At 69.4% G+C, this 57,671-nt stretch carries 15 protein-coding genes; 11 read left to right on the plus strand and 4 right to left on the minus strand.

Translation table 11 applies throughout. The features are described from left to right. Positions 1-128: 128 nt before the first annotated feature. The 10 genes from ACFVIV_RS02725 (at position 129) to ACFVIV_RS02770 (ending at position 30,604) form a co-directional block, all read left to right on the plus strand. Positions 129-22,610, plus strand: a complete 22,482-nt coding sequence (locus tag ACFVIV_RS02725) for a hypothetical protein (RefSeq protein WP_379193015.1) — start codon at positions 129-131, stop codon at positions 22,608-22,610. Between the two features lie 103 nt (positions 22,611-22,713). Then, entirely contained in the window at positions 22,714-22,995 is a 282-nt protein-coding gene (locus ACFVIV_RS02730; RefSeq protein ID WP_379193016.1) for a hypothetical protein, read from the plus strand. 44 nt (positions 22,996-23,039) lie between these two features. Then, positions 23,040-23,330, plus strand: coding sequence for a hypothetical protein (locus ACFVIV_RS02735; RefSeq protein ID WP_379193017.1), 291 nt, complete (start codon positions 23,040-23,042; stop codon positions 23,328-23,330). Between the two features lie 80 nt (positions 23,331-23,410). Beyond that, positions 23,411-24,760, plus strand: coding sequence for a hypothetical protein (locus tag ACFVIV_RS02740; protein WP_379193113.1), 1,350 nt, complete (start codon positions 23,411-23,413; stop codon positions 24,758-24,760). Positions 24,761-24,781: 21 nt separating this feature from the next. After that, a complete protein-coding gene (locus ACFVIV_RS02745; protein ID WP_379193018.1) occupies positions 24,782-26,581 on the plus strand; it encodes a hypothetical protein in 1,800 nt (599 codons plus the stop codon). A gap of 4 nt (positions 26,582-26,585) precedes the next feature. Then, positions 26,586-27,362, plus strand: coding sequence for an ESX secretion-associated protein EspG (locus ACFVIV_RS02750; RefSeq protein ID WP_379193019.1), 777 nt, complete (start codon positions 26,586-26,588; stop codon positions 27,360-27,362). Between the two features lie 16 nt (positions 27,363-27,378). After that, positions 27,379-27,723, plus strand: coding sequence for a hypothetical protein (locus ACFVIV_RS02755; protein ID WP_379193020.1), 345 nt, complete (start codon positions 27,379-27,381; stop codon positions 27,721-27,723). Positions 27,724-27,841: 118 nt separating this feature from the next. Further along, positions 27,842-28,159 (plus strand): type VII secretion target, encoded by a 318-nt coding sequence (locus ACFVIV_RS02760; RefSeq protein ID WP_379193021.1) that lies wholly within the window; start codon positions 27,842-27,844, stop codon positions 28,157-28,159. Further along, positions 28,156-29,385 (plus strand): hypothetical protein, encoded by a 1,230-nt coding sequence (locus ACFVIV_RS02765; RefSeq protein ID WP_379193022.1) that lies wholly within the window; start codon positions 28,156-28,158, stop codon positions 29,383-29,385. The genes ACFVIV_RS02760 and ACFVIV_RS02765 overlap by 4 nt, the downstream gene beginning before the upstream one ends. A 349-nt stretch (positions 29,386-29,734) precedes the next feature. Next, a complete protein-coding gene (locus ACFVIV_RS02770) occupies positions 29,735-30,604 on the plus strand; it encodes an RNA polymerase sigma-70 factor (protein WP_379193114.1) in 870 nt (289 codons plus the stop codon). Positions 30,605-30,615: 11 nt separating this feature from the next. On the opposite strand, the gene ACFVIV_RS02775 is transcribed toward ACFVIV_RS02770, so the two are convergent. Both ACFVIV_RS02775 and ACFVIV_RS02780 read right to left on the minus strand, forming a co-directional pair. Next, the gene (locus tag ACFVIV_RS02775) at positions 30,616-31,080 is read right to left on the minus strand and encodes a hypothetical protein (protein WP_379193023.1); all 465 of its coding nucleotides are present in this window, start codon (positions 31,078-31,080) and stop codon (positions 30,616-30,618) included. A 13-nt stretch (positions 31,081-31,093) separates the two neighbouring features. Continuing rightward, the gene (locus ACFVIV_RS02780; protein WP_379193024.1) at positions 31,094-55,786 is read right to left on the minus strand and encodes a hypothetical protein; all 24,693 of its coding nucleotides are present in this window, start codon (positions 55,784-55,786) and stop codon (positions 31,094-31,096) included. A 332-nt stretch (positions 55,787-56,118) separates the two neighbouring features. On the opposite strand from ACFVIV_RS02780, the gene ACFVIV_RS02785 reads away from it, so the two are divergent. Further along, positions 56,119-56,793, plus strand: a complete 675-nt coding sequence (locus ACFVIV_RS02785) for a hypothetical protein (RefSeq protein WP_379193025.1) — start codon at positions 56,119-56,121, stop codon at positions 56,791-56,793. 19 nt (positions 56,794-56,812) lie between these two features. Here the strand turns inward: ACFVIV_RS02785 and ACFVIV_RS02790 are convergent, their stop codons facing one another. Together ACFVIV_RS02790 and ACFVIV_RS02795 are read right to left on the minus strand one after the other, a co-directional pair. Then, on the minus strand, positions 56,813-57,331 hold the full coding sequence (locus tag ACFVIV_RS02790; protein ID WP_379193026.1) for a YbaB/EbfC family nucleoid-associated protein: 519 nt from the start codon (positions 57,329-57,331) through the stop codon (positions 56,813-56,815). 14 nt (positions 57,332-57,345) lie between these two features. Continuing rightward, positions 57,346-57,660, minus strand: coding sequence for a hypothetical protein (locus tag ACFVIV_RS02795; RefSeq protein WP_379193027.1), 315 nt, complete (start codon positions 57,658-57,660; stop codon positions 57,346-57,348). Positions 57,661-57,671: the final 11 nt, after the last annotated feature.

Raw genomic sequence — 57,671 nt, forward strand, 5'->3', positions numbered from 1 at the left:
CCCCGGACCCTTGCAAAACACCGGCTCGTCCGGCGGGCCCCAACGGGGGGGCGCCCCCCCGGCACTTGGGGGCTCCCCCGCCGGGGGGCCCGGCGGGCACTGGGGGGGGCGGGCCCGCGACGACAGGCGTGCCGACCGGCACGACGACTCTCGGCAGCACCACCGCCGGCCCCGGGACCTCCAGCCCGGCCGCATCCAGCCCGGCCACGTCGAATGCCACGACACCGAACAACCCGGCGAACCCCGCGGCCGACAACCGCGCGGCCGGGCCCGCCGATCCGGGTCGCGCCGACGGTGCACGGACCGCTCCCGGTACCCGACCCGGAATCGACGGTCGCACACCGGGAGTGGTGTCCGCGGGCCCGAATCCCGGTGTGCAGGCCGGTTCCACCGGCATCCAGCCCGACGCTCCCGCGAGCAATGTCGCCGATCGCAGTGCCGAACCCGTCGCGCAGGCCGCCGACCCGCTCGCCGATGGTTCGGACACCCGCGACGTGAATGCCGGTTCACCCCGGGATCCGGCCAACACCACTTCCTCCGATTCCGGCGACGGCGCGCTGCTGATCGCACCGATTCCCCTGCCGGACGGCGCATCCCAGCCGACCCAGCGGGATTACGAGCGGGCCGCCCGGGCCGGTCGAAGCGATCGCGGCGACGGCACGGCCGAGCATCCCGCACGCGCGGGGGACGCATCCCGTGGCACGGGGGCCGACGGCAGCAACGATCCGGCGCTGCTGCACGGTGGCGACGAGCCGCCGCAGGACGACTGGTCGAACCTCGGCCCGGAAGAGGTCGCCGCCGAGTTGGAGCGGCGCTGGGCGCATCTGGAGCCGGAAGGGTTCACGGTCGAAGGCTTCGATCGTCCCGGAATCGACCCGGAGGTGGCACGGGAGTTCGCGCGCGCAGCCGATTCCATGATGCGGAATTACCCGGAGGCGGATCTGCGGGGGATCGCGATCGAGCCGATCGCCGATCCCGACAAGTATGCCGAGACCGATCCCGGAACCAGCGCGGATCCGCGCAATCGGATCATTCTCAGCGAGGGCTACGCCACCGATCCGCGCCGCTTCGCCGACAATATCGCCGAGGACGAGGCCGCGGGCGATCTGGTGCCGGGCTCGGCGCAGCGGCCGGTGCATTCGACGATCGTGCACGAGTTCGCGCACGTCCTGGACTTCACCTCGGATACGGTGTCCCGGGACGCGGCCTGGGATGCGCTGCTCGACCACTACGAGGACGCCTACCGCGTCACCGATTGGACCGACGCCGAATACGCGCGCTTCGACGAATGGGTGCGCCAGCTCAGCGATTACAGCTTCTTCGACGACGGCGGCTTCGACCCGGTCGAGGCGCTGGCCGAGGCCTTCACCGATGTCGAGCTCAACCGCGAGTTCGCCAGCGAGCCCGCCCACGTCCTCTACGACCTGCTCCTCGGCAGCTTCGAAAACTCTTCCAGCACACCGCAAGACGGCACGACTCGCACTGATTCCGGCGAGAACCGCGAACCCGCCGAGCGCCGCCGCCAGCGCCAGCCCGAACCCGAACGCCGCCCCACGCCCCAACCGGAGCCGGAATCCGAGCCCGCCACCGAAACCCGCCCGGAAAACCCGGTCCAACAGCCCGCGTCGGAAACACGACCGGACAACCCCATTCAGCAGCCCGCGTCCGAGACCCGTCCCGGCAACCCCGTGCAGCAGCCTCCGTCCGAGACCCGTCCGGACAACCCTGTGCAGCGGCCCGCGTCCGAGACCCGTCCCGACAATCCTGTGCAACAGCCCGAACCGGTTCAGCAACGCGAGCAGGTGCGCCCCGAAGCGGAGCAGGAATCGGAGAGCGCCCCCGAGCTGCAACCGGCCGAGGGTGGCGGCGGCGAGCCGCCCAAGCCGCCGGAGACCGCACCCGCTCCCGACCCGGATGGTCCGGACAGGCGGCCGGATCCCTCCGACGGCCCGGACGAGTGGTTCGACCGGATGCGCGCCGAGCAGGCCGACTGGGAAGCGCGCATGGATGCCGAACGCGCCCAATGGCTTCGCGAGCTCGCCGACGAGGACACCTCGGACAGCGTCGACGCGCGTTACGCGCGCCTCGAGGCCGATAACGCCGAATGGCTGGCCAAGATCGCCCAGGACCGCGCCGACTGGCTGTGGGACATGCTCGGCGGCCGGCCGGAAACCGATCAGCAGCCGAAGCCGGCCACACAGCAGGACCCGGAGCAGCAACCGGCCCAACAGCCCGACCCCGATCAGCAGCCACAGCCCGAGCGGACGTCCGAGCCTGCGCTGCAACCAGATCCCAAGCGAACCCCCGAACCCAAGCGAACCCCCGGACCCGAGCAGACGCCCGGACCCGAGCAGACGCCCGAGCCCGAGCAGCAACCCGAACCGCAGCGGACGCCGGAGGCCGACCGGGACCGTGTCGACGGCCCGGACGAGTGGTTCGACCGGATGCGTGCCGAGCAGGCCGACTGGGAAGCGCGCATGGATGCCGAACGCGCCCAGTGGCTTCGCGAACTCGCCGACCAGGACACCTCCGACAGCCCCGATGCCCGCTACGCCCGCTTCCAGGCCGATAACGCCGAATGGCTCGCCAAGATCGCCCAAGACCGGGCCGACTGGCTCTGGGACGGCATCGGCGGCAGACCCGAAAGCAGCGAATCCGGTCGCCCGAAGCCGGTGGACCCCTCCGACCCGGATGCCGGAACACCCGAATCCGCCCGACCCCAGCGAGAAGCCGCTCCCGCCGAAGGCTCGCGGCCGAAGCCGGAGGGTGACCCGTCGGAGGGCTCGCGGCCGAAGCCGGAGGGTGACCCGTCGGAGGGCTCGCGGCCGAAGCCGGAGGGTGACCCGTCGGAGGGCTCGCAGCCGAAGCCGGAGGCCGACCCGTCCGAGGGCTCGCAGCCGAAGCCGCAGGCCGAGCCGTCGGAGAGTGTGCAGCCGAAGCCTGCCGACGAGCCCGCGGGTGATCCCACGCCGGAGGCGGGGGATCGGCCCGAGTCCACGGCGGATCCGGATGCCGCGCGGGATCGTTATGACGAATTGCTGCAGCAGCGTAAGGAATTGGCGCGGGAGCTGGAGTTCTGGCGGGCCAAGCGGGATGCGCGCATTGGGCGGCTGCTCGACGGTGTTGATCCGGATGAGGCGCTCGGCACGCGAGAAGCGCTGGCGCAGACCGAACTTCGGCTGCTCGACGAGCTCGGCATCCAGCGGGTGGATATTCCGGGCGTTGGCGAGGACGGCCCGAGTCAGGTTCGGGAGAACCTGAGTCCGGACGAGATCGTCCGGCGCCGTGAGGCTTTGCGCAAGCTGGTGGAGGCCGCCGAGCGGGTGCACCAGCTGCAGGACGAGCTCGGCGCGGTCGACCGCGAGATGCGCGCCCTGGAACAGACCGGCGATATCCGCGCCCGCCCGCTGCCGGACGAGGTGCAGGCCGAGCACGACCGCCTGGCCCGGGAACGCGCCGAGGAACTGCAGCAGATCAAGCCGACCCGTCGCGAGCGCGACGAGCTGGCCGAACGCTTCGGCCTGGTGGACGCGGACGGCCGGGTCGACGAGTCGGCGCTGAGCCCGGAGAACCTGCGCGCCGCCCTCGACGAGCTGCGCGCCGCCAACCCGGACGATCCGGATGTGGCCCGACTCGCCCGCGCCGCCGACGAGGTCAACCTGGCGCACAACAGGATCGGCCGCATCCAGGACGAGATGGAGCGCGTCACCGCCGCCTACCGCCAGCTGGCCGAGGCCGAGGGCGCACGCATGGTCACCGATCGGGTGGCCATCGTGGACGGCGATCCGCGCCGCATCATCGTCTTCGGCCCCCGCGACGAACTCGTGATCGGCCCGGACGGCGAGGTGCGCCCGCGCCCCAATGCCGACCTGGATCGTGCCCTGTCGCAGGCGCTGGATTACAGCGCCGCGGTGGCCCAGGCCATGGTCGATCCCAGCACCCGCATCGAATACCGCCAGGTCCTCGGCGACCGCGAAGGCAACCGCACCGTGGTGGACGCCCCACCGCCGCGGGTGGACCGCCTCATCTCCGATCCGCGCAATGGCGTTCGCCTCAACAACACCAGATGGCGTGACGGCGAAGGAAATTGGCATCACGTCGATCCCACCAAGCCGGATCTGGAGTTCAACCGCGACGCCGGCAACCTCCCCAAGAAGTTCGAGGCGCGGGATCTGCCCGAAGGCGTCAGCGGCTGGGCCGTGGACCGCATCCAGGCGTCGGTGGCCGATGTCTTCGTCGATCCGGCTCCGGGCGAACCGAATACCGGCGTCAACAAGGATCTGCTGCCGCACATCCCGGGTGGCAAGGACCCCTCCGGCGTGCCGCAGGGTATGGACACGTACACGCTGCCGTACGCGGACGCGGCGGGTCACATTATGCGCGTCGTGCTGGAAGTGGCGAAGCTGAGCGGCTTCACCTGGTTCGCCGATCCGGACAATCCGGGTCGAATTCGCCCGGGCTTCAAGGGCCACCCGTGGTTCCGCTCCCGGTCGGGTGAAGTGCAGCCGATGGTGCGCGAGTACACCCCGGCCGAGCATGCCGACGATGGCGGCGATGTGTCCGACGAGTTCAAGCAGCGCCGCCAGCAGGCCGCCGACCGCTGGGCGGCAGTCCAGCGCTGGGCCGACGAGCAGTACGCGAACTTCCGCGCCGACGACGGCGATATCGCCACCATTGTCGACAATCTCGCCGCCCACCGCGCCGAACAGGACGCCGGGCTGTCCGACTTCATCAGCCGGGTGGAGGAGGAACTCGCGGCCCGCCTCGACGACAACCCGGCCGACATCCTGCTCGACCTGGTCTTCGACGGCCCCGAACTCTCCGACGACGCCCGCGACATGATCGCCGACCTGCGGCAGTCCCTCGACGACCTGCACGCCACCGACCGGGATGCGCTGGCCCGGGCGGTCATCGACGGCCTGCAGGCCGCCGCCGCCCAGCAGATCCCGCCGGTCTTCACCCCCGAGCAGATCCAGCAGATCAAGAACCACCTCATGCGCGATCCGCAGCTGGTGACCGACCCCGAAACCGGCGAGCTGGTCCGCCGCCCCCTCGACGCCGTCGCCGATGTGGCCGAAGCCTGGAACCGCCTCATCGCCGGCGAACCGCTCCCCTCGGACATCCTCCTGCTCCGCGATGCCCTGGCCGAATCGGATTACCTGCGCGCCAACCCGGATGCCACCTGGCGCGAGGCGAACGCCCACGCGGCAGCCCTGGACGGCTTCCACTGGGACGCCGAACGCCCGCCCCTGACCGGCGACCGCGCCGGCATCCCCTACGCCCCCGCACCTCTGAACCGCGACCAACTGCTGCCGCCCCGCCCCGACGCCGACACCCTCGGCGACGACGATCCCGACGACGGCGCGGCGGGCACCCCGGCCCTCGGCCCCTCCCCGCAGCCACCCAATCAGCCGCCCGCCGCGCTCGATCCAGCCACGCGCCCCGAAGCGCAGGCGCCGGAAAAGCCTGCGGCACAGCCGGATCAATCGCGCCGCCCGGACGGGTCGTGGCGGCAGGGCGATCCGGGAACCGAGGGTCCCGATCGCCGTCAGGCACGCGAGGGAGACCCGGGCGACCGGAACGTCCCGCCGCAACCGGACGAGTCCGACGGCCCGGAATACTTGGACGGCCCGGAGTATTTCGGCGGCGACGACTGGGCGCAGGATTTCGATGCGGCGCCAGAACCGGATTGGTCACCGCGCCCCGATGACGACTGGTCCCGGCTCGACCGCCAGGGAATCATCGACCGGCTGCAGACGCTGCTGCGCGACAATCTGGCGCAGCACTCGCCGGACGGTCTGCCCGGCGACCCGGAACCGGAGCTGGTGCACAACTTCGACCGCCCCGATGTGGATCCGGAGGTTTTGCGCGAGTTCGCCCGCGGCATCGAGGACATGCTGCGGATGTTCCCGGGCGCTCCGCTGCGCTCGGTGGACATCGGACCCATCGAGGACCCGGACACCTTCGCCGAGACCTGGGCCTTCTTCCGGGACGGCGATGCCGAGCGCATGGTGTTGAACGCGGCCTGGGCGACCGATCCGGAGGCGTTCCGTCGTGCGGTCGCCGAATCGGTGGCCGATGGGTTCCTGGTCCCGGGTTCGGCGGACCGGCCGATCTATTCGACCATCGTGCACGAATTCGGCCATGTCATGGACATTCGCGGGCAGCGCGAGGCCCGCGACACCGTATTCGACGCTCTCGCAGACTATTTCGAGACCACGCGCGGTGCGATGGACGAGGCCGCGTTCCTGGACTGGCTCGGCCGGTTGAGCGGCTACAGCTTCAAGGACGACGGCGACATCTATCCGGGTGAGGCGCTCGCCGAAGCCTTCGCCGATGTCATCCTGAACGGCGAGAACGCCAGCGAGCCTGCCCGCGTACTGTTCTGGCATCTGGTCGATGCCGCCATGCTCGCGGATCCGACCATGTTCGCCGGCGACCCGGCCCGGCAACCCGACACCGACGCCACGCCCGATCAGCGCCGAGGCTTCCCGCCCATGCAGCCGGATCCTGGTCCGCGCGAACCCGCGGGCGCTCCGGAGCCGGGGCCGTCCCTCTCCGGCGCGGATCAGGATGCGGGTCAGCGGGATTCGACTCCGAATTGGTCGCCGCCCACCGATGATGTCTGGTCGCCGCTGGACCGGGCGGGCGTCGCCGAGGAGCTGGGCCGCCGCTGGAATCTGCGGACGGTGGGTTTCGACAACCCGCGCATCGATGTCGCCGTGGTGCAGGAATTGGGCCGTGCCATCGACGATTTCCTGACCCGCTTCCCGGACACGGACCTGCGGACCGTCGAGATCGGGCGGACGGGCGGGTTCCTGTTCCCGCCGACGGCCGAGGTCACCGCGGATACCGGGAGCGGGAACCAGCGACTGGTCCTCAACGAGGACGCCGTAGCGGATCCGAACCGCCTGGCCGAGTTCTACCGCGACCGCGAGGACTCGGGGCAACTCGTGCGCGGATTCGGTTCGCGCCCGGTGTATTCGATCGCCACGCACGCCTTCGGCGCCGCGCTCGCGGGCGAGGGCGATCTCGCGACGGGGACCGCCGCCCGCGATGCGCTGGAGAATCACTTCCGCGCCCAGCACGGCTCACAGGATCCGGATGCCTTCCGGGACTGGGTGCGTCAGCTGCCGGACTCCGTCTTCGACGATCAGGGTGCGCTGCGGCCGGGTGCCGCGGCGGGCGAGGCGCTGACCGATCTGGCGCTGAACGGCCGCAATGCCAGTGAGCCCGCCCGGGTCCTGCACGATCTCCTCGCCCAGGAATACGCCGACCGGGTGGCGAACCGTCCGGCCGACGCGGCGGACGCTCCGGCGGACGCCGTCCGCGAAGCGGGCCTCCCGCGCGGCTCCGGTGACGGCTGGGTGACGCGCACGCCGGATCCGCAGCAGCTCCGATTGTCGGAAGTGCTGGCGCAGACCGAAACCGGGCGCGGCGCGCTCGCGGCCCTGCACGACGCCCGGATCACGCTCCGGTTCAGCGACGGCGACTCACATCCCGCCATGACCTTCGATCCGGGCACCCGGGAACTCACCATCGGCACCCATCTGCGCGGTGAACTGGCACAGGCCGCGGGACTGGTGGCGGCGGCCCATACGCTCACCGAACCGGGACCGGCGGCCGCGGATCCGCTGCGCCGCGCCGCCGAATCCTTCGGCCGCGAAGCCGAATTCGCGCGGGACCTGCGCGAGCAGGGCTACGAGCCCAACCGCCGCCCCATGCGCAGTCCGGCCGAGGCCGACTTCGAAAGGGCCGTCCAGGACACCTATCTTCGCGCCCACGATGCCGCGCGCGACGAAGCGCGTTCGCGCACACCGGATCTGCCGGAGAATGAGCTGCGCGCCATTGCCCGGGCGGCGGGTGTCGAAGCGTTGCTGGCCGATCCGCGGTTCGCGGGCGATCGAACGCCGGCTGACGGCGCCGCGCCGCCGAGGCCGCTGGCCGACGATTACGGTCCGGTGCCGACCCGCGAAACCCCTTCGGAGACTTCGTTCACCGAGTCGCAGCGGCGTCCGTACCACGGCGATATCACCACCGCCCTCGATGGGCTCCGCCGCGCAGCGGGCCAGGACTTCATCGACGCGATGGTCCGGCAGTCCGGTATCAGCCAGGACGACTTCAACGGCTTCGCGGAGGAGCGCAGGTCCGGCGCCGGGCGCGCCTGGGCCGACAGCTCCATCGGCCGCTGGGCGCTGGACACCTTGGCCCGCCACGGCGTCAGTGTCGAGTTCACCCTCGATCCCGCGGCCGCGATCAACCGCAACCAGGACGGCCGTCTCGAACTGGGGCCAGCGGCCGGATACGACCCGGCGACGAATGCGGTGACGCTGCCCTACGACTCCGATCCCATCACGCGGGTCTCCGAACTGGTGCGCGCGGCCGCCCAGATCGACGCCCGGGCCGGAAGTGACGGCCCGCTGGATCGTTTCGCGCTCACCAGCGACGAGTATGTGCGCACCATGGTGAACCGCCATGCGGAGAGCCTGGCGTTGTCCTACGAGCATCGCCGCCAGGCGGGATTGCGTAGCCGCGCGGTCTCCGATGCGCTGGAGAAGATCTACCGGGAGGCCAATCAGCGCGCGTACCGCACCGCCGAACGCGCCTACGGTCGTGGCAATGTCAGCGAACGGGTGCTCGACGCCGCCGCCTACCGCGCCGGTGTGCGAGCGGTGGCGGATCATCTCGCCACCGCCGGGCCGCTCGTGGCCGGACGCGATCTCGCCACCGTATTCGCGGCGGAACACGACCGCGCACAGGGGAATTCGACGAGTGCCGATCCGGCGACAGTGCCGTCGCGGCCGCGTGAAACCCCCGAGCTGCGGGCACAGCGGGCCAGGGAGCTCGCGGTGGAGATCGAGACCGCGCGGATGGTGCGCGAGGGCGGCAATCCGCTCCCGATCGGTCCGGCCGACCGGGCCTTCTCCGACGCCTACGACAAGGCCCTGCGCCGCGCCGAGCGCCGCAATGCCGACTCGCCCGAGCACCTCGCCTACGAGGCCGGGGTGAAGGCGCTGGAGCGCTATCTGAAGAAGGCGGGCCTGGACACCGCCGAGACCGTCTTCGACGTGGTGCGGGCCTTCGGCGACACCGAGGACCGGCATTGGGGCGCACCGAAACCGGCGCCGGAGAACGGCCCCGCCGTCCGCGCGGCGGACCGGGACGAGATCGCTCCCGGGCCCGACCTGCCGTCGCGGGATGCCGCCAATACGCCGTTGGCCGAGGCCGACAGCAGCGAATTGTCCAGGCGCGCATCGGATGCGGAGCTGGAAAGACTTGCCCCGATCGGCACGCGGCTGTCCGATCACGTGCTGTCGGCGCCGAGCACCACCGGACCCAACCCCCGCCTGCTCGTCTTCGCCGCGGACGGCGATCACATGCGGGCCCTGCACGAGCTGGCCGGATCCGATCCGCGGTACCGGAATGTGCTCTGGGATGGTTCGCACGATCTCGAGTACCACAGCGTCGCCCCCGACGGCGCCGACGGCGTTCGCGCGGAGACGATTCCGGCGTCCGCCGCGGAAGGCATCATGCGGCGTCCCACCTCGGCGGAGGTGGAAGCCCAGCTCCTCGACCACTACCTGCGCTACCGCGCGGAGGGCGCCACCACCCTGGGCTACGACCAGTGGCTGCGCCAGCTGACCATGGACGCGTTCCAGACGACCACGACGGGCAGAACGTGGTCGGGTCAGCGCAAGGTGCTGAGCGAACCCCAGCCCTACGACCTGTCCCACGACCTCATGGAGGTCGGCCACCGGCAGGCCGAGGCGGATCCGTCCATCACCCATCCGCATCCGGCCGCGGTGGCCCGCGACCTGCTGACGCGCCGCATCCCGATGATGCCGACCGACGATCTGCCGCCGGTGAACCATGGGGACGACAAGGACCGCTATATTGCGCGCTTCGTCGATGCGGGTCTGTTCCGCGACTACCTCCACATGGAGCGCGATGGCAGCGGCGGCTGGCGCCTGCCCAGGCCGACCGGGCGCGGTGACGCCCTGGATGTGCTGGCAACCCACCTGGGGCACCTGTCCGAATCCTCGCCCAAGAAGCTGGCCGAGCGGATCGAGAAGCTCCTGCAGAACGGCAGGGCTCGGCTGGGGCCGGAGCAGCACGGCGGCGGTCGCCGGATCATCGGCCGGATGGAGGGGTCCGATCCGGTGCCGCCCGGATCGCCGGACGCTGACGACCCACACGACGGACTGACCGATCACAATGCGGGGCAGGAGGATTCGGACTACGACTGGTCGCCGCGGCCGGATGACGCCTGGTCCGGACTGGACCGCACCGAGATCGCCGACGAGCTGCGCCGCCGCTGGGATCTGGATGTGGTGGGCTTCGACAACCCCGACGTCGATCCCGAGGTGATGCGCGAATTCGCGCGCGCCATCGACGATATGCTGACCCGCTTCCCGGGCATCGACCTGGACGGCGTCGAGATCGGGATGGGGTCGATGTTCCTGCCGATGGCCGTGGCCACGGCGGACATGGAGGGCGGCCACCCCGTCCGCAACCGGATCGTGCTCAATGGCTTCTTCGCCGAGAACATCGGCGCGCTGGTCGGAAACGTCCTCGCGCGGGAGGAATCCGGCGAATTCGTGTGGGGCCACGGCGATCGGCCCGTGTATTCGACGATCGTGCACGAATTCGGCCATGTGCTGGACGCCAATGGCCGGCTCGCGGCCAATGACGCCGCCCTGATGGCCTTGGCTCGCCACTTCGTCGCCGAGACCGGCACGCGGGATACCGACGCCTTCTTCGGCTGGCTGCACGACGAGCTGCCGGGCTATGCCTTCGACGACCACGGCGCACTGAATACGCGTGAGGCGCTGGCCGAGGCGTTCACCGATGTCATCCTGCACGGGACGGAGGCGAGCGAACCCGCGCAGGTGCTGCATCAGCTGCTGAAAGACTGCCTGGACCAGGCCAATTCGGAAACCGGGGACGACTCCCCGCAGCGGCGGTCCGGCCCTGACGACTCGACACCGACGCCGGATCCCGATGACGCGGACTCGGATTGGTCGCCGCGGCCGGACGACGCGTGGTCGGATCTGGATCGCGACGGCGTCATCGGCCGGATCGAGAACGAGCTCGGGGTGCGGACCGTCGGGTTCGACAATGGTGACATCGACGTCGAGGTGCTGCGCGAATACGCGCGGGCGCTGGACGACCTGCTGTCCGAGCACCGCGGCGTCACCCTGCGGCAGGTCGAGATCGGTCCCATTCCGCAGGACCCCGACGCCATCGCGGCCACCTGGCCCGGACGCGACGAGACCGGACGACTCATCTCCGACCGGATGGTCCTCAACGATGCGTGGGCTTGCGACCCCGACGCCTTCGCCGAGCACATCCGGAACAAGGAGGCCGAGGGCCGCCATGTGCCGGGATCTGGTGTGCGCCCGGTGTATTCGGCGATCGTGCACGAGTTCGGCCACGTCATGGACCACGCCGGGCAGCGGGAGGCCCGCAATTCCGCGCTCGACGTGCTGATCAACCACTTTGTGGCCGCGCATGATTCGTCTGATGTGAATGCGCTGATCCGCTGGCTGGATCAGCTGCCGGGCTATGCGTTCGACGGCGACGGCATGCTCCATCCCGGTGAGGCGGTGGCCGAGGCCTTCCGCGATGTCCAGCTGAACGGCCGCGATGCCAGCGAACCCGCCCAGGTGCTGTATCGCCTGCTGCAGACCACCCTGGCGGATGCCGGGCTGCCGGACTCCGCTCCGGCCGAGCGCTCGAAATCGGAGGCGAATCAGCCGGATTCGATGGACGGACTCTCGGACACGCCGCCGTCCGATCCGGGTCCCGAGGGGAATCCCCCGGATTGGTCGCCGCGGCCGGACGACGAGTGGTCGGACCTGGATCACGAGGGCATCGTCGATCGGCTCGAGAACGAATGGGATCTGGAGGTCGTCGGATTCGACAATCCCGATATCGATGTCGAGGTGCTGCGTGAATACGCCCGCGCCATCGACGACATGATGCGCCAGTACCCGGATACCGACCTGCTGTCGGTGCGCATCGCGCCGCTCGACGACGACGGCGTGTTCGCCGAGGCGGACCCGGGCGACGGCGGCGGCCTGACCTACTGCGATTCGCTGACGCTCAACGAACGCTGGGCCCTCGATCCGGCCGGGTTCGCCGAGCGGGTCCAAGGGGCCGAGGACGATGGGCATCTGGTGCCGGGATCCGCTGCGCGCCCGATTTATTCGACGATGGTGCACGAGTTCGCGCACGCCATCGACTTCACCAGCCAGTTGGAGGCCCACTACCTGCTCTTCGAGGCGCTTCAGCAGTACTACCAGCGGACTCGCGGCAATCTGGACTTCCTCGATTTCGTCGAGTGGTACCAGGAGCTCAGCGGCTACAGCTTCGACGACAACGGCATGCTGAATCGCAGTGAGGCGCTGGCCGAGGCCTTCACCGACGTCAAGCTCAATGGCGACGACGCCAGCGAGCCCGCACAGGTGCTCTACGAGCTCCTCACCCAGGCCTATGCCGAGCATGTGGCGAACAACCCCGCCTTCGAGGACGATCCGGCCCCCACCGGCGGCGACGCCCCCGGCAAGATCAGGCAGGGCTTCAATGCCGACGGCACCCTCCAGCCGCCGGCCCGCAGCGTTCCCGGCGACGACACCCCCGGACCGGCGGCGCGCCGCGACCAGGGTGATCCGGATCGCCCGCCGTTCGACCCGGACGCCTGGTTCGACCGCATGCAGGCCGAACAGGCGGACTGGAACGCCCGCATGGACGCCGAGCGCGCGAGCTGGCTGCACGAAATGGCAGACCGCGAGGTGCCCGGCAGCCAGGAAGAGCGCTGGGCGCGCCTGGAGGCGGAGACCGCGGACCACCTGGCCCGCATCTCCGCCGACCGCGCCAACTGGTTCTGGGAACAGGCCGGCGGCCGCCCCGAGCGCACCCCCGACGCGCAGCAGTCCGGCGAACCCCAGCCGCAGGCGGACGGTGGCGGCCAGCAGCCGCCCGGCCGCACCCCCGCCGCCCCACCCGCCTCCGACCCGGACGGCCCCGACGGCCCACACGAATCCCGCGACCAGAACCCGGGCTCGAACGTCGACCCGGACGCCACGACACAACCGCTGTCGCCCCCGAACCCGTCGGAGGCGACCACTCAGCCTCTGCCGCGACCCGATTCGTCGGAAGCGACCACTCGGCCTTTGCCGCCACCGGATTCGTCGGAGGCGACGACCCAGCCGTTGTCCGCGCGGGATTCGTCTCAGGCGACGACCCAGCCGTTGTCCACGCCGGATTCGTCGGAGGCGACGACGCAGCCGGTGCCCGATCCGTCGCAGGCGGTGACTCAGCCGTTGGCGCCGCCGGATCCGTCCGAGGCCACCACGCAGCCGCTGCCTGCGGCGGGTGAGCTGGAGACGGCGCCGCAGGCCGGGGTGGTCGAACCGGTGGGGGAGGACCCGACGCTGGTGCTCGATGCCGATCCGGTGCCCGAGGCGCTGCGTCCGGTGCGGGACTTCCTCATGGAATTGCCCCCGGAGGACGGGGTTTCGCGGTTACCGGAGGAGCTGGCGTACGCGCAGCGGCTGGCCGAGGCGCTCGGGTTGGGCCCGGCGTTGGCGCGGCATCCGGATCCGCTGTCGGTCCTGCGCGGCATTGCCGAAATGGCGCGGTCGCGTGGGCATTTCGGGGACGCGAGCCGGGGCGAGTCACCGACGCGGATGCGGCATCCGGAGGACTACGAGCCACTGACCGCCGCGGAGCGGTACGGCGACGAGGAGTACTGGCGGACCGAGGTCGATCCGGAGCAGTTGCGCGCCATCGACACGGAGCTGGACCGCCTGGGGCTGACCGATCGGCTGGCCGGTGCCGTCGACGGCGAGGGGACACCCGCGCTTCAGGCGGGCCCGGCGCGTGCCGAGCTGCCCGCGGGCTCGGAAAGCCCGACCGCGCCGGTGCACCCGCAGCAGACCCCGCCGAACTCGCCCGTGCCCGGGACAACCGCTCGCCAGGAGGGTCCCGCCCAGCGCGATGAGCGTGCGCTGCCGTTGGATCGGCTACAGCAAGAGCTCGCCGACCGCCTCGGCATTCCGGAGCCGGACCGCACTCCGCAGCGCCTCGCCGATGCCGCCGGTGAACTCCAGTACCGGAATCTGTTGCGCGCCGGTGGACTCGAGGCGCTCGCCGATGCCACGGCGCGCCGCGATGCCGCCACCGATCCGGAGCAGCGCGCGCTGCACGCCGCCGACGCCGAGGACTGGGCGCGCCGGCTCGGCATCGATCCCGAGCGGATCGCGCCCGAGCGGCTCACCCCGGACAACCGGGATGCCGCATTCGCGGAACTGCGCGCCGAAATCCTCGGTGACGCCATGGATGCCGCCGATCTGACCGCCGCCGACCGGCACGATCCGGCCGAGCGTCGCGCGGTGCTCGAGGTCGACGGCGAGCGGGTGCACGTCCGCCTCACCGAGGGTCCGAACCGCACGTGGCGCGCCGAACAGGCCACCCGCCCGGGAACACCGGAGACGCCGCCCGCGCGGCCGGCGGAATCCGCGCCGGAGCAGCGCTCCCTGGTGCGGCGGCTCTGGGATCGGCTCATCGGCAGGGATCGCGCGATCGAGCCGAAGTATCCGTCGGGCTCCGGCCAGGATGGCGACTATCAGTCGCAAGTCGGCTCCGAATTGGCGCATCTCGCCGGCAGCGATGTCGTCCTCGACGGCTTCAACCCGATCCGCATCGCGAAAGAGGTTGCCACGCTGTGGAAGGCGCGCGAGCGCCTGCCGCTGCTGCGCCTGTTCACCAGCCGGGTGGCCGCGGAAACCGGTGACGGCCAGGCCATGCGCAACCACGACGGCGAGGAATTCGAACCGTGGCTGACCGAGGTCGATCCGGCGCAGTTGCGCGAGATGTCGGACGATCTGCGCCGCGCCGGAATGCACTCCGCCGCCGACGAGATCGACGACTACCTGAAGCGCGGTGCGCAACCGGATTCCGCCGCACCGGCGCTGGAATCGCCCGACTCGCACCGGGAGTTGCCGCAGGATGTGCGGGATGCGCTGGCCGAGCTAGGAATCCAGCTCACCGACACCAGTCCCGAGGCGCTGCGCCATGCCGTCGACGAGGCCGTCGCGCTGCAGATGCGCCGCGCGGGCGCGGTGGAGGCGCTCGCCGTGGCGGCGGCCCGCTACAACGACGAGGACGCGCGCATCGCGTTCAGCCGCGATGTCAACTTCTTCGACAATGACCCGATGGGCCGCTTCCTGCGTGAGCTGGCCGCCGCCAACGGCCGGTCCGTGCCCATGCTGGAATCGCAGGGCGTCAACAATGGCGCGGAGGCCCCGTACGCCTTCGGCGATCTCAGCCCGGACGAGGTCCGCTACGACACCGGCCTGAAGTCGATCTTCGAACATGCATTGCGCCGCGACGAGATTCGCGACGAGCGCTCGAACTGGTCGCAGCTGCTCGCCACGGCCCTGGACGATCTGACGCCCGAGCGCCTGGCACGTTTCCTGAGCGATCAGCGCATGAGCGTGCGCGACCACGCGGATGCGCTGACCCGGCTGGAAGACGCCCTGGACAACCACTTCCCGGACGAGACGCCGGGCGCGGCAGCCGATCTCGCGCAGCGCCTGGCCGACGATGCCGCCCGCGCCTGGGTGGACGGGCGCGGCGGCGTCCTGCTCGACCACAATCTCGGCCTGGTGCCCGGCGACACCCCGGACGCACCGCCGCGGTTGGTGGTTCTCAGCGGGGAGGCGAACCACGGCCGGATTCTCGCCGATGCGCTGACCGCCGATCCGCGCCTGCGTGATCTGGTCAACGACGGTGCGGTGCAACCGGATTACCGCCTGCTCGGCATCGACGAGCAGGGCCGTCTGCACGTGGTGCCCGGTGACGCCCCGCAGGTCCGGCACATCGACGAGATGGTGGACGGCCGCCGCCTGTCGGCGACCCTGGTGCGGTCCGATGACGACGGCGCCTGGAACCTGGTCCCCGGCCGGAACGATCTCGCGGAGTTCGCGGACTCGAACGACCCGGACGAGGTGCTGGCCGCCCGTGACGAGCTCGCCGACCGGATGTCGGTGTACAACGTGGATCTCGCGTCCGGGCAGCTCGAGGACGCCATTGCCGCACTGCGGCACGACAATGCGGTGCGCGCGGCCCAGATCGAGGGTATGGCGGACTTCATCCGCAGCAGTGACGCCATCGACAACTTCCACCGGCTGGCGGCGGCGCGGGATCGAATGTCACTGCGCCTGGGCATCGATCCCGCCGACCTGACCCCGGAGCTGCTGGCCGCACACCTGACCGATCCGGATACGCCGCGCCCGCGCAGGCTCCAGCAGATCAAGGATCTGCTCGACTACGCGAAACTCGTCCAGGGCGTCGACGCCGATGCGGTGACCGCCGGGCGCGATCGGCTCCACGCCGCGCTCGGGAACGGCCTCGCCGCCGACCGGGCGACGGCCAACCGGCTGGCCGCGCCGTCGCCCGAGATCGTCGCGGCGCTCACCGAATTCGCCCGCACCCTGGGCGATCTCGACCCGTACACCAACCAGCTCCGGTTCGACCCGGCCACCGATCCGCGCGCGGTCGACGGCGAGGTGGCGATGCACGATCCCGCCGCGCCGCAATTGCTGCGCGACGCGTGGAACCGCGACAGTATGGTCGGCGAACCGCGTTCGGACGATCCCTCGGACGCGCCGACGGTGTGGGCGCGCCTGCTCGGCATCGACCTGACTCCGCCCAACGCGGCCGAAATCGCCGCCGCCGGAGGCGATTACGCCGCCGCCGAGCAAACCTACTGGGCTCGCGTCGCCGAGGTGTACGAGCTGTATCGAGACGGCCGCCTCGACCAGCACGAACGCCTCACCCCCGAGCAGTTGGCCGCCGAACTCGCCGAACTGCGCGCCGAGGTGCGCGCCCGCGACGCCGAGATCGACGCCCTGGAAGCCTTGTCCGCGCGCTATAACGAGCTCACCGCACCCGCGCCGATCGACCCGGCCCAGGCCGCCGCCGATCTCGCGGCAGCCGAGCTCGAACGCGACAATGCCCTCGCCGCAAGGGATGCCGCCCTGCGCGCCATGGGCGCCGACACCGATGCGGACCGTCCGATCCGCCCCTCGGATCTGACCCCCCAGCGCCTGCCCGGCACCCTCGACCACCTGTCCCACCGCGCCGACGCCGACCAGCCCCGCTACACCGAGGCCCAGCGCGACCAACTGCGCGAGGCCGCCGAACGCCACCACCGCGCCGAAGCCGCCGTCCGCGACGCCCGATCGGCCCTGGATGCCGCGACCCGACCCGACAACGCCCCCACCTCGCAGCAGCGCACCCAGTCGCCCGAACACCTCCGCCGGACCGCCGATCAAGCCCGCGACGCGGCCCGAGATGCCCTGCGCCAGAACATCTCCGACTTCTTCCGCGCCACCGGCCTCCCCGTCAACGAGGCCGACCTCCTCGCGCACCCCGGCGATACCATCGACGCCCTGGCACAACAAACCATCCGAGGCATCGGCCCCGCCGTCCACGACGCCTTCGACAACCTCCGCGCCGCCGCCGAAACCGCCCACCGCGCCGCCGCTTTCGCCGACTGGATCACCCGCAACTTCCCCGACGACGGCGCCGACCCCGGCACCCCACCCGGCCCCGCCGCCCCCATCGGCCCCGGCGGCCCGAACACCCCGACCTCCGGCCCCACCCGTGCACCCGAGCCCGACCCGGGAATCCCGGACCCCCGTGTGGAGTGGATGCAGCCCGTCCAGGAGCCCGCACAGCCGGTGGACCCGCGTGTGGAGTGGATGCAGCCCGCCCAGGAACCCGCACAGCCGGTGGACCCGCGCGTGGATTTGATGCAGCCCGAGGGCGTGGCAGCACCCTCGCGGCCGGTCGATCCGCGCATCGAGTGGTCGCAGCCGCACGCCGAGTCCGCGCAGCGACCGCCGGAGCCGCCCACGTCGACCGATGACGGTGAGGAACCGCCGCAGGCCGGAGGCCCGGTCAGGCCCGGTGGCCCCGGCCGGCCAGACTCCGGTCCGGCACAGGCGAGCCGGCCCGAGCCGGTGCCGGACGGCTCGGACGAGACGACGTCCGGCGTTCACGACCCGGTGCAGCAGCAGCCGGGGGCGGGCCGGCCGATACCGGATGCCGGTGGTGGGTCGCAGCAGCCGCCGTCGGATCCGCCTGCGCGCAATGCGGACGATGACGGCGACCCCTCGGCGCCGGGCGGGCGGCAGCCGGATCACGGTGGCCCGCAACCGGAGACGCCGCGCGCCGAATACGAACGATTGCTCCAGGAACGTCGGGAGTCGGCGCGCGAACTGGAGTTCCAGCGCGCCAAGCGCGACGCCCGGGTCGGGCGGCTGCTGGACGTCGGCGATCCGGAGGCCGCACTCGGCAGCCGGGATCGCCTGCAGCAGACCGCACTTCGACTGTTCAACGAGGCCGGGACCCGGGTCGTGGGCATCGAGGGCGTCGGTGACGAAGGCCGGCACAGTGAGCGCCTGCCCAATAGTCCCGCCGAGCAGGAGCGGCGGCTGGCCGCGCTGCGCAAGCTCGTCGCCGCGGCCGAGGAGGTCATCCGGCTGCGCGAGCGAATTCGGGAGATCGACCAGCGGATTCACGAGCTGGAACGGGCCGGAGCCGCCGCGGGCCTGCCGCGGACCGCGGAGGTCATGGCCGAGATGGATCGGCTGGCCGCGGAACGCGCCGATGAGCTGCAACGCGTCAAACCCCGGCGGATCGCCCGGGACGAACTGGCGCTGGAACTGGGCCCGCTGGACGCGGAACTGGCGCGGCAGGCTGCGGAACAGCGCCCGGCGAACGAACCGGACACCGTGCCGCGCCTGGTGAACGCCGATGGGACGATCAACGAGGCCGCGCTGAGCCATGAGCACCTGACCGATCTGCTGTGGCGGTTGAGTGAGGCCTTCCCCGACCGCGCCGGCGACCTCGACAGACTGCGGGCCGCCGCGGACGATGTGAACCAGGCGCACAACAGGATCGGCCGCATCCAGGACGAGATGGCCCGCATCGCCGGCGAGTGGCGGCGCATTGCCGCGGCCGAGGGTGCGCGCCTGGTGACGCCCCGGGTGGCGATGGTGGACGGACAGCCGCGGCGGATCCTCGTCTTCGGTCCGCGCGATGAACTCGGCCGCCCGTTTGCCGACCACGATCGGGCCCTTGCGGAGGCGCTGCTGTTCATTCCCGAAGTGGCGCAGGCGATTGCCGATCCGAGCACCGTCGTCGAACGTCTGCGGGTCACCGCCGGCCGCGATGACGAGGTGACAGTGACGCGGTCGGATCTGGCGGTGAATCGTCTCAGTGCCGGCGGGAATTGGAGTGACCGCGTCCTCAGCACCCGCTGGCGCGACGGTGCGGGCGACTGGCACGAGGTGAATCAGACCCGGCCGCACTGGACTCAGAATCGCGGGTCGAACGCCTGGCCGGACGAGTTCAAGCTGGAGATGGCGCAGGGCCTCAGCGGCTGGGCCGCCGACCAGGTGCAGGCCGCGGTCGTGGGCGCCGTCATCGACCGGGTCAGCGGTCTGCCCGCGGGCGCGCAAAACCAGGATCTGCTGCCGCACATCCCCGGCGGCAAGAAGCCGGTCGCCGACCCGGACGATCCGACCTTCGTGCTGCCGTTCGCGGATGCGGCCTCCAATGTGATGCGGGTGATCCTGGAGGTCGCGAAGCTGGGCGGGTTCACCTGGTTCGGCGATTCGGCCCAGCCGGCCCGCATCAGCCCCGCGTTCAAGCCCAAGGTCAATGGATCGATCCTGTTCGGGATGCGCCCGGGCGACATCCAGCCGATGATCCGCCAATGGGATCGCGGTGAGCGCGCCGCCGATGCCGAGCCGTCCCGGCCCTGGAACGAGGCACAGCAGGCCGCCGCCGAGCGGTGGGCGAAGGTGCAGCGCTGGGCCGATGAGCAATACGCCCGATTCGACCGCGACAATGTCCCCGACGGCCCCGACAACGATGTCGCGGCGATAGCCCGCAATGTCGTCGACTACCAGAATTCCCGCCGCGAGGCCCTGGAAGGCTTCGTCGACGCGGCGCTCGCAGTCTTCGCGAACCCCGCCGGCGCCGACCTGAACAAGCTGATCGCCAAGGTCACCCGCCTCCTGGGCTCCGAGAACGCCGATTACGCAAGGCAACTCGCCACCGATCTGCGCGAGAACCTGCGCAACGCCCCCAACCGCGACGACCTCGCCCGCGCTCTCGACGAGCAACTGCGCGCCGCGGTGCAGAAGATGCTCCCGCCGGTCTTCACCCCCGAACAGATCCAGCAGATCAAGAACCATCTGATGCGGGACCGGCACTGGTACCTCGACCCGGTCGACAATCAATGGCGGATGGGCCGCCTGGACGTCGTCGCCGATGTCGCCGAAGCCTGGAACCGCCTCATCGCCGGCACCCCCCGCCCCGCCGACATCCTCCTCCTACAGGATGCCTACGCCGAGTCGAACTTCCTGCGCGAGAACGAGAACGCAACCTGGAGCGACGCCAACGCCGCGGTAGCCGCCATCCAGGGCTACCACTGGGACGCCCACCGCCCACCCCTCACCGGCCCCCGCGCCGGCATCCCCTACGTCCCCGGCCCACCCCAATCCCGCCCCTACCCCCCACGCACCCTCCCCCCGATCCCGCCCCACCCCCCAACCCCGGCGAATCCCCCCGCACCCCCGGCGATCCCACCCATGCCGGACCATCCCCCCGCCGCCCTGGATGGCACCGTCCAGCCCGAGGCCACCCCGTCCGAAGGTGACGATCGCACCCCGCTCCACCCGGTGGACCCGCGCGTGGACTGGGCACAGCCACGCCCCGAGCCGGATCAACAGATCGGATCGCGTCAGGAGCCCCCGACCGAGCCGGATCAGCCGGCGGGGTCGCCGGTACGGCCGGATCGGCCAGCGGCGCAGCTGGATTCGGAGGCTGGACGGCCTACGGCTCCTGTCGAGCCGCGCCAGGATCCGCCCGCAGAGCTGGACCGACAGGCCGGACCGCGACGCGAGCCGTCTCACTCCGAGAGCTCGGACGAGGGCGCCGCTTCCGGCGATTCGATCGGCGAGGGCGACACGACCCCGGGCGATTCGGGTTCGGGCCGAGGTGACGGCGATGGCTCGATGCCCGGTGATGGTGGTGACTCGACTCCTGGTGACGGTGATCCGAGCTCGGATGATCCGGAGTTCCGGTACAACCCGAACTGGCGGTCGCACATGCCGCGAGTTCCGCGCGACTTCGATGTCGAGTTCCCGGATTACACCCCGGACCCGCCGCGGCAGCCGCACCCGTGGACTCCGCCGCCGGACCTGCAGGATCCCCCGGACGAGCCCGACGACGACTGCGATCCGCCGCAGCCGCCGAACCCGCCTGTGCCCCCGAATCCGCCGGTTCCGCCGAACCCGCCGGTTTCGCCGCAGCCTCCGGTTCCACCGACGCCGCCGCAGATTCCGGTTCCGCCAACGCCGCCGCAGATTCCGGTTCCGCCGCAACCTCCGGTACCGCCGAATCCGCCTGTGCCGCCGCAACTTCCGGAACCGCCGGACGTGCCGTGGCCTCCGGGCATTCCGCAGCCGCCGGAGATGCCTTGGCCGCCTGGGTTGCCCAAGCCGCCGGAGAGGCCGTGGCCGCCGGATGGCAATTGGCTGCCGGACGTACCCGTGCCTCCGGATTTCCCGTGGCCGCCAGGGGTTCCCACGCCGCCGGATGGCGGTTGGGCTGCTGGGCAGCCCACGCTGCCAGGAGACGGTGAGACGCCGGGCATTCCGGTACCGCCGGAGTGGCCGGCAGCTGGAAACCCGTCGTATCCCGGCACGCCGGGCGTGCCCGACCCGTCGTCTTCGGGCGACCCGGGTATGCCTGGCGCTCCGGGTGGTCCGACCGACCCGGGCATGCCTGGTGCTCCGGGTGCACCGAGTGGCCCGAACCTGCCCGGTGGTCCGGGTGTACCGAGTGGCCCGGGTATGCCCGGTGGCTCAGATGCGCCGGATGCTTCGGGCATGCCGCGCGATCCTGGTGCACCTGGTATGCCTGGTGGCCATGGCGCTCCGGGTGGGTCGGGGGTGGCCGAACCGGGTGGGTCTTCGGCTCCGGGAACGGCGGGGCCGAATGGGCAGGCCGGGCATGGTGTTCCGCCGTCGCAGGGTGGGGCGCCGATGATGGGGGCGCCGATGGCTCCGCCGGCTGCGGGTGGGAGCGGGCGTGGTGGGTCGCGGGGTGGGCAGCGGTTCCCGCGGGCTTCCGCGCCGGTGCGGGGTGGGGCTATTTATTTGCGTGCGCATGCTGGGTACGGCGAGTTCGCCAGTTTGGATCCGGATACCGGGACGTTGAGTGCGGCGCCGTCGGCGGGGGCGGTGTCGGGCGTGTACGGGGATTTGGACGGGACGCCGGTCTCGTTCTATCGCGATCAGGCCGGGTTGGTGCTGCGGGTCGGTCAGCAGGTGATCGAGTTGGATCGGATGGGGGCGGTGGCCGCGTGGGAGCCGGGCGCGCAGTTCCATTGGTTCGCGGTGTATGCCGGTGGGAATTACCTGTGTGAGCTGCGGTATCGCCCGGTGGCGGGTGATGCGGATCTGGGTCTGCTGATTCGGGATGTCTTGGCGGATCCGTCGCGCAGGGCCGGAATTTTCGGATGATGCGACGGTGTGAGTTCTCCGATTTTTACGGTTTCGGCAACCGCGCGGTCAGTCGGGATATGTGATGCTGACAGGTGGTTCGACACGAATGAGGAGGATGGACGTGCGCGCAGACCGCCCGAGCGAGGAGCAGTTGCGGCGGAACTTCGAAGCCGTGCTGGCGGATGTGCTGGCGGGCCGCGGTGTGCGCACCGAAACCGGCCTGGACTCGCCGACCGAGGACGCCCTGTGGGCCATCGCCCGCGCCCATCCGAACGCCTCCGAGGAACTCGTCGCGGCCGCCCGGAAATCACTCGCCGGTCAACTGGACGGCAGCAATGCCGCCCGCTGGCGCGCCGACCTGGAACGCATGTTCAACGAAGGCCGTCCGGCGTCGGACGGCTAGCCGGGTTCGGTGCCGACGGTAATTCGCTAGATCAGGAGGACGACGTGCGCAGAGGCCGCCCGAGCGAGGAGCAGTTGCGCCGCAATTTCGACAGCGCGCTGGATCAGGCAGTGCAGGGGAGTGGTGTGCGCACCGAATCCGGTCTCGACGAGCAGACCGAGAAGGCGCTGTGGGCGATCGCCCGTGCAAACGGCGCCGCCACCGCGGAGATGGTCGAGGCCGCGCGCCTGGCCTTCGCGGGCCAGCTGGACGGCTCCAATGCCGCGGCCCGCAAGACCGCCATGGCCCGCAATCTCGCCGAGCGCGCCGCCCGCAGGCGCCGTCCGGAAAACTAGCGTGACAGCCGGATATCGCATACGGTTCGGGGCTCACACTGTCTCGAAGTGACCGCCCAGGAGACGATTACCCCGTGACAATGTCCTCAGAGCCCATCGAAACCCCGAACGGGGCACCGGAATCCGCCACTCTCGGCGCATCGACGCTGGTGACCGGCGTGGTCGGCGAATCCGTCAACGGCGAAGCAGCCGATGGGGAAGTCATCGGAACCACTAGCGCGGAGGGCGAATCCGCCCCGGACGTAGGCTTCCGGCTCGACGGGCTGCCGGATGTCGGCTTCTCCCTGGAACCGCCGCCCGAACCCGATGTCGCGGAAAAGGCCCGCCGTATAGCGCATCGCATTGCCCAGGGTCTGGTGGAGCTGGGCCCGCAGGGCTGGGCGCGGGTGCAGGCGTCGTTCTCCGTCACGGTGAACGGCCAGCTCGCCCGCGTCGTGTTCTCCGATCCCGAGCAACGCCAAGCACAGGTGCACCCGACGCCGGAAATCCACGCCCTGGTGGCCGAACATCGCACGCTCTCCGCCGAACTCGGCGACGGCCCGTGGTGGCGCTTCGAACTCGATCTCTCATCCGACGGCGAGCTCGAGGTCGACCACGACTACGGCGACGAGCCGTTCCCCGACGACCAGTTGTTCGCTCCCGAGGACTATCTCGCGGACCTGGAAGCGTATCCCCGTGCGACACTGCCGGTTTGGCTGGCCGCCTACGTCCGCCACGGCCGCCGTCAGATCCGCACCCCGCAACAGGCCGCCGCACAGGCCCGCGCCGATCGCGAATCCGGTATCACCCCTGTGATTTCCGAAGACGACTTCCCGGATTTCCCCCTGCTGTGGGCCCGCTGGTCCGCCATTGCCGCAGCCTTCGTCGCCATCGGCTCGGAATGGGGCCCGCGCGTCCTGCCCTCCTTCGGCTGGTTCGAGGGCTCCCGCCGCTCCGGCTCCACCCTGTACTCACTACCCGGCGACCGCGCCGTGCTTTCCGGCGGCGTCTGGAACGCCCCCGAACTCGCCGCCGCCTACAACACCGAGGGCCCCCTGCCCCGCTTGTATGCCGGTGCCCCGGAATGGGTTGCCACGCCCGTTCTCAACACCCGCGCAGCAGGCGGTCTGCTCACCTTCTGCTACTGGTGGGAGGACGGTCGCTGGCATCGCGGCGAATCCCCCTCCTCGACCGAGCTGGCCTCGGCCGTCCCCGGAATGTGGACCGCGGACACCGTCGCCGATGTGGTCGGCGGTCTGGTGGCCGAGGATCCGGACCAATCCTTGCGCGCCACAGTCGAATCCTTCGTCGCCGCCGCGGAACAAGGGCAGGTCGACTACGCGTTGCTCACTGAAGTCTTCGGCGAGACAGCCGATTTGGATGGCGCCGCCTATCAGCTCATCTTGGCGGGATCCATGCGCGGCAGCGAGAATCGACCTACTGTTCGATGAGACTGTTGATGGGAGCAGGACGTGGGTGACGAGAACAAATACGACAACCCTTGGCCGGGGCTGGCCCAACAGGCACGCGACGGTCGCCTGAAGCTCGACAAGGGCGCGGCCGAGGAGGCTGTCAAGTTCGCCGCGGACTGCGCGTCGTCGCTCGATCGCACCAAGAACTTGAGTTTCCTGTTCCAGAACCACCGGGGTTTCAGCGACAACAATCACGTGCAGTCGGCGCTGCTGCTCGCGGGCCGGTTCGACAAGGAGGGGCGGCGCGTCGAGGAAATCCTCGGCAAGTTCATCGGTTTGGTGAATGCCATCGGTGACACCTTGCTGACCGCGGGCAAGCTCTACGACGCCCAGAAAGAGGATTCCAAGGCGGCTTTCGACAGACTGAAGAAGGAAGCCGATACCCGCGACATCAAAGAGGGCCCCAAGATCACCCCGAACGGTCAGGCGAAGATCCCCCAATGGGGCGCGACCGATGCGAACGGGGCGTTCGACAAGAAGCACGTCGGAGGTCTCGCCGACTACAGCGGCAGTAAGGACAAGCACTACACCGACCCGATCGGCGCCGAGGATCCGGGCGGCCGCGGCGGTGAGTGGTTCGACAAGGCCGGTGAGGGGATGAACCCCCAGGTCATTGCCGATCGCTCGGCCGACTGGCAGTGGGTGGCCGACTCCATCGACCAGGACTTCGACAATCTCGTCCTGCGCATGGAACGCCTGGAGCAGGACGAGAAGTGGACCGGTACGGGCGCGAAATCCGCCATTGCCGCGGTCAAGAAATTCAAGGTCCAGTCCAGCGACCTGACCACGGACATGCGCAATATGGCATCGAACCTGATGTACACCGCGTACTGCCTGTTCTACACCAAGGGCCAGATGCCCGACTGGTATCCCACCCATGAGAACACCGAGCGCGGCAATCAGCTCATCGAGCGGGCCGTCACGGCGTGGAAGACCTGGTACATCCCCGGAGTCAAGAACGCCAGCACCGCGATTCCCATCCTCGGAGATCCCACCCTGCAAGCTCCCGGGCTGGATGGACCGGGAAACCGGAACAACAACAACGGCACCGGGCCGGGCGGCGGCACCGGACCCGGCGGCGGCACCAAACCGCAGCTGAAGGATGGGGCGATTCCGCCCGGCACCAAGAAGCCGGAGATCAAGATCCCGGAGCCAAAGGACCCCAACGGCAAGGATCCGAACGGCAAGGATCCCAATGGCAAGGATCCCAATGGCAAGGATCCCAATGGCAAGGATCCGAACGGGCAGTACCCCAATGGGCAGAAGCCGAACGGCCAGGACCCCAACGGGAATACGGGGCAGAACAACAGCGGCAACGGCCAGGGCATGTCGCAGCTGACCAGTGCCCTGCAGCAGGGCCTGCAGTCCGCGCAGCAACTGGCGCAGCAGGCCAAGACGAACACCACGAACAAGGAACTACAGGATCAGCTGAAGGATCTGGGCCTGTCCGGCCTGCCGAGCACGCTGAAGGATCTCGCCAAGGGCGGCCCCGGCGGCGGCTCGCCCGGTGGCGGTGCGCCGAGCCCGCTCACCAGCCCGGCGAATTCGAAGCTGTTCCCGCGCGCCACCGGTGGCATGGAGACGACCACGACAGCGGGCGTCACCGCTCGCGCCGGGCTCGCCACCACCGGCGGTATGCCCATGGGCGGCGGTATGCCCATGGGCGGTATGGGTGGCGCGCACGGCGCCGGCCAGAACGGCAAGGAGCACAAGCGCGCCGAGTTCCTGGACTCGACCGAACACTTGGAAGAGGCCATGGGAGCACCGCCCATTGTGGCGAAGCCGGTGGTAGAGGGCTGATTCGATGGGTCGATCCTGGACTTTCACCGATCTGGAATTCCTGGCGCTCTGGGAGGAAACCGGTGCGGAGTTCCTGCCGAAGCCGCTGATCTTCGCCAGCCGCACCGAGTGGTGGGACGACCACCTCGCGAATATGGAACGCGCCAAAGACGCCCTGCGCGACCGCGATCCCGATTTCGCGGAGGTCATGTACGCGCTCCGCACCCCGGATGTGCTGGTGGAGGTGCACGGCTGGGACGGCCGCGATCGGACCGCCCCGGATGCGAGCATCCGCATGCTCGGCGTACGCCACGGTGAGCTGGGCTATCTGGTGACCCAGCAACCGGGCGAAACCTACCGGCACAGCACCGGTTTCACGGTCACCGAGTGCTATGCCAACGAGCTGGCGGGCGAGGTCGTCTCCGGGCTGCCGGAGACCGCTGCGGGCCGGGGGCGCGATATCGTGCTCGCCGAACCCGAGCACACCGAGGAATTCGATTACGGCTACGGCCTTTCCCTGGCCCACGAAACCATGGAGGGCACGGTCGTCAACCGCGCCGCCGACTTCCTCGCCGCGCCCGCGCCGAGCGTGGGCACCATCGATGTGGTGCAGGGACATTCGCGATTCGGCCCGCGCGGCATCACCCGGCATCGGGTGGAATGGCGGGATGTGGCCGATGACGGCCGCTATGTCGTCACCGGCGACCACCCGCCGGTCGCCTCCCCGGCCGACCGCAATGTCATGGTCTCCACCGTGAACACCCGCATCTCCGAGGTCATCATGGCTCTCGAGGACGAGTGAGAAGGCAGGTACGGCAATGAAGATCGATGACGTCCCGTTCCCGACCGAGTTCACCGTCGCGTCGCGGACCGGTGCGGTGGTGGTGACCACCACGGAGGTCGGCCTGCCGATCGCCCTGGAAGTGGAGCGCGATCAGCTGCGCGGGGATACCGCGCCGCTGGCCGCGGAGATTCTGCGGCTGTGCAAGCAGGCCGCCAACCGGGCGGGGTTGGAGCGGCGGGCGCAGTTGCAGGCGGCCGGGTTGGCGCCGGAGATGCTGGCGCTCACCGGACTTCCCACCGTGGAGGAGGTGACGCGGCAGGAATATGTGGAGGAGCAGGATTACGAGACCGAACCGGACAGCTGGCTGCGTCCTATCTGATCCGGGCGTCAACCCTGTGTTCACCGGCCCAACGGCGAGTTGGTGAAGTTTTTCCTATACGAGGCGAATCTTCGCTCTGTATAGTTCATTTCGAATTGATCTTCCTGATGGGGGAATCATGAGCCACGTCCTTGCAACACCCGACGCGATCCGTCAGTACGGCGCGGCGAACGCCGCGATCGCTTCCACGGTGGCCACCGCCGCCTCGGTCGACACCGCGGCCACCGTCGCCGCGGTCGTCCCGGTCTTCGGCCTGATCGGCCAGGACTTCCTGCTGAGTTTCGCCGCCGCCCAGGGCAACCACTACGCCTCGACCGCGGAACTGGCCGCCGTGCACGCCGGCACCGCGCTCACCGCCTACGAGGCCGCCGCCACCTACGAGGGCGTCGACGGCCACTCCGGCGCCAACTTCGTCGCGCACGCGAAGGAGCTATGACGACGCCGTCCGGGCAGGGGCCGCTCGACATAGCTGTTTCCGAGGTGCTGCGCGGGACGGCACTGGGTCCGGCGCTGGACCGCCCGATCAATGACATCCTGCGCGAGATGGGGCTGCCCGCACTGCCGCAGCTCCCGTCCGTGCCGCCGCTGCCGGAGCTGCCCCCGCTCCCGGTGATCGACCTGAGTGCGCTGACCCGCCCGCTCACCGATATCGCCGCCTCGTTCGGCACCGGCCAGCTCGGTCAGATCGGCCAGGGCATCGATCCGTCGAAGGCCCTGGAAGGCGTCTCGACGGCGCTGACCACGATCATGTCCATCGCGCAGTCGGTCATGTCGCTGGCCTCCCAGCAGTGGTCGGGTCAGGGCGCGACCGGCGCGGCCGAGAAGGGCGCCGCCGCGGCGACGAATGCGGCACAGCTGCAAGCCCAGAACGTGCAGGAGAAAACGGTTCTCGCGGGCGCCGCGGGCACGGTGGCCACCGGCGCGGCGCAGATGACGGCCATCATCACCAAGTTCGTCACGGCCCTCACCATCTCGGCCCCGTTCCTGGCGACCCCGCCGGGTCAGGTCTTCCTGCTGTCCATGGCGAGTGAAACCGCCGCCGAGGCAATGGCCGTCGTCGGCGTGACGCGCGCGGACCTGACCGTGAAGAGCGCCGAGATGACCAAGGCGGGCGAGAAGGTGGACGTCACCAACGCCCCCGACGGCGTCGATTCCCTCTCTCAGGTCACCCAGATTCTGGGCATGCTCTCCCCGCTCATGAGCGCCGCCACCACCGGCGCTCAAACCGTCCAGCAGACACTGGAATCCATCGCGGCCGAGCAGACCGTCGACACCCCGGTCGAAGAGGTCTCCGTCGACCAGCCCTTCGACGGCGGCCTCGGCGCCGGCGGCGCGGGCGTCCCCCTCGGCGCGATCGCGGGCGCCGCACCCCTGAGCCAGTGGACCGGCGCGCGCACCGTCCCGGCCGGCACCTCGACTCCGGCCCCCGTGGCCGAGCCGGTGTCCACACCCCGCAACTCCACCGCCATGGGCCCCGGCGGCATGGTTCCGCCCATGGGCGCGGGCATGCACCACCGCGGCGGTATCGACGAATCCGACACCGAAGTGCGGACCGAGCTGGTCACCGCCGAACACGGTGACGAGGTCGTCGGCGAACTCGGCAATACCGGTGTGCCGGTGGTCGGCGCGGTCGGCGCGGCCACCCCGAAGACCACCACCTAGCGGCCGGATTCTCACTCCGCAGCGCCGCACGTGCCCACACACGTGCGGCGCTGCGCCGTATGCGGATGTCACACGTCGGGGCCGGGCGGTGTCTACATATCGAGCCACCTGTGAAGGAGCAGATATGACCGGCACACTCCGTATCCCCAAGGCCGAGTTCACCGGATTCCGCGCGACCCTGATGAAGATCGCCGCCCGCAGAATGTTCGGCAGGGTGCCCGATCCGCTGGCGGTGATGTGGCATCACCCCGCGGTGCTCATGGACTCCAGCCGCTACGGTCGCAAGGCCCAGAAGTGGAACAAGGCCGACCCCGGCCTGAAGTCGCTCGCCCACATGGCCGTCGCCTCCATGATCGGTTGCAGCTGGTGCCTGGACTACGGCTACTTCCACGCCCACAACGAGGGCCTCGGCTCCGCCGCCGACGCCGACGACGTGGTGCAGGAAACCTGGCTGCGGTGGGCCGATGTCGACCGCGCCGAAATCCGGGACCCGCGCGCCTATCTGGTGCGCACCGTGACCCGGCAGTCCCTCAACCGCATTCGCACCCTGGCGCGGCGGCGCGAATCCTATGTGGGGGAGTGGCTTCCGGAGCCGCTGCTGACCAGTCCCGATGTGGCGGAGGACGTCGAACTCGCGGAGAGCGTGTCGATCGCCATGCTCACGGTGCTCGAAACCCTGGGCCCCACCGAGCGCGCGGTCTTCGTCCTGCGCGAGGTGTTCGACGCCCCCTACGACGAAATCGCCGGCGCCCTGGACAAATCCGTGGCCGCGGTCCGCCAGATCGCGCACCGCGCCCGCGAGCACGTCGCCGCCCGCCGCCCCCGCATGGAGGTGAGTCGCGCCGAACAAGAGGCTGTCGTAGCCCAATTCCGCTCGGCCATGGTCACCGGAGACCTCCGGGCACTGCTCGATGTCCTCGCCCCCGACGTGGTCGCGGTAGCGGACGGCGGCGGCCTTGCCCAGGCTTTCCCGCACCCGCTCGAGGGAGCGCTGCGCATTGCCCGAATGCTGGCCCGCTTCCCGCACTTCGCCCCCGGCGTGACCGTCGCATCCGTATGGATCAACGGAGCGCCCGCCCTCCGCGTGGACCCGGACGGCGAATACGACTCCACCATCAGCCTGGTGATCGAATCCGGCCGGATCACCCACCTCTACTCGGTCCGCAACCCGCACAAACTCGCCCACCTGAGCACCCCCATCCCCCTCACCCGAGCCTGAAAGGGCCGAGGTTATCGGGCAGGGTGGTCGATCTGGCGGGGCATGGGGGTGCCTTCGTCGGAGTCGGGCTCGAAGGCGGGGGTCGAGCCGGCCATGCTGAGGTAGCCGTTGATGCTCTGGGTGATGGTGAGGCCGTAGCCGTCGGGGGTGCGGGTGTAGCCGGTGCGGGGGCGGGCGTCGCCGCGGGTCTCGGTGGGCCAGCCCCGGGCGGACCAGATCTGCATGATCAGGTCGAAGTAGTGGTCGGAGGTGTCGGGGGTGGTGCCGAGCATCCAGTAGCGGATGTCGAAGAACTCCAGGAGGTTGTCCGGATCGGCGGCGTCCCAGGGGAGGTTGACGCCTTGGTGCAGGCCCGCTTTGGGGAGTTCGGGGTGATACAGGACCAGGGACAGTCCGGCGGGCAGGGCGCGCAGGGTCTCGGTGAAGTGCCCGAGCAGTCCTGCACGGACGGCGGCCTGAGTGGATGCCGGGGGCATGCGGTTCCTCATTTCATCGAGTTCTGCGGATCAGGTGGCCGCGGCCGGTGATGATCAGACCCAGACTCTCATACGAGCGGTTGGCGGAGTCGAAGTAGTTGGTGGCGAGGTGGTCGTCCGGGTTCCAGCCCCGGCGGGTGTCGCTGGGCCGGGAGTCGGAGTCGAAGACCGTCGCGCCGAAGCCCGGATCGGTCGGGGCGGGACCGTGGGTGGGCGGCATGAGCAGGGCGGAGTCCCACTCGGCCATGGTGGCGAAGACGTGGTCGGCGATATCGGCCGGGTCGATCCCGGTCAGCCGGAGATCGGCCACGGTGGGCACGCCCGCGCCCAGAGCACCGATGAATACCAGCGCATCGGTATTGAGTTCGTGCCCGTGCCCGGCGCAATGCCCGCCGGTCACGCCGCCATAGGAGTGCGCGATGGTGGTGATCTGTACTCGCTCACCCAGATTGGTGACGCGCAGGCCGTCGTGGAACTCCCGGACCTTCGCCGCGCCTTCTTCCGCGCCGCGCGAGGAGATGGCATTGACCAGTGAGTCCGGGTTGTTGTAAGCGCCGAACAGCAGCGTCGACGTCTCCGCGTCCGGGTCGACGGCCAGCGCGGCCTGCCGGAACTGCTGCAGCGTCTGGACGGCGTAGCCGACACCGCTGCGGCGCCGGAACGCACCGGCCAGCGCGATGGCCACATTGTCGGCCCTATCCGGGTCACCGAGTGCGTAGACGTATTGCAGCTTGTCGTCGAGGTACGACAACAGGATCGGCGGCTGCCCCTGCTGCGGCGGCGTATCCAGGAACGTCAGCATATCGACGATCTGGTCGAACCACGCCTTGGCGTGGTCCCGCCGGTCCTTGGCCGCCTTCAGCTCGTCCGCGGGCAGGGATGGATCCGCCTTGTGTTCCCGCGCGACCCGCTCGTATTCCTGTTGCGCCCGTGCATACGCCTGCTCGGCCGGCGGGCGCAGCGTGGCCAGGGTCCGCCGGTTGTATCTGTCGCGCTCGGCCTGCGGAATGCCGTCCCGACTGCCGAGATACGGATCCCGTTGGTACAGCGCGTCTTTCTCCGCGTCGGACAGCCGTGACCAGTCCTCGTGCAACTGTCGCGGATCGGTGGGCAGCCCGATGTCCGGCACGGGCGCGCTCGCGGTGTTCACCGCCATGCCCGGCGGCCAGCTGTACCACCGCGCACCCGAATCCGGATCCTCGACGAGGTTGTCGGGTTCGGCGCGCCCGTCGTTCTGGCGCCGGAATTCCTGATGCGCCTTGTGCGTGCCGATGTGGAAGGTGTGCAGCGGGGACAGGAAGTCGAGCGCGTCGGCCGCCCTGGCCTCGAGCCGGACCTGTTCGGCGAACTCGCGATCCGGATCGGCCAGATCGGTGTCGCGGCGGCCCACATCGGACAGCAGTTCGCCGATCTGCCGGCGGGCCCGGTCGGTCAACCGGTCGTCGATGATCCGGCGCCGGGTGTCCGCGCCCGGCGTTCCTTCGCGCAATCCGAGCCGCTCCACCAGCGCCAGCGCTTCCTGACGCAGGGCGTCGGACTCGGCCCGTGCGTGCGGCGAGACCTGTGCCAGTTGATCGGCCAGGTGGTGCAACTGCTTGATCCTGCCCAGATCATGCGGGGTCGGCACGGCGTCGGGTGCGGTCCGCCCCGGCCGCAGTACGCTCTCGACCGGCTGCCGCTCCTGGTCCATGCGCCGGGCGAGATCCGAATTGTATTGGTTCAGTAGCCGTTCCGCCGTGGGCGCATAGTCGGGATCGCGCAGCCCGATGTGGTCCATCAGGTCGCGCAGGTCCTGGCGCAGGTTCGGAAGCTGTCGCAGCAGCACCTTGTCCCGGCTCTTGATGATCTCGTCGATCTGCGCGTTCAGCACCCGCATCTCCGCATAGCGGCCGCCCAGGTGACTGGTCAGCCGGGACGGTCGGTCATCGGTCGGATCGGTCAGCACATTCGGATCCAGCGACAGCGTGATCTCGGCCAGTTCGTGGGCGAGCGCACGGACGATGTCCTGATCGCGAGCGCGCGGTGAGACATTGACGTCGTAACCGGTGAGGTTGCCGGAATCGTCTGTGCGCGCGGTGAAGTCGGCGACCGCATTGTCGGTGGTCGGCCCGACGTGCACGGTGACGGGGATGACGCGCCCGTCGTCGAGCCGCACCTCGAACCGGTTCGCGGCGTCGTTCCAGCCGACATTGTCGGGCCGGAGCAGATCGAGGTTGTCCGCGATTCGGCCGAGCACCTCGTCGCGCGTCACGTCGGGCAGGTCCGCGGGCCGGGCGTCGCCGCGGAATTCGCCGATGGGACTGGCGGTTCCGTGCTCGGGCGCCTCCGGTCCGGAGGTCTCCGGGTCGGCGAGTTCGTGCCCCAGCCCGTTGAGAATCTTGCCGAGGGTGGCGTGCGAGGAGTGGAACGACGCGAAGTTGGTCCCGCCGAAGTAGTTCGGGGCCAGATGATCGTTGGGGTTCCAGCCCAGGCGGGTCGGGCTCGGCACCGAGTCCGAGCGATACACCGTCGCGCCGAACGCCGGATCGGTGGGCGCGGGGCCCTGGGTGGGCGGCATGAGCACGACGGAGTCGAACTCGGCCATGGTGGCGAAGACATGCTTGCCGATATCGGCCGGATCCACGCCGGTGAGCCGCAGGTCCGTCACGCTGGGCACGCCCGCGCCGAGCGCGCCGACGAAAACCAGTGCGTCGGTGTTGAGTTCGTGCCCGTGGCCCGCCGCGTGCCCGCCGGTCACACCGCCGTAGGAGTGCGCGATGGTGGTGGTGTTGGCCGGTGGACCCTGATGGGTGGCGCGCAGACCGTCGTGGAACTCCCGGACCTTTCGCGCGCCCTCTTCCGCGCCTTGCGAGGAGATGCCCTCGACCAGCGAGGCGGGATTGTTGTAGGCGCCGAACAGCAGTACCGAGGTCTCCGCCTCCGGATTGACGGCCATGGCGGCCGCGCGCACCTGCTGCAGGATCTGCTTGGCATAGCCGACGCCGCTGCGCCGCCGCAGCGCACCGGCCAGCGCGACGGCCACATTGTCGGCGGTATCCGGATTGCCGAGGGCGTAGACGTATTGCAGCTTGGCGTCGAGGTACGACAGCAGCAGCGGCTGACCGTCGAGCGACCGGTCGAGGAAGTCCAGCATGTCCTCGATCTGGGCCAGCCGCGCGGCATCCCGCGCCAGTTCGGCCTGGTCACGCAGCACATTGAGGGTCTGCCGGTTGAACTGGTCGCGTTCGGCCTGCGGTATGCCATCGCGGCTGCCGAGGAACGGGTCCGCACGATAGAGAGCGGCCTTCTCCGCATCGGAGAGCTGGGACCACTGCTCGTGCAGCTGCTGCGGATTCGTGGCCAGCCCGATGTCGGGGACGGGCGCACTCGCGGTATTCGGATCCATATCCGGCGGCCAACTGTGCCAGCGCGCACCGGAATCCGGGTTTTCGACGATATTGCCGGGCTCGGAAACGGTCTCGGGCGAGACATTCTCGCCGAGCTGGGTCCGGAAGACCTGGTGGGCCTTCAGCACGCCGATATGGAAGGTGTGCACCGGGGACAGGAAATCGAGCGCGTCCGCGGCCCGGATCTCCAGCCGGATCTGATCGACGAACCGCTGATCGGTTTCCGGGAGATCGGCATCGCGGCGGCCGACATCGGAGAGCATCTCGTCGACCCGCGCACCCGCCTGCCGGGTCAGCCAATCGCTGACGATCCGACGGCGGGCGGCCGCGCCCGGCGTGCCCTCACGCAGTCCGAGCCGCTCGACCAGCGCCAGCGCCTCGCGCCGGGCGGCATCGAAGTCCGCCCGCTCCGTCGGATCGGCCTGCCGGGTCTCCGGCGAGATCTGCCCCAGTTGCTCGGCGAGGGCGCGCAGCTGCCGGATCCGGCCGAGATCGTGCGGCGTCGGTTCGGCGTCCAGGTCCACCTCGCCGGGCCGCAGGATGCCCTCGACCGGCATGCGTTCCTGATCCGCGCGCAGGGCGAGATCCGAATCGAACTGGGCCAGTAGGCGTTCCGCGGTGGGCGCGTACGCGGGATCGCGCAGTCCGATGTGATCCATCAGCTCGGTGAGATCCCGGCGCAGCCGCGGCAGGTCGACGGCGAGCCGCTGCTTGTCCCGGCTCTCGATGACCTCGTCGATCTGCGCGTTGAGCACCCGCAGTTCGGCATAGCGGCCACCGAGATGGCTGGTGAGCCGTGCCGGGCGATCCTCGGTCCGATCGGTGTGGACCGCCGGATCGTTCTCGAGGCTGATCTCGGCCACCTCATGGGCCAGTGCACGAACGACGTCCACATCGCGGGCGCGCGGCGAGACATTGATGTCGTAGCCGACGACATTGCCGGAATCGTCTGTGCGCACGGCGAAGTCGGCGACGGCATTGCCGGTCGTCGGCGCGACGTTCACGGTGACCGGGATGACGCGGCCGTCATCGAGCCGCAGCTCGAATCGACCGGTGTCAGCGTCCCAGCCGACGTTCTCGGGCTGAATGAGGTCGAGATTGCCGTCGATCCGGCCCACCACGTCGGCGAGGGTGAGATCCGAGGCGTACGCGGGTCGCGCGTCACCGCGGAATTCGCCCACGGGACTCGCCGTCCCGCGCTCCGGGTCGTTGCCGTCCGGATTCGAAGTGTTGCCGTCCGGATTCGACGTGTTGCCGTCCGGGCTCGGGTTGCTGCGGTTCGGGCTCGGAGTGTTGCCGTCCGGGTTCGAAGCGCCGGCGTCCGCATTCGGAGTCCCGTTGCCCGGACCGGTGTCCGGGTTGGCCGCTCCGCTGCCGGGTGTGCTGCTGGCCGGGGTCCCCGAATCGAGGCCGAGGCCGAGGCTGAAGGGGATGTCCGGTGCCGTCTCCTCGGCCGGTGCAGACTCCTCGGCCGGTGCGGTCTCCGCAGCCAGTGCCGTCTTCTCATTCGATGTCGTGGACGCATCCGGCGTCGTGGACGCATCCGGCGTCGTGGACGCATCCGGGGTCGTGGACGCATCCGGTGCGGTAATCGCATCCGGCTCGGCGGTGTCGGCGGAATTCGGTTGCGCGCCAATCGGACCCGGCTCGTATGGAATTCCGGCGCGGTCGCCGGTGAGCGGCGGGCGGGCGGCGTCCCAGTGGAAGCCGTCCAGCGCGGCCACGTGCGCGTTCGCCTGCCGCCAGGTGGCGGTCGGGTTGGCGCGCAGGAAGTTCGACTCGGCGAGGGCGTCCTGCAGGAGCAGGAGGTCCGCACGCTGCGGGCTGCCGACGAGCAGGCGGTTCCAGGCCTCGGCCACATCGGCGACCGCATCGAACGGCCGGTGCACCCACTGGCCCTCGACCGGATCGCGGGACCAGTGCGAATCCCGCATGAGGTGATCCTTGACCTGCTGGATCTGCTCGGCGGTGAAGACGGGCGGCAGCATGGTGTCGATCGCGGCGCGGAGCCGGTCGCCGAGTACCCGCATGAGCTGCTCGGGCTCGGTGGTCGGCACCGTCCTGAGGTTCTCGCGCAGGTCTTTCGCAAGCTGCTTGGCGTAGTCGGCGTTGTCCTCGCCCAGCATGCGGGCGATCTGGCGGCTGACCTTGTCCCGATCGGCGAAGGTGTTCTCGGCGACCAGGTTCACGGCCGCGTCGAAGAAGTCCGCGAGCTTGCGGCGCTGGATTTCGCGGTACTCACCGAGCAGATCGGCAATGGCGACCGCGTCATTGTCGGGGCCGGTCGCATTGTGGTCGGCGCGGAATCGCGCGTACTGCCGGTCGGCCCACGCCTGGACCCGCGCCCAGCGCTCAGCGGCCTGCTGCCTGCGCTGATGCCAGCCCGCGTCGATCTCACCGGCGTCGGGGACATGCTCGGCGTTCTGCCATTCCCGGATCATCGGCTGCACCTCGGCCGACCCCTTGGGCAACCACGTGGGCGGTTTGAAGCCCGGGCGAATCCGGCTCGGCTGCAACGGATCCGCGAACCAGGTGAACCCGGAAAGCCGTGCGGACTGCACGATGAACACCATGAGCTTGGACGCCGCGTCCGCGAACGGCAGTTCGTAGGTCGGGATATCCGGATCGACCATGGGTTTGCTGCCGCCCACCATATGCGGCAGCAGATCCTGGTTGAAGCCCGTCGGCCGCTGCCCGGTGACCGGATCGACATCCGGATCGACGAAGACGTCCACGACCGCCGCCTGCAGCGGGTCGGTGCCCCAGCCGAATACGCCCGGAATCAGAATCGGGTCCTCGTGCGCCTTCGGCAGGGTCCCCGGATCCCGGTTGCCGGTCCAATCCGGCCGGGTCGGGTCCACGGTGTGCCAGCGACCATCGGCGTCGCGCCAGCGGGTGCTGTTGAATCCGTTCCGCCCGGTGAGCCGGCTGATCCGGGGGCCACGGTGATTCGTCACCGACACCTGGTCGGCGCGGCCGACGGTGACCTGTCGGCGTTCCACGACCGTCGCCGGATCCACCATGGCCTGCGCCACGGTGGCGTTGTGCCGCAAGGCATCCGCCAATGCGGAATCGTGATCGGCGAACGGCCGCCCGCCCACCGCGTCACGCGGGCCGAACACGATGATCCGCCGCGGCTGCCCGTCCACGATCGCCACGCGATCGGTGACCATACGCGCGCCCTCGGTCGCGGCGATCCGCCGCCATTCGCCCGCGATGCGCGCCATCTCGTCCTGTATCCGGCCAATTTCGTTGTGCGACAGGTTCACATCGCGCGCGGCCGCTTCGAGGGCGCTGATATCGGCCGCACGATCCGGGAAGGCTTCGCGCAACCGCTGCACCGTCGCGTCGAGATTGTCGTGGCTCAGCGCATCCTGGTTGACCGAACCGTCGGCGTTCAGCAGCCGCGGGTGCTCGTTCGGCCGAGGCCGGTCGGTATCCCCGTCCGGCCGCTGCGGGTCTGCCGGAGGCGGGCTCGTCTCCGGCTCGTGCGGTGCGAGATCCGAGTCCAGCGCGCCCAATTCCGTCGCGAGGTCGTCACGGGCGGCACGGCGCGGCTTGATGCGCAGCAGTTCGTCGGCGCGCTCGGCGGCCAGCCGATCCATCTCGGCCGTGACCTCCGCGGTGCGCGGCAGTCCGGCATTGGCGCCGGTCCGTTCCAGCTCGTGAATCCGCTGATCCAGTTCGTGGATCTGTTCGCGCAGTCCGATGACGTCCTCGGCGGCCGCGGTGAGCTTGCGCAGCGCGTCCCGGCGGTGCGCCACCTCCTCCGGGCTGTTGGCCTGCCGCTCCCGGTGCGGGGCCTCGTCGCCGTTGCCGTCGATGTTCACCGTCCGGGTGGCGGATTCGTCGAACAGTCGAAGGACGGTCTCCTGCAACCGTTCCCGGGTGCCGAGGGCGGCCTCCGGATCGCCGATGTCGAGCAGCCGGTCGACCCGGTCGTCGCGCTGTGCCCGCTGGAATTCCAGCTCCCGGACCAGCTCCTTGCGCTGTTGCAACAGCCGTTCGTACTCCGAGCGCGGTGTTTCCGCCTGCTGCCCGGTCTGCTCCGGTTGCGCACCGGCCTCGGGTCCGTTCGCGGCCTGCTCCGGCTGGGGCGCCTGCTCCGGCTGTGGAGCCTGCTGCGGTTGCACCAGAGCTTGCTGCGGTGGGGCGGGCGGCTGCGGCCCGCCCGACGGTGGCGTACTCGGGTTCGGCCCGCCCGAGTCTGGTCCACCCGAATCCGGACCATCCGAATCTGGCCCGCCAGAATCCGGACCATCCGAATCCGGACCGCCAGAATCCGGACTGTCCGAATCAGGTCCGTCCGAATCAGGTCCGGCATTCGTGCCCGAATCGGGCTGCGGCCCGAGCGGAGCCGGCGCGTACGGGATCCCGGCGCGGTCGCCGGTGAGCGGCGGGCGATGGTCGCTCCAATGCGGGCCGTCGGCGGCGGTGACGCTGTTATTGGCGTCGCGCCACGTCGCGGTGGGATTGAAGTGCAGGAAGTTCGATTCGGCGAGAGCGTCTTTCAGCAGCAGGATGTCGGCGGGCAGGGGGCTGCCTTCGAGCAGGCGGTTCCAGGCTTCGGCGACATCGGCGACCGCGTCGAACGGGCGCTGGACCCAGTGTCCGGTCTCCGGATCGCTTCCCCAGTGCGGCTCCCGCATCAGGTGGTCTTTGATCTGCTGGATCTGCTCGGCGGTGAAGGCCGGGGGAAGCATCTCGTCGACGACGGCGCGGAGGCGCTCGTCGAGGACGCGGGCCAGTTCGGCGCGGTCCCCCGCGGGCACCTGGTTGAGGTTCTCGCGCAGGTCCGCGGCGAGTTGCCGTGCGTGGAGCGCGTTTTCGTCACCGAGCAGGCGCATGATCCGCGTGATCAGCTTGTTCGGCTTCTTTCCGGCACGACCGGTGGCGAGTTCGTTCGCGGCATTGATGAACTCGTCCAGTTCGCGGCGGCGGACTTCGCGGTACTCGTCGAGCAGCCGGGTGATGGCGGCGACATCATTGTCGGGGCCGTTCGCGTTCTGGTCGGCGGTGAACCGCGCGTACTGCCCATCGGCCCAGGCCTGCACCCGCGCCCAGTCCGCTGCGGCTTCCCGCTGTCGCTGCTGCCAGCTCTCGTGGATATCCCCGGTGTCGGCGGCGTGATCGGCGGGGTCGAATTCGCGCATCAGCGGCTGAATCTCGGACGCTCCGACATTGAACCACTTGGGCCGCACGAAGCCGGGGCGGATCCGATCCGGCTGGTCGGCATCGGCGAACAAAGTGAATCCCGACAGCTTCGCGGCCTGCACGAACAGCACCATGAGCTTGGATCCCGCGTCGGCGAACGGCAGTTCGTAGAGGGGGCCGTTCGCGTTCATGGGGTCGGGGCCACCGGGGAAGTGCGGGAGCAGGTCCTGGTTGAAGCCCCCCGGCCGCTGTCCGGTGACCGGATCCGGCGCCGGGTCGACGAAGACGTCCACGAACGCGGCCTGCACCGGGTCCGCACCCCAGCCGATGACACCCAGCGGCAGCACCGGCGGCACCGGCAATTTCATCTTTGCGACCTGGTCGGCCAGCGCCGGATCATGCGCGGCCAGCAGCTTGCGCACCGTATCGGCGTGCGCGCGATCGCCGTACCCGAGCTCGCGGAGCAGGTCGATCAAGTCCTGGCGCAGCCGTGGCGCGTCGTGCGCCCGCGCGGGATCCTTGGCCGCCTCGATATCCGCCACCAGCACCCGTATTTCGGCGAAACGGCCGCCGAGGTGACTGGTCATCCGCGACGGGCGATCGTCGGTGGTGTCGGTCAAGACGTCCGGATCGAGTGACAGCGAGATCTCGGCCAGCTCATGGGCGAGCGCGCGGGCGATGTCCTCATTGCGCGCTCCTGGCGAGATATTGATGTCGTAGCCGGTGATATTGCCGTCCGCGTCGGTGCGGGCGGTGAAGTCCGCGACGGCATTGTCGGTGGTGGGTGCGATGCCGACGGTGATGTCGTACGTGCGGCCATCACGCTGCAATTGGAACTGGTTGGTGTCCTGGTTCCAGGTGACATCCGCGGGCCGGATGCGGTCGAGGTTGTCCTGGATCCGGTCGTTGACGGCATCGAGGGTCAGCTCACCCTGGCTGGGCGGGCGTGCGTCGCCGCGGAATTGGCCGATCGGGCTCGCGGTCCCGTGTTCGGGTGGGTCCGTCGGGTTCTGGTCATTGCCCGGCTGGTTGAGCTGATGCCCTTCGCCATTGAGGATCAGGCCCAGGCTGCGATACGACGGGTGCTGGGAGTTGAAGTAGTTGGGGGCCAGGTGGGTGTCCGGGTTCCAGCCCAGCCGGGTCGGGCTCGGGGCGGAATCGGAGTCGAAAACCGTTGCGCCGAAGGCCGGGTCGGTCGGCGCCGGGCCCTGTGTCGGCGGCATGAGCAGGACCGAATCGTGCTCGGCCATGGTCGCGAACACATGGTCGGCATTGTTCTCCGGATCGACTCCGGTGAGCCGCAGATCCGTCACGCTGGGCACGCCCGCGCCCAGCGCGCCGATGAACACCAGGGCATCGGTATTCAGCGAATGCCCGTGCCCGGCCGAATGTCCGCCGGTCACACCGCCGTAGGAGTGCGCGATGGTGGTGACGTTGGCGGGCGTCGGTCCCTGGTGGGTAATGCGCAGGCCGTCATGGAATTCGCGGACCTTGGTCGCGCCTTCCTCCGCGCCGCGCGAGGAAATGCCTTCGACCAGCGCGGCCGGGTTGTTGTACGCGCCGAACAGCATGACCGAGGTTTCGGCTTCCGGATTGACGGCCAGGGCGGCGTCGCGGAGCTGTTCGAGGATCTGCACGGCGTAGCCGACGCCGCTGCGGCGGCGGAACGCACCGGCCAGCGCGATGGCCTGGTTATTGGCAGTGTCCGGATTGCCGAGCGCGTACACATAGCGCAGCTCGGCATCCAGATACGACAGCAGGATCGGCGGCACACCGGGTTTGGGCGGCGCGTCGAGCAGGCTCAGCATGTCGTCGATCTGGGCCAGCCGCTCCTTGGTCTGCTTGACCCGCGCCTCGGCTTCCTTCATCCGATCCGCGGTCTGATTCTGATCGGCCTGAGCCTGCTCCTGTTGCCGGACGGCCTGCTCGTGCGCCTGAACGGCGTCCGCGCGCAGCACGGCGAGGGTCTGGCGGTTGAACCGGTCGCGATCGACCTGTGGAATGCCGTCGCGGGCTCCGAGGAACGGATCCTGTTGGAAGAGAGCGTCTTTCTGCGCATCGGACAGGTCCGACCACTGATCGTGCAATTGCTGCGGATCGGTGGGAATCCCGATCTCCGGCAGCGGCGCACTCGCCGTGTTCAGTTCCATGCCCGGCGGCCAGCTGTACCAGCGCGCCCCGGTTTCGGGGTCGGTGACGATATTGACGGCCTCGCCGCTGTCCGGGATCTGGGCCCGGTAGGCCTGGTACGCCTTCAATACGCCGATATGGAAGGTGTGCAGCGGGGACAGGAAATCCAGTGCGGCCCCGGCCCGCAGCTCGGTGCGGACATCCTCGGCGAACTGCCGGTCCGCCTCGGGGAGATCGGCGTCGCGGCGGCCGACATCGCTGAGCATGCGGTCGACCCGGGTGCGGGTCTGTTCGTTCAGCCGATCGGACACGATCTGCCGGCGCGCGGCCGCGCCCGGGGTGCCTTCGCGCAGCCCGAGCCGCTCGACCAGAGCCAGTGCTTCGCGCCGGGCGGCATCGTATTCGGCGCGCGCGGCCGGATCGCCTTGGCGCGCTTCGGGAGAGATCCTGTGCAACTGCTCGGCCAGCTCGCGCAGCTGCCTGATCCGGCCGAGATCATGCGGCGTCGGCTGGGCGTCGGGATCGGCCTCGCCGGGCTTCAGGATGGTCTCGTCCGGAATCCGCGCCTGGTCGATCTGCCGGGCGAGATCCGAATCATATTGGGCCAGTAGTCGTTCCGCCGTCGGCGCGTAATTCGGGTCATTGAGCCCGATCTGCCGGATGAGATCGGCCAGATCCTGGCGCAGCCCCGGCAACTGCTTGAGCAGCTGCTTGTCCCGGCTGGCCGAGATCTCGTCGATCTGCGCGGTCAGCACCTGCAATTCGGCGTAGCGGCCGCCGAGGTGGCTGGTGAACTGCGACGGCCGGTCATTGGTGGTGTCGGTGACGACATCCGGATTCAGCGAGAGGCTGATCTCGGCGAGCTCGTGCGCGAGCGCGCGCACGATGTCCTGATCGCGGGCTCCCGGTGAGACATTGATGTCATAGCCGAGGAGATTGCCGTCCGCGTCGGTGCGCGAGGTGAAGTCGGCGACGGCGTTGTCGGTGGTCGGGCCGACAGTGACGGTGATGGGGAGGGTCGTGCCGTCGGGTCGCCGCAGCTCGAACTGTTTGGTGTCGTCGTTCCAGGTGACGTCCGGCGGCTGGATGCGGTCGAGGTTGTTCTCGAGCCGGTCGCGCACCGCATCCGGGGTGAGTTCGCCCTGGCTGTCCGGACGTGCGTCGCCGCGGAACTCTCCGACCGGGCTGGCGGTGCCGTGCTCGGGCGGGTCCGTCGGGTTCTGCTCGCTGCTCGGCTGGTTGAGCTGGTGTCCTTCACCATTGAGGATCAGGCCCAGGCTGCGATACGACGGATGCCCGGAGTTGAAGTAGTTCGGCGCCTGGTGGGTGTCGGGGTTCCAGCCCAGCCGGGTCGGGCTGGGTGCGGAATCGGAGTCGAAAACCGTTGCGCCGAAATCGGGATCGGTCGGCGCCGGGCCCTGGGTGGGTGGCATCAACATCACGGAGTCGTGCTCGGCCAGGGTGGCGAAGACGTGATCGCGGATATCGGCCGGGTCGACGCCGGTGAGACGCAGTTCGCTGACGTGGGGGACGCCGGCGCCCAGCGCGCCGATGAAAACCAGTGCGTCGGTGTTGAGTTCGTGTCCGTGCCCGGCCGAATGCCCGCCGGTCACACCGCCGTAGGAGTGCGCGATGGTGGTGACATTGGCGGGCGGTCCCTGATGGGTGACTCGCAGGCCGTCGTGGAAGTCACGAACTGTTTGCGCGCCCTCTTCCGCGCCACGCGAGGAAATGCCTTCGACCAGCTTGGCGGGATTGTTGTAGGCCCCGAACAGCATGACCGAGGTTTCGGCGTTCGGATTGATGGCCAGCGCGGCGTCGCGCAGTTGTTCGAGGATCTGTACTGCGTAGCCGACACCGCTGCGGCGGCGGAAGGCCCCTGCGAGTGCGATGGCCTGGTTGTCGGCGGTATCCGGATTACCGAGCGCGTAGATGTAGTGCAGGTCCGCATCCAGGAACGACAGCAGAATCGGTGGCACACCGGGTTTGGGTGGTGCGTCGAGCAGGCTGAGCATGTCGTCGATCTGGGCCAAGCGCTCCTTGGCCTGATCGACCCGCTGCTTGGCTGCCGCGAGGAGATCGGCGTCCGGATTCGAATCGGCCTCGATCTGCTGCTTGGCCTGCTCCGCTTGCTGGTGGGCCCGAGCGGCTTCCGCGTGCAGCACCGCGAGGGTCTGCCGGTTGAACCGGTCGCGATCGACCTGCGGAATGCCGTCGCGGGCGCCGAGGAACGGATCCTGTTGGAAGAGCGCGTCTTTCTCCGCATCGGAGAGGTCCGACCACTGATCGTGCAACTGCTGCGGATCGGTGGGCAGTCCGATATCCGCGACGGGCGCGCCGTCGGTGTTCAGGTCCATGCCGGGCGGCCAGCTGTACCAGCGTGCGCCGGTATCCGGGTCCTCGACGATATTGACGGCCGCGCCGCTGTCCGGAATCTGGCTCTGGTATTCCTGATACGCCATCAGCGTGCCGAAGTGGAAGGAATGCTCCGGGATCAGGAAGTCGAGCGCGGCGGCCGCCCGGAGCTCGGTCCGGACCCGGTCGGCCAGCTGCTGATCGGCCTCGGGGAGATCGATGTCTCGGCGGCCGATATCGCTGAGCATGCGATCGACTTGCTGCCGCGCGTTCTCGGTCAGCCGGTCACCGACGATCTGGCGCCGGGCGGCCGCGCCCGGGGTGCCCTCCCGTAGTCCGAGTCGTTCGACGAGGGCGAGCCCTTCGCGGCGCAGCGCATCGTGTTCCGGCGATTCCGGTGCGACCTGCCGCATCTGGTCGGCGAGTTCGCGCAGCTGCCTGATCCGGCCGAGATCGTGCGGGGTCGGTGTGGCATCGGGGTCGGCCGCGCCGGGCCGCAGGATGCCCGCATCCGGAATCCGCACCTGGTCCACATAGCGCGCGAGATCCGAATCGTGCTGGGCCAGTAGTCGTTCCGCGGTGGGCGCATAGTCGGGATCATGCAGCCCGATGTGCCTGATCAGGTCGGTCAGGTCCCGGCGCAGGCTCGGCAGTTGCTTGAGCCCCACCTTGTCTCTGGTTCTGGTGATCTCGCCGATCTGTTCGGTGAGCACATGGAGTTCGGCGTAGCGGCCGCCCAGGTGGCTGGTGAATTGCGACGGCTGATCATTGGTGGTGTCGGTCAGGACATCCGGGTTCAGCGACAGCGAGATTTCGGCCAGTTCGTGGGCGAGGGCGCGGAGGATGTCCTGATCACGTGCTCCGGGGGAGACGTTGATGTCATAGCCGGTGAGATTGCCGTTGTCGTCGGTGCGTGCGGTGAAATCGGCGACGGCATTGTCGGTGGTGGGTCCGACATTGACGGTGATGGGCAGAGTGGTGCCGTCGGGCCGTCGCAGCTCGAATTGCTTGGTGTCGTCGTTCCAGGTGACATCGGAGGGCTGGATGAGGGCGAGGTTCTTGTCGTTGAGCCGTTCGCGCACGGCGTCGAGGGTGAGTTCGCCCTGGTTGTCCGGGCGCGCATCACCGCGGAAGTCACCGACCGGGCTCGCTGTTCCGTGTTCGGGCGTCTGCGGATTCGGTGTGTTCTGCGCGGGTGCAGCGTCCGTGTCCGGGGCGTAGACGATGATCATCCGATGCTCGGGCATCGGCGGGTTGAACTTCGCCATTTGCTTGGTATTGAGCTTGTTACTCGCTCCGGCGTCGATGGTGTAGTCGTAGTTGGTGTTGCCGGGGTACGGGAAGTCGACATTCTCCCGGACCTCGAACGGATTCGGCTCGCGCTGTTCGGCGTAGTGGGCCTCGATGGCCTTCCACAGCTTGGTGCCGAGAATGTGGTTGCGGTCGCCGGGTGTGCCGCCTTCCTCCTCCGGCTTCATATCCCACTGGATCTCGATCTGCCCGCCGGGCGCCAGGGTCGCGGCCAGGTTGGCGGCGATGGCGCGGTAGGCGGCATCGGGTAGGTCGGCGCTGACATTGTTGATGTAGATGCGCGCGGCCCCGCCTTCCGGGCCGGCGGTGAGCAGATGGCCGCCGCTCAGCAGGTCGCCGAAGACCATGACGGTGCCGGGCTCGGTGAGCGGACCGGGGTCGAGGATGCCCAGGTCGCGGCGGCGCTGCCCGGCCACCGGGAAGTCGTAGGCGAGTTCGGTCTTGATGACCAGGCCGTCGCCGGAACGGTCGGCGGGCGGAGTCATTTCGACGCCGAAGGCACTGCGACCCACACCGACGTCGATGGTGTGGCCGCCCTCCACCGCGGCGCGCACCGACGGCCGCGGCTCGTGCGGAATCCGGGTGTTGTTCTCCCCGAACACATTCTGGTCGATCGGCAGCCGGTGCTGCGGGCGCGGCCGCGACATGACGTCCACGGTGGCCTTGCCGTCGGCCGGATCGTGCACGACCACCGTGTATTCCACGTTCAGCCCGTGCGCGGTCGCCGCCCGGTTGGCATTGTCGACGCTGCGCAGGAAATCACCGAGCGTGGTCTGGCGGCCGTTGACCGTCAGCTCCCCGGTGGTCTGGTCGATGATGCCGGTGATCCGGTTCGGGGCGTCCGCGAAAGCATCTGCGGCGGCGTACATCCGGGGAATGACGTCCGGACCGAGGGCATCGTGGAACTTCTCCGGCATATCGTCGCGGAACCGCGCGATGGCATGGCGAAGCGCCTCGGCCCGCTCGGGTCCGCGCAGGTTCGGATCATTGATGGCCGCATTGACCGGATCCAGGGCGCCCAGGAGATATTTCACGTTCACCAAGCGGCGTGCGGACTTGGTGCTCGGGTCGAAGAGCGGGTCGAAGATGCGGCGCGCCAGCTCTTCTCGCATGCGGGCGTTGAGCGACATCTGCTCGGCCCGCAGCAGGTCCTCGACGCGGTCGCCGGGAAGGTCGGCGTCGGTACCGGTGAGCAGCTCTCGCAGCTGATTCAGATGATCGGCGCTTGCCTGGTCGAACTGCGGGTTCGTCAGGTTCGGATCGAAGGCGGGCCGATAGGCGTGCAGCCCTTGCTCTTCCAGGTCCAGTCGCCGGAGCAGCGCCGGATTCTGCTCGGCGAGGATGTTCCGCAATGTGTCCGCATGCGCGGGATCGTTGTGGCCGAGGTGGTCCAGCAGGTCGTTCAGGTCCCGGCGCAGGCTCGGAAGTTCGTGCGCCCGTGCGGGATCGGTGACCGCGCGATCGATCTGCGCGGTGAGCACCTCGAGTTCGGCAATGCGGCCGCCCAGGTGCGGGGTGAGTTGCGACGGCCGGTCGTCGGTGGGATCGACGAGGATCTCCGGATCCTGCAACAGCCGGATTTCGGCGAGCTCGTGCGCCAGCGCCCGGGTGACGTCGATATCGCGGGCGCGCGGCGAGACATTGATGTCGTAGCCCGTGACCTTGCCGTTCTCGTCCGTGCGCGCGGCGAAGTCGGCGACGGAATTGTCGGCGGTCGGCCCGACATCGAGCGTGACGGTGAGCGTGCGCCCGTCCGACTCCAGTACGAATTGGCCGGTATCGCGATTCCAGGCGACATTCTCGGGCGTGATGAGCCCGAGATTGTTGCGGACCTGGTCGAGCACGAAGTCCCGGGACAGATCCGGGGTGCCCTCCGGCCGGGCAGTGCCGTGGAAGTCGGCGACGGGACTCGCCGTGCCGTGCTCGCGATCGTCTGTGCGCGAATCGGTTTCCGGATTCTGCTGCGGCGTGCTCATCCCGTCCGGGTCGAAGACGATGACCATCCGCTGCTCCGGCAGCGGCGGCACGATCTCGGCCATGCGCGCGGCATTGAGGTTGTTACTCGCCCCGGCGTCGATGGTGTAGTCGTAGTCGCGGTTACCCGGTCCGTCGAACACGGTGTGCTCGGCAATGTGGAACGGGTTGGGCGCGTTGATATTCCGGTAGTGCTCCTGGAGCGCGTCCCACAGCTTGGACCCGGTGATGTGCCCGCGGTCGCCGGGGGTGCCGCCCTCCTCCTCGGGTTTCATATCCCACTGGAGTTCGATGCGGCCGCCCGGCAGCATGGTGTTCGCCAGTTCCGCGGCTATATCGGCATAGGCGGTGTCGGGCAGATGGGCGCTGACATTGTTGATGTAGATCCGGGCGACGTCACCGGCTCCGGAGTCGCTGAGGATATGGCCGTTGAACAGCAGGTCGCCGAACACCATGACGGTGCCGGGCTCGGTGAGCGGACCGGGATCGAGGATGCCCAGATCGCGGCGGCGCTGCCCGGCCACCGGGAAGTCGTAGGCCAGCTCGGTCTTGATCACCAGGCCGTCGCCGGACCGGTCGGCGACCGGGGTCATTTCGACGCCGTAGGCACTGCGGCCGGTGCCGACATCGATGGTGTGCCCGCCGTCGACCGCCGCCGGAACGGAGGGGCGCGGCTCGTGCGGTATGCGGGTGTTGTTCTCCCCGAACACATTCTGGTCGATCGGCAGCCGGTGCTGCGGGCGCGGCCGCGACATGACGTCCACGGTGGCCTTGCCGTCGGCCGGATCGTGCACCACGACCGTGTATTCCACGTTCAGCCCGTGCGCGGTCGCCGCCCGGTTGGCATTGTCGACGCTGCGCAGGAAATCGCCGAGCGTGGTCTGCTCGCCGTTGATCGTCAGCTGCCCGGTGTTCTGGTCGATGACACCGGTGATCCGGTTCGGCGCGGCGGCGAACGCGTCTGCGGCGGAATACATCTGGTCGAACCGGTCCGGCCCGAACGCCTCGCGGAACGCCTCGGGCATCGAGGCCCGGAACCGGTCGAGGGCGCGATGCAGCGCCTCGGCGCGATCGGGACCGTTCAGGTTCGGATCATTGATGGCCGCGTTTACCGGATCCAGCGCGCTCAGCAGGCTCTGGACATTCACGGTCCGCCGCGCGGGTTTGGCGTCCGCATCGAAGAGCGGGTCGAAAATGCGGCGCGCCAGCTCTTCCCGCATGCGGGCATTGAGCGACATCTGTTCCGCGCGCACCAGTGCATCGATATTGCCGCCGTCGACGTTCTGATCGGTGAGCAACTGCCGCAGCTGATCCAGATGGTCGGCACTGGCCTGATCGAACTGCGGGTTCGTCAGGTTCGGATCGAAGATCGGCCGATTGCTGTGCAGCCCTTGTTGTTCCAGATCGAGTCGCCGGACCAGCGCCGGATCGTGATCGGTGAGCAGTTGCCGCAGCGTGTCGGCTCGCGCCGGATCGTTGCGGCCGAGGTGGTCCAGCAGGTCGTTCAGATCCCGGCGCAGGCCCGGCAATTCGTGTGCCCGCGCGGGATCGGTGGCCGCGCGGTCGATCTGCGCGGTGAGCACCCCGAGCTCGGCGAAGCGGCCACCCAGGTGGGTGGTGAGGCGATCGGGCCGGTCGTCGGTCGGATCGACGAGCACGTCCGGATCCTGCGACAGCCGGATCTCGGCGAGCTCGTGGGCCAGCGCCCGGGTGACGTCCTCGTCGCGGGCGCGCGGGGACACATTGACGTCGTAGCCGGTGATATTGCCGGAATCATCGGTGCGGGCCGTGAAGTCGGCGACGGCATTGCCGGTGGTCGGGCCGACGTCGATGGTGACGGTGAGCCCGCGGCCATCCGGCTCCAGCACGAACTGGTTCGAATCGCGATTCCAGGTGACATCCCCGGGCGTGATCAGCCCGAGGTTGTTCCGCAGCTGGTTGATCACGAAGTCACGGGACAGGTCCGGGGCGCCGTCGGGCCGGGCATCGCCGCGGAATTCCCCGACCGGGGCGGCCGTACCGTGCTCGTTCTGCGCTGTGCGCGCATCGGTTCCGGCATCCGCCGGAGTAACGGCGTCCGGTTGCTTCGGGGTGTGCACGCCGGCCGGGTCGTACACGATGATCATTCGCTGTTCGGGTACCGGCCGCTTGATCTCGTCCATGCGATCGAGCGGGAGATTCTTGCTCGCGCCCGCGTCGATGGAATACAGGTAGTCGGCGTTGCCCGGGTCGGCGAACACAGTGTGCTCGGCGATGTGGAACGGATTGGGCAGGCCGAGGTTCTGGTAGTGCCGCTGCAGCGCCTGCCAGAGATCGGGTCCGGTGATATGGCCGCGGTCGCCGGGCGTGCCGCCTTCTTCCTCCGGCTTCGTGTCCCACTGGATCTCGATCTGGCCGCCCGGCATGAGCGTCCTCGCGAGTTCCGCCGCAATGGTGTCGTAATCGGCGCTGTCCGGATGCGCGCTCACATTGTTGACGTAGATGCGGGCCGCGTCGCCGACGGCGCCGTCACCGAGGACGTGGCCGTTGAAGAGCAGATCGCCGAACACCATGACGGTGCCGGGCTCGGTCAGCGGTCCCGGATCGTCGATGCCGAGGTCGTAGCGGCGCTGCGCCTTGATGGGGAATTCGGAGGCGAGTTCGGTCTTGACGATCAGGCCGTCGCCGGAACGGTCGGCGGGCGGGGTCATTTCGACGCCGAAGGCGCTGCGGCCGACGCCGACGTCGATGGTGAAGCCGCCGTCCACCGCCGCCTGCACGGACGGGCGCGGCTGGAATGGTATGGGCGTGTTCCGGGATCCCGACACATACTGGTCGATGGTCAGTCGATGGACCGGGCGCGGCCGCGCCAGCACCTCGACAGCTTGCCTGCCGTCGACCGGATCATGCAGTACGACAACGTATTCCAGGTTCAGGCCGTGCGCGGTGGCGGCGCGGTTGGCCCGATCCACATCGCGCAGGAAGTCGCTCAGCGCCAGTGGTTCGCCGTTCACGGTGAGACCGGTCGCCGGATCGATCATCGCCGTAATGCGATCCGGACCGTGCGCGAAGGCATCGGCGGCATTGTGCATGCGCGCGAGCGCATCCGGTGGGAAGGCGTCCCGGAAGGCCTGCGGCATGGTGTTGTTCACGAAGTCGTCGACGGCGCTGCGAATGGCCGCGGCCTTGTCCGGTCCGCTGGTGGCCGGGTCGTTGATGGCCGCGTTGATCGGGTCCAGGCTGCTCAGCAGGGTGTCGAGATCGAGTGCGCGACGGGCGGACTTGGCTTCCGGGGCGAAGACCGGCTGGAAGACCCGGCGGGCGAGTTCCTCGCGCACACCCGAGTCCATCGCCATGCGCTCGGCCCGCAGCAGGGCGTCGGCATGGTCGCCGGTCACCAATTGCCGGAGCTGGTCGAGATGGTCGGCGCTGGTCTGATCGAAGCTGTTCGGATCGGCGTCCAGGGTGGCATTGAACGTGGGGCGCAATCCGTTCAAGCCCTGTTGTTCGAGCTCCAGGCGCCGCGCCAGCTGCGGATCGTGCTCAGCGAGCAGGCGCTGCACGGTGTCGGTGTGCGCCGGATCGCGATAGCCGAGGTGATCCAGCAGATCGGCGAGGTCCTTGCGCAGGCCCGGAAGCTCCGCCGCGCGAGCCTGGTCGAAGGTGGCGCGGTCGATCTGCGCGGTGAGCACGTCGAGTTCGGCGATGCGGCCGCCGAGATGACTGGTGAGCCGGGAGGGCCGATCGTCGTTCGGATCGACGAGGACTTCCGGATCCTGCGACAGGCGGATCTCGGCGAGTTCGTGCGCCAGCGCGCGCAGCACGTCCTGATCGCGGGCGCGGGGGGAGACATTGATGTCGTAACCGGTGACATTGCCGGATTCGTCTGTGCGCGCGGTGAAGTCGGCGACGGCATTGTCGGTGGTCGGTCCGACGGCGATGTCGATCGGAATCGTCTGGCCGTCCAGCCGCAGCACCAATTGCTTGGTGTCGATATTCCAGGAGACATCCGCGGGCGCGACGAGGGCCAGGTTGAGCTCGAGCTGCTTGCGGACGAAGCCGAGGTCGAGATCGTGCTCGCCGGTGCGGGCATCGCCGCGGAAGTCGCCGACGGGACTGGCGGTTCCGTGCGTGGGATCCCCGGCCCGCGAATCGGTTTCCGCATCCGGCCGGGCGGGCGCTCCGGGCTGGCGCGCGCCGTCCGCGCCGGCCGGGTCATAGGTGATGACCATGCGATGCTCGGGCTGCGGCGCGCTGAACGTGCTCATGAGCGCGTGGTTGAGGTTGTTGCTCGCGCCCGCGTCGATGGTGTAGTCGTAGTCGGTATTGCCCGGCGGCGGGAATGCGGTGAACACCTCCATCCGGAAGGGGTTGGGGACGCCCTCGTTCCGGTAGTGGTGCTCCAGCGCCGCCCACAGCTTGGTGCCGTCGATATGCCCGCGGTTGCCCAGCGGCTCGCCGTCCTTGTCCGGCTTCATATCCCACTGGATCTCCACGCGCGCGCCCGGAGCGAGGGAGGCGGCCAGGTTCGCGGCCATGGGGCCGTAGGCGGAATCGGGCAGATGGGCGCTGACATTGTTGATGTAGACGCGCGCCGTATCCCCGCCGAGCAGGTTGCCGTTGGACAACAGGTCGCCGAAGACCATGACGGTGCCGGGCTCGGTCAGCGGCCCCGGGTCCATGATGCCGAGGTCGCGGCGGCGCTGCCCCTTGACGGGGAACTCGGAGGCGAGTTCGGTCTTGATGACCAGGCCGTCGCCGGAACGGTCGGCGGGCGGGGTCATTTCGACGCCGAACGCGCTGCGGCCGACGCCCACGTCGATGGTGTGCCCGCCGTTCACCGCCGCCGGCACGGAATCGCGCGGCTGATGCTGAATCGGGGTGTTGTCCGGTCCGAAGAGGTTCTGGTCGATCGGCAGCCGATGCTGCGGCCGCGGGCGGGACAGGATTTCGACGCTGGACTTTCCGTCCACCGCATCGTGGATCACCACGGTGTATTCGAGGTTCAGCCCGTTCTGCGTCGCGCCCCGGTTGGCGGCGTCGACGGAGCGGAGGAAATCGCCGAGCGTGGTGGTCCGGCCGTTCACGGTCAGCGTGCCGGTCGACGTGTCGATGGAGCCGGTGATTCGATTCGGTGCGTCCGCGAAAGCGTCTGCGGCGGAATGCATCCGGGCGAGGCGATCCGGGCCGAAGGCATCCCGGAACTGCTGCGGCATGGCGTCGTGGAAGCCGTCGATGGCGCGATGCAGCGCGTCCGCCCGATCCCGTCCCTGCGTCGCCGGATCGTTCATGGCCGCGTTGACGGGATCCAGGGCTTTCAGCAGGGTGTCGAGGTCGACGGTGCGCCGTGCGCCCTTGGCGTCCGGGGCGAACAGCGGATCGAAGACGCGCCGCGCGAGCTCCTCGCGCATGCGGCCGTCCAATGCCATCTGTTCGGCGCGCACGACGTCATCGACGAAATCGCCGCTCAACTGCTGCTGCAACTGGGCGAGGTGATCGGCCGCGGCCCGGTCGAAATCGGCGTTGGTCAGGTTGGTGTCGAAGGTGGGCCGGTGCTGGAGCAGCCCCTGCTGCTCCAGCACGATCCGGTGCGCCAGCAAGGCGTCATGATCGGCGAGGATGGTGCGGACCGTATCGCCGTGCGCGGGATCGTTGAAGCCGAGTCGATCGAGCAGATCGTTCAGATCCTTGCGCAGCCGCGGTAGATCGTGCGCCCGCGCGGGATCGTTCACCGCGGCGTCGATATCCGCTGTGAGAACCCGGATTTCGGCGAAACGTCCACCGAGGTGAGTGGTCAGCTGGGCAGGGCGGTCGGAGGTCGTGTCGATCTCGACGTCGATCTCGGGATCGGTGGACAACCTGATCTCGGCCAGTTCGTGCGCCACCGCCCGCACGACATCCACGTCCCGGGCCCGCGGCGATACATTGATGCCGAAGGACCCGTCGTCCCGCTGGAAGAACTCGGCGACCGCATTGTTGCTCGTCCACTCGACGACGACGGTCACCCGTTGCCCGTCCGGCAGCACGAAATGGCCCATATCGCCGTTCCAGGCGACGCCTTCGGGCGTGATGAGCGCGACATTGTCGCCGATGCGGGCGCGGACGCGCGTCTGGCTGAGGTCCGGCTGGTTGTCGGGGCGTGCGGCGCCGTGGAAATCGCTGACCGGCCCGGCCGCAGCGAGAGCGTATCTGTCTCTCGGGGAACGGTTTCCGGTATCCGAATCCCGATTCGGGGTCGAGATGTCCACGGGGAGCACCGGTATCACCTGGACGTCGTCCTGGTTCGGCTCGCTCTGCCGCCGGTCGGCATCGGCGATCGGCGCGGCGGTGGGGTCGACGCCGGTGCGGGCGGCCTGGACCGGCCCGGAATCGCCGGGCAGGGAACCGATATCGCTGACCGAGGCGCGGGCGGTGGGCGCCGAGACATCGGTGGTGGGCTTGGGTACCGTGCCGTCGGCCGGGCTGACGGGGCGGACGTCACGCACGGCCGAGGCCTTGGGATCGGCGGGTCCGGCGGCGCGATCGGTCGCGGGATTCGCCGGGTTGTTCGGCGTCGTGGCGTTCGAGGTGGCCGGGCTGGACGTGGCCGGACTGGACGTAGCCGGACTGGATGTCGTGTTGCCGGTCGTCGGGTTGGTCGTCGTCGTGCCGGTGGTACCGGTCGGCCCGGTCGATGCCGCGGGCGTGCCCGCCGTGGTCGCGGCCATGGACGGCCCGCCGGAGGTGGCGGGCGCGCCCATGGCGGGGGCTACCGAGCCCGGTTGCGTACCCGCGGTGGTGTTCACGGTGTTCGCCGCATCGGCACTGCCGACCGGACCCGCATCGCTGCGTGCGTTCACCCGGGACTCGGGATTCGAATCCCCGGTGGTTGCGGGGGAGTCGACGGGCTTGCCGGTCGTATCGGCGGCGGAGGGAGCGTTGACGTCGCGGGCCGGGCTGCTCGGTGAGCCGTCGCCGGAGTGCTGCGTGGCGGGCGAGCTCGTTTCGCCGCCCTTGGCATCGGGTGCCGCCTCCGGGCGGTCATTACGGCCGGCCGCGCCGCCACCTTCATTGTTGTTCGCGTTCGGGCGATCCGAGGTATCGGTGCGCCCGGTGTCGCGGCCGGTGTCGTGCGGCGAGGAGGTATCCGGCGTACCGGTGCTCGCGCCCTGCGGGTTCGTCTGCAGGCCACCCGGTTGCTGTCCGTTGGCGGCCGGGGCGTTGGTGTTGGTGTTGGTGTCTTGCCCGTTGACGCCGGTCTGCCCGTTGTTGTTCTGGCCATTGGCGGCCGGATCGCCGGCATTCTGGCCGGGTGCGTTCGAGCCCGGCGCGTTGGTGTCGGAGCCGACGTTGGTATTCGCGCCGGGCGCGTTGGTGTCGGAGCCGACGTTCGTATTCGAGCCCGGCGCGTTGGTGTCCGCCCCCACGTTGGTATTCGAGCCCGGGGCGTTGGTGTTCGCGCCCCGGCTGCCGTCGTTGCCGAACCGACCGCTGTGTTCGTTGTTGCCGAAGAAGCCGTGGACCGCGCTCGGCCCGGCGCCCGAGACGGCGCCACCGGTCAGCGAGCGCGGATCGAATTCCCAGTTGTTGTAGATCAATCCGGTCGCGAGCCAGGCGGCGCCCGCACCGCCCGCACCCGCGGTCGCACCGGTCAGCAGGCCATTGATGGCGCCCCCGCGCCCGCCCATCCCGGTGTTGAACACCTTTCCCGCACCGAAGCCGAAAGCGCCACCGGCACCACCGGCGATGGTGGAGATGACGGCATTCTGCTTGAGCGCGTCCATGTCATAGGAGTCGATACGACCCTTCTGCTTCTGGTAGGTCTGGACCGCGAATTCCTGCGAGAGGCCCTGGCCGAGTTCCTGGGCCCCCTCTTTGGCGATCGCGAACGCCAGTTTGGGGGCGATCTCCTTCAGCAGCTCCTTGGTGATGCGCTGGCCGATGATGCTGCGGATCCGGGCGATCAGCTGCTGGGTCAGCAGCCGGAAAGTGACGCGCCCGCGGGCGACCGCGAAGGCCCACCGTCCCGGCGCGAACATCGGGGGGATCAAGGCCGCGAGGAGCTCGGCGACCAGCCAGCCGCCTGCGATGTAGAAGTTGAGCTTGGCCGCTTCCAGTTGGTCGCCCATGGTGTCGGCGGCCGAACTCAGCGTGCGGTAGTGGTCGGCGAGTTCCTTCAGTGAGCCGTGGCCTTTGCCGTCACCGTCCCGAAGCGGGGTGACCCACTTCAGGATCGCCTCACCGCCCTGGCCCTCCGGGTACGCCTTCTCGACCGCCTTGATCAGCGCGTTGAGTTCCGGCATCAGCTCGTCGACCTGCTTGGCGGCGCCCTCGAACTCGCGGGCCATCTCCCACATGAGGTCTTCGTTGCCGTGCGGCCAGTCGGATCCTACGATCCATTCCACCCACTCCAGCCAGGACGGAAACTCCAGAGCCACAGCACACCTCAGCTCTCGGCTAGGCGAATAGCGTTGCGGTGCGCCATCAGTGCGCTGTCCGAGGTGCAGGCGCCATCCGAGTACCGCCTACCACGAGCCCCCTTTGATCCAGGTTCCGCATGAACGCCTGCCGGTGTAAGTGCTGATCTTGACGAGTCCGACTGTGCCACAACGACGCATGTGAACTCAACACGAACGGGAAGTGGGGCAGCGGGTTTCGAGTAGCAGAACATTCGGGTACTCCGCCGCGGCCCCGACGGGCGTCCACGGCCGGGCCTGCGTCGCTGATGGGGGCCGTGCCCGAGCCCCCGGCGGTGGTAGTGTCCGGCCGTATGAGCGACATCTCGCAGGCGCGTGCCGAGCTGGACCGGCTGGGCGAATCCCTGCGCGCGCAGCTCGTCGAGCTCATTACCGAGCTCACGCCGGGTGCCGATCTCGACCTGCTGTTTCTCGATGAACCAGGCATTGTCGACTGGCATGAGCCGTTGAAGTATCGGTACTCCGCCGACTCCTTCCGTGGTGAGCGCGCGGACGTGCCGGCGGCGGAGCTCGTGCGCCGGGCCGAGGCGCAGCTCACGACCGCCGGCTGGCAGGTGACCGAGACGCGGGAGACCGGCGCGACCGAGCGCACCGTCGTCACCGGCACCCGCGACGGCAACACGATCGAGATCCAGGTCGGCGAGCACACGCCCACCGTGTATTACAGCGGTCACACCCCGGCCATGGCCTTGCAGGCCGTGTCGACTTTCGAATGGCCGGACCCGGTCAAGACGGCCGAGACCGTCACACCCGGACATGTGCTCTGCTACGAGTGCGACGGCCTGGGCTGGTGCCCGGAGTGCGGCGGGCGCGGCTGGCTGCCCGATGCGGCCAAAGGGCGCGTGAAATGCCCCGAGTGCCATCAGGAGCGGGTGTGCCCGATCTGCCGCGGCGCTGGGGAACTCGCCATCTCGCAGCTGTCGCCGTACCAGCGTGGGTACTACCCGCAGTTGCGTGAAGGCGAATGACGCAGCGCCGCCGCCGGATTCACCAGCCCCGGTCGGTGGCATCGGCGGCCCCGGTATCGGACCGCCAGTCGTCGAAATCCACCGAGTTGGTGAATTCCGCTGCCGGTTCGGCCTTTTGGCTGAGCCGCTCGCGCGAGTTGGGGGCCGCGAGTGAAGCCGGAATATCGAGCGGCGCCTCGGGCTCCAGATCGGGAAAGCCCTCGAACAGCTCCGACAGCTTGGGCGCCTTCATGCGGTCCTCGGTGATGGGCCGCATCAACTCCTCCACCTTGCGCGCCACCTCCGCGGACGCGCTCTGCGCGGCCGTGGTGACGGCCCGCGCGATCTCGTCATAGCTCAACTCGTCGATGCTCGCGGAGAACTTCGTCGCGATCACGATGCCGTCGGCATTGACGGTGACGGTGACCCGCCCGCTCGAGGCGGTGGCGCTCGCTGTCAACCGGGCCCGCTTCTGGGATGCCTCGGCGATGGCCCGCATCTGCTGGGTGAATCCTTCGAGGATGGACGCCGTCGCGGGATTCCCGAATTCCATGGACATTCGAAATCTCCGAACTACTTCGTCTGACGCTTGAACCCGGTTTCGTTGGTTTTCTCGTCGTTCTTCAGGCGTCCGCCGCCGTCGGTCAAGTTGGTCGCCAGAGTGTCGAACGATGTCGAGATATTGTCCGACCCGGTCGCGATGTTCGTGCTCCCGGTCTTGAACCCCTTCTCACCCTCGGCGAACTTGGCTCCGAAATCGTCGTCGCCCCACGCCGCCTCGCCCGGCGATACCGCCCGCCGCGCGGTCACCGCGACATCGGCCAATCCATCCCGGATCGTCCTCGCGAGCTTCGAAATCTCGCCCACCGCATCCGCATCCGCATGCACTCTTCTTCCGG

The organism is Nocardia sp. NPDC127526, from assembly GCF_042672265.1.
In the GTDB taxonomy this organism is placed as follows: domain Bacteria; phylum Actinomycetota; class Actinomycetes; order Mycobacteriales; family Mycobacteriaceae; genus Nocardia.

Excerpts from the sequence above, each read along its gene's own strand:
- ACFVIV_RS02740 (WP_379193113.1), top strand. The coding sequence starts at position 23,411 with ATGTCCTCAGAGCCCATCGAAACCCCGAACGGGGCACCGGAATCCGCC.
- ACFVIV_RS02750 (WP_379193019.1), top strand. The coding sequence starts at position 26,586 with ATGGGTCGATCCTGGACTTTCACCGATCTGGAATTCCTGGCGCTCTGG.
- ACFVIV_RS02755 (WP_379193020.1), top strand. The coding sequence starts at position 27,379 with ATGAAGATCGATGACGTCCCGTTCCCGACCGAGTTCACCGTCGCGTCG.
- ACFVIV_RS02760 (WP_379193021.1), top strand. The coding sequence starts at position 27,842 with ATGAGCCACGTCCTTGCAACACCCGACGCGATCCGTCAGTACGGCGCG.
- ACFVIV_RS02765 (WP_379193022.1), top strand. The coding sequence starts at position 28,156 with ATGACGACGCCGTCCGGGCAGGGGCCGCTCGACATAGCTGTTTCCGAG.
- ACFVIV_RS02770 (WP_379193114.1), top strand. The coding sequence starts at position 29,735 with ATGATCGGTTGCAGCTGGTGCCTGGACTACGGCTACTTCCACGCCCAC.
- ACFVIV_RS02775 (WP_379193023.1), bottom strand. The coding sequence starts at position 31,080 with ATGCCCCCGGCATCCACTCAGGCCGCCGTCCGTGCAGGACTGCTCGGG.
- ACFVIV_RS02785 (WP_379193025.1), top strand. The coding sequence starts at position 56,119 with ATGAGCGACATCTCGCAGGCGCGTGCCGAGCTGGACCGGCTGGGCGAA.
- ACFVIV_RS02790 (WP_379193026.1), bottom strand. The coding sequence starts at position 57,331 with ATGTCCATGGAATTCGGGAATCCCGCGACGGCGTCCATCCTCGAAGGA.